Genomic DNA, 57,456 nt, shown 5'->3' with positions numbered 1-57,456 from the left:
CCGAAGCGGCGCTCGACCCGTTTGCGGCAACATTTCTCGGTACGAGCACGCCTAGCGGGGATCCCCCTCCGGCTTTCGCGGAACTAAGCAGCATAAAAGGTGCATTCATAGTTATCACCTCCTTTCAAGCCATTCGCTCGCCTTATTCGGCCAGCTTCGCTCCAAGCGCGGCTGCGGTTTGCTTGTTGGTGTCGGATATGGCCGCCAGCACTTTCGCGCGTCCGGCACTATCCATCGCCTTCAATATTTCGAGCACTCTCGCCTGACCGGTCGTATTCATCTCGACCAGAATCGCCGCCGCGCTTTTCGGAACCATCTGCGAGAACGTCTGCCCGAGATCGTCCTTCGTAATCGCCGGAGCCGCTTTCTGCTCCTGCTGCTTGTTAATGTCCAATCTTCCCTGCAACGCGGCAATTTGCAAATCTTTCGCCGGAACGATATCCTTCAGCTGGATCGAGGCTTCAGCCGCTACGGCCGGAGTCATCTTCTCCAATACTTTGCCGCGGTCGGCCGGCTTCATTTCGCTTAGAACGAGCACCCTTTCCTGCAGCGACAATGCTTCCAGTATCGGTGCCGATTTGCTCGGCATCATTCCCGCGTAGATGGAAGCCAGTTGCTGAACTTGCGCCCGGTATTCCTCATCGGTTTGCGACTTCGTCTTCAGCTTATCCTCAAGCTCGGTAACCTGCGTCTTCAAATCTTTGATCGTCTGGTCTTTTTGCTGGCTCTGGTTGACGGAGCTTTGCAGATCGGCCCTCGCCTGCGTCAGTTGGGCTTTCAGCTGCTCGATCGCCGCACCGTCCGTTTCCGGAGCCGGGCTATCCTTCGCACCGGCCGGCAGCGTCACTTTTTCTTTCGTTTTCGGATCGGGAAGAAATCTTTCCAGCACAGGTACTTTATTAGCCGCCTTCAGGACGCCGTTCATGACGTTGGAATCCAAGAGAGCGAACAATACGCCGAGCAGCACGAGCGTGAAAATGATCGGTGTCGCATAAAACAAAAACCGCTCGAACGATCCGTATGAAGTTTTTTCCGCGTCCGTATTCGCCATGTCGCCGAGCCCCCTTTCCCCGAGTATGCTAACTAACGATCGTCTGGACGCGGCGGTTTAGCGCGATTTCGTCAAGCTCTTCCTGTTCTTTTTTCATGACGATGGCGGTGAATTGCAATTGTGCTTTTTCTTTTGCCTTGGTCCATACCTTTTCTTCCATCATCTTGCCGGTCAGCACGTGCTGTTTATCCGTCACGTTCGCCTGCGCCCGATCGACGTCTTTGGTTTTCAGGCGAATCTGCTGCTCCAAGTGCTGTGAATAATGCTGAAGCAGCTGCATTTGCGAGATCGTCGTTCTATGAATCGAAGCGTATGCGAGCTCTTCCCCTACCCGAGCAAGCTCTTCCTCAAGCTCCGTCAACGCCTGCTGCTCCTGCTGTAGTTGCCCCACCGCCTCGGACAGCATCCACTCGGCTTGCTCCTTCTCGTTCGTCTTCAGATCGACCAGCTTTTGCAAAGGATATCGGAACCGCATGGACTTCAACCTCCGCCGAATTGTTGAATCAGTTGGTTATAAGCATCGTGGTAACCAATTTTCTCGCTCGTCTTCTGCCGCAGAAAATCCCAGATCGTCTGGATATGTTCGAGAGAAGTATCAATTTCATAATTCGAGCCTCTCTGGTACGCCCCGATATTGATCAGATCTTCCGAATCTTTATAAATGGACAACAACCGTTTCAATCGATCGGCTGCGTCCGTCTGTTGTTCGGGAACGATTTCTTTCATACATCTGCTGACGCTGGCGAGTACGTTGATCGCCGGGTAATGGCCTTTGTGCGCCAAACTGCGGTCCAGCACGATATGGCCGTCCAATATCCCTCTTACCGTATCGGCAATCGGCTCGTTCATATCGTCACCGTCGACCAGCACGGTATAAAACGCGGTAATCGAGCCTTTCGGCCCTGTGCCGGCTCTTTCGAGTAGCTTGGGCAAGCTCGCGAACACGGACGGCGTATATCCGCGGGTCGCGGGAGGTTCGCCAATAGCGAGCCCTACTTCCCGCAGCGCCATCGCATACCGCGTTACGGAATCCATCATGAGCATTACGTTCAAGCCGCGGTCCCGGAAATATTCGGCAATCGTGGTGGCGATCAAGGCGCCCTTCATCCGGATCAAGGCAGGCTGATCGGACGTGGCTACTATCACGACAGAGCGGGCCAAGCCTTCCGGACCGAGATCGCGTTCGATAAAATCCAGCACTTCCCGTCCGCGCTCGCCTATTAGTCCGATGACGTTGACGTCGGCCGAAGTATTCCGGGCAATCATGCCCATCAGCGTGCTTTTCCCTACCCCTGATCCGGCAAATATACCGACACGCTGACCTTTGCCCAAAGTAAGCAGACCGTCGATGCAACGAACGCCGACGCTGATCGGTTCATGCACCCGGGGACGTTTAAGCGGATTGTTGACCACGGCGTTCGTGGAATAATGCGCCATTCGGGTAGGCAAGTACGATCCGTCCAGCGGCTGTCCGAGTCCGTCCAGCACTTTACCCAGCAATTCGTGTCCGACCTGCACGGTCAACGGCTTTCCGGTACCGACGACATCGCATCCCGGCCCGATCGAATGAAGCTCCCCGAGAGGCATCAGAATGACCTTGTTGTTGCGAAATCCGACAACTTCGGCTTTCAGCGGCTGTGCCGACTTGAATGGGTAAATATAACAGACGTCGCCGACGCTGGCGTCGGGTCCTTCGGACTCTACCGTCAAGCCGATGACCTGGGTCACTTTGCCGTTTACCCGGATCGGGTCGATATGCCGCAAATAATCGATATATTTGAGCGCTTGCGGAGCATTATTCATCGTCGTAAGCTCCTTCGCTTCTCAAGGCTACTTGCTGCAATCCCTTTTTGATTTCATTCAACTGCGTATCGATCCTCGCATCTATGCTGCCGAAGGAAGAGCGGATGACGCATCCCTGGTCTTGCACGGTCGGGTCCGGAATGATCTGAAGTTCGGCCTGCGAATCGATGGACAGCATGAGCTCTTCCCTCGCATCCAGGACGAACTGAAAATGCTCGGCGGAAACGCACAACGTAATAATGCCTTGCTCCCGTCTGCGCATCAGCACCTTTTTGACCAGCTCGATGGACCATTCGGGCTCGATGGAAAGCTGCCTCGTAATGATTTTCTCGGCGATGGAGCAGCTAAGCTCGATCAGAAAAGGCTCGGACTCCTGAATCAATTGATGCTTGATTGCCACCGCGCTCTCGATGATGGCCTGCGCTTCGCCGAGCAGTTGCTCATATTGCTGCCGAACTTGCGCTTCTGCTTCATTCACCCCCTGCTGGTATCCGGCTTGATAGCCTTGCTCGCGGGCATTTGCTGCCGCATTTTCGTCGTCCGCTCTGCGCTTGCTCCACCAGCCTTCGATCTCGTCGGTCGCTTCCTGACGCAAACGTTTGGCGTCTTCCGTAGCTTGACCGACTACCGACTCGGCGTAGAATTCCGCATCCCGGATGATCTGCTCTTTAGCGGCAAGCGCCGCCGCGATGTCTTCGTGGACAGGCTCCGCGACGTTTTCGGAAATCTCCGCATTGGCTTGATGAAGCTCGGATTCGGAAATCGGCTCCGATTGTGCAACCTGTATAAGCTTTTTATCGTCTATAGGGATATAGTGCGTCGCTTTAATGACGTTAGACAATGATATCGTCTCCTCCGCCGCGAGCGATAATGATTTCCCCGGCCTCTTCCAAACGTCGGATCGTCGCTACGATGCGGGTTTGCGCCTCTTCGACGTCGCGCAGCCGGACGGGCCCCATATATTCCATTTCCTCTCGGAACGTTTCCGCCATCCGCTTGGACATATTCCGGAATATGACTTCGCGCACTTCTTCGCTCGCCACCTTGAGGGCAAGCTGCAAGTCCGCGTTCTCGATGTCCCGGATAATGCGTTGGATCGAACGGTTGTCGATATTGACGATATCTTCGAATACGAACATCCGTTTTTTGATTTCTTCGGCGAGCTCGGGATCCTGAATTTCGAGCGAATCGAGAATCGTCCGCTCCGTGCCGCGGTCGACGCCGTTCAATATTTGCACGATCGCTTCGATGCCGCCTGCCGACGTATAATCCTGAGTAACCGTCGATGACAGCTTCTGCTCGAGCACGCGTTCCACCTGATTGATCACCTCGGGGGAGGTGCTGTCCATCATGGCGATCCGTTTCGCTACGTCCGCCTGTTTATCCTGCGGCAGCGACGACAAAATAATCGAAGCCTGTTCGGGCTGCAAATAAGAGAGAATGAGGGCAATCGTCTGGGAATTCTCGTTCTGGATAAAGTTCAAAATTTGGGCCGGATCGGCCTTGCGGGCAAAATCGAAAGGCCTTACCTGCAGCGTAGCCGTCAGTCTGTTGATAATGTCCATCGCCTTGCTGGCGCCGAGCGCTTTTTCCAATATTTCTTTGGCGTATTGAATCCCGCCCTGCGAAATATATTCCTGCACCAGACAAATTTGATGGAATTCCGATAATATCGCATCCTTCTCGGCGTTATCCACTTTGCGCACATTGGCGATTTCAAGAGTTAATTGCTCGATTTCTTCCTCGCGCAAATGCTTGAAAATTTGGGCGGATACTTCCGGCCCGAGACTGATGAGCAGAATGGCGGCCTTTTGTCGCCCTGTCAATCCTTGCTGCACCGCTTTCGCCACAGAAGCCCCTCCTTATTCGTCTACTAACCAGGTGCGCAGCAAGTTCACAAATTCATCCGGCTTTCGCTTGGCCAGCCCTTCCAGCTGTTTGCGGACTTGGCTTTCGTTCGATACGTTCTCGATATCGATAGTCGGAAGCTCCACTTTTGTCGGTGGAGACAGCTCCTCCTCGACGAGCTCCAATTGCCTTTGCCTTCTGCGTCGGATCATAAAACCGCCAACGCCTGCAAGAACCATTGCCGCTACGCCGATTCCGCCCCACATCCAATAATTGATGCCCGCTTGCTCCATTCCCGGGGTAACCGCGAAAGGCTGGGCGAACAACGTTACTTTTCTGGCAATGTCCGCTTCGGTAAACGCCTGACCGCTGTCGGCCAATGTCGCGGAGACGATGCTAACGAGCGTTTTCTGGATGTTGTCCTTCATTTCCTGCGTCAACGAGTTCGGATCATCCTTGACCGGGGGCTCGATTCCGACACTTATCGACAAATCTTTTACAATAAAAGGACTGGATACGATCTCGTTCGTAATCCGGTTCACTTCGAAATTGACGATTCTGTTGTTTTCTTCCGACTCCGATTGCCCGCCGCCGTTTTGGCCGCCCTGGTAGGTCGGAACATCCGTATTTCCCGTTCCCGGCACTCCGCCGGTCGCGCCTCCCGTGCTGGTAGCCGACTTGCTGTTTTCCTGAAGGCTAATTTCGATCCCTCTGTTATCCACCGTGTTGACCGGAGTAACCAGGTTTTGCTTGCTCGTCTTCTGATCGAAGTTGAGAGTTGAAATTACGCTGACGACCACCTTGTCGGGGGCATACATTTTACCCAGCAAACTCATTATATTTTTTTGCAATTCGTTTTGAAACTGGTTTTTCACTTGAAATTGCTGTTGAATTTGCCCCGAAGTGCCCGCGATGGCTCCGTTCGTCTTGGAGTAAGGAAGCAGCTCGCCATTTTGGTTGGAAATCGTAATATTCTCGTATTTCAGCTTCGGTATCGTTTTGGCGACGAGATTGTACATCGTGTCGATTTGCGCTTGGTCGAACCTGTAGCCACTCTCGATATTCAATATGACCGATGCGGTCGATTCTTGGGGCTGCGTAGTAACGAACGCGGTTTCCTTCGGCACGGTGATGAGTACCTTGGAGCTCGCCACGCCGTTGATCTGATTGAACATTTGCTGAATCTCGCCCTGCATCGCATTGATCAGCTTCACGTTGAATTCGTTGTCCGACATCCCGAACGTGTTGCTTCCTTCAAATGCGCCGTATCCGAGAGAACCGTTCTTATTCAGGCCTTGCGATTCGACCTCGAGCTTGATCGAGGCGGCTTCGCTTGCCGGTACGGCGATCGACGTTCCGTCAGGGGTTAACTGATAAGGAATTTTCGAGTCGTCCAAATATTTTTTTATATTGGCGGCGTCGTTCGGCTGAAGGTTCCTGAACGCCGTGGCGAATTCCGTCTTGGATAAATTGATCGATGTCAAGATGACGACCGCTAGTAGAATCACGACCGTACCTATCACCATATATTTTTGATTTTTGCTTAGCTGTTTCCAATACAGAGTCGCCTTGTCTCTATACTGGACTAGTGTCTCATTCACTATGTCACCCCGCCCGGGAATCTGCTGCGACTAATACCGCGATTAGATCTGCGTCCTCATTACCTCCTGATAAGCCTCGATAACTTTATTGCGGATTTGTACGGTCATCTCCAGACTGAGAGAGAGCTTCTCGGCCGCAATCGTTAACTGATGCACGTCGGCGATTTCACCGGTCACGAATTTGTCGTTCAACGTATCGACCGCCGTGTGCTGCTTGTTCAAATTGTTCATGGCTCCATTGAGAAATGATCCGAAATCTTTGGCGATACTGGCCGCTCCTGCGTCCTTGGCTGAGCCCAAGTCGAGGGAAACGAGCGGTTTTTTGGGCAAAAACCCGATTTGATCGATCATGTTTCAAGACCCTCCGATGTGGTTATAAGAATATGTAGGGCAATTTATTTGCCGATTTCCAATGCTTTCGATATCATCGCTTTCGTGGCATTCAAAGCCGTGACGTTCGCCTCGTAGGAACGGGTGGCGGACATCATATCTACCATCTCTTTCAAAATATCGACGTTTGGCATTTCTACGTATCCGCGCTCGTCGGCGTCCGGATGGGTCGGATTGTACACTTGCTTGAACGGCGCTTCGTCTTCGAAAACGCGGGACACGCGTACGCCCTCGCCTGTCGAATCTCGCATCGATTGCTGCAAAATCCGGGAGAAGGAGGGCTGTTCTTTCGCTTCCATCGCAATCAATTTCCTCTGATAGGGAACCCAGCGGCCGTCTACCAGCTTTCCGCGGGTCGTGTCGGCGTTGGCGATGTTGGATGAAATAACGTCCATCCGGAACCGTTGGGCGGTTAAGGCCGAAGAGCTGATGTCGAAGCCGTTCGTCAGTTTCATGTATTATCTCCCCCCGTTCATCGCGGTTCGGTAATTTCTCAGATCATGACTGACTTGACCGACCAGCACGTTGTACCGGAGTTGGTTTTTCGCCAGGAGGGCCATCTCGTAGTCGATGTCGACGTTGTTCAAGTTGTTGTTCATCATCGTTGTTTCGTCCGCGACGACCTCCGGTGCGGTCGATGCAGAGACCTGTCCGATCGGAATATGCCGGAAATCCGTCCTGCGGCCTTGAATCGACTTTTTATTCAATTCCTTCGACAAAAGCTCCTCGAACTGCACATCGGACCTTTTGAAATAAGGAGTGTCTACGTTTGCGACGTTGTTCGATATCACTTTTTGTCGAAATGCCGCTGCATCAAGTGTCCGTTCCATCATTCCTAGGCTCGGAGTGTCCCACAAAGCCATTCCAAATACCCACTTTCGCTTAAAAAGTTATGTAACTGTATTCTTCACGATTAGCGCTATTCCTTCTAATTTCGAGGAATTGAGCAAAAAAAAATATTTGGGAGATGTCTTTTTTTGTAACATTACGGCCATATATATATTCCATCTATATAAGAAAGTTTACAATAAGCAAAAAGCCCTATCTTTTATTAAGACAGGGCTTCAACCGTTACGAAAGTCATTAGGCTCTTGCATTCGCGACGCTTTGCATAAGCTGGTCGTTCAATATTTTGATATAGGTCCCCTTCATGCCGAGCGATCTCGTTTCAATGACACCGGCGCTTTCCAGCTTTCGGAGCGCATTGACGATCACCGAACGGGTAATCCCTACCCGATCGGCGATTTTGCTCGCGACAAGCAGTCCTTCCTTCTCCTTCAGTTCCTCGATTATATGGTCGACGGCTTCCATCTCGCTGTACGACAACGAATTGACCGCAACTTGGACGACGGCTTTGCTCCGCGCGTCAAGCTCGATTTCCTCAGCATGCTCCCGTAAAATTTCCATGCCGATGATCGTCGTGCCGTATTCCGCCATAATCAAATCATCGTCGATGAACGAATCTCCGCTGCGCGTCAAAACAACCGTCCCAAGCCGGTCTCCGCCTCCGATAATCGGAATAATCGTAACCTGCGCCTGGGCGAAGAACGAATGTATTTTTTCCGTAAACATGTAGTAAGGGCTGTCCTGATCGCCATGAGAAGACGTTTCTTCGATTCTTTTCAAAATATTGTTGTAATCCTCGGGCAGTCGACGATTATCGACGATCATCTCATGGAGCGTTTCGGTTAAAAGCTCTCCCGTCGTCGCGTATCCCAAAATTTTGCCTTTGCGGCTGACGACGAAAATGTTCGCCGAGATCAGGTCGCGCAGCACCTCGGACATCTCCATGAAACTGACCGCGTTGCCGGCCGCCCTTTGCAGCAAACGGTTTAAACTCCTTGTTTTGCTTAGTAAAGTCATGATTCAAGCCTCCCGGTATTGAGAAAAGCTTCGAAGCGAAGCTTTCGATGAAGCGGCATTGCGTCCTATCTTTATCTTCATTGCCGAGCAATTCCGACCTACAAAATATATTGGCTCAAGTCACGGTTTTGGGCTATGCCGGCCACTTTCTCGCGCACGTATTCCGGCGTGATCAAAATGTGGTCAAGCGAAATGTCGGGCGCTTCGAAGGATAAATCCTCGAGCAGCTTCTCCAAAATCGTATGCAGTCTCCTCGCGCCGATATTGTCGGTATTCTGATTCACTTCCGCAGCGATCTTCGCAAGCTCCGAGATGGAGCCCTCGGAAAATTCGACACGAATGCCTTCCGTTTCCAATAACGCCGTATATTGCTTCGTCAACGCGTTCTGCGGCTCCGTCAGGATCAGCACGAAATCTTCCTGAGTCAAGTTGGTCAACTCCACCCGGATCGGAAAGCGTCCCTGCAGCTCGGGGATCAGATCGGAAGGCTTGGCGATATGGAACGCTCCCGCCGCGATAAACAGCACGTAATCCGTTTTGACCGGACCGTACTTGGTCATGATCGTCGAGCCTTCCACGATGGGCAAAATGTCCCGCTGCACGCCTTCACGCGACACATCGGGGCCGCCGCCGCGTCCGGAGCTTGCGATTTTATCGATTTCATCGATGAAAATAATGCCGGACTGCTCCGCACGCCGGATCGACTCCTGAACGACTTCGTCCATATCGAGCAGCTTCTGGGCTTCCTCTTGAATAAGTACCTGTCTCGCTTCTTTGACGGGCAGCTTGCGCTTCTTCGTCCGCTTCGGCATAAAACTGCCGAACATTTCCTGCATGTTCATCCCCATCTGCTCGTTGCCTTGACCGGCGAACATATCGAGCATGGAAGGAGCGGCGTCCTCGACTTCGATTTCGATCACTTGGTCTTCCAGCTCGCCCTTGCCAAGCTTCTCTTTCATTTCTTGCCGGCGCTGAATGACTCCCTGATCGGCCTCTTCCTTCTCGCCGTTCGATTGGTTCGAGCCGCTGAACAGCATCTCCAGAGGATTGCGCTGGGACTTCTGCGAGGCGGTTGACGGTACGAGAAGCGCAACGATACGCTCATTGGCCATTTGTTCGGCTTTATCCTTGAGCTTCTCCGTCTTTTCGCTTTTTACCATGCGGATGGCCGTTTCGACCAGATCGCGCACCATCGACTCGACATCGCGGCCGACATAACCGACCTCGGTAAATTTCGTCGCCTCGACTTTGACGAACGGCGCGTTGACGAGCTTCGCCAGCCGGCGGGCTATTTCCGTTTTGCCGACCCCGGTAGGTCCGATCATCAAAATATTTTTCGGCACGATCTCGTCCCGTATCGATTCGTTCAATAAACTGCGGCGATAACGATTGCGCAGGGCGATGGCGACCGATTTTTTCGCGGGCTTTTGTCCGACGATATATTTATCCAGCTCCGCTACGATTTGCCTAGGCGTCAGAGCGCGGTTATTCATGGTTTTCCCTCCCGGCAGCATACCCGATTATATCTCTTCGACAATGATATTCCGGTTTGTGAACACGCAAATATCGGCCGCCGTCTCCAGCGACGCTTTCGCAATATCGCTGGCCGCCAGCTGAGGCGCGAACCGTTTCAAAGCGCGGCCCGCGGCCAGCGCAAAGCTGCCCCCCGAACCGATTGCCAAAATTCCGTCGTCCGGCTCGATAATTTCACCGCTTCCGGAAATGAGCAGCAGGCTCTGCGAGTCCATGACGATCATCATCGCCTCCAGCCGACGCAGAACCCGGTCCGAACGCCAATCTTTGGCCAACTCTACCGCGGCTCTAAGCAGATTTCCTTGGTGCTCCTCCAGCTTCGCTTCGAATTTCTCGAATAACGTTACCGCATCGGCGACGGATCCGGCGAATCCCGCGATAACCTTTCCCCTGTACAGCCGCCGTACCTTCTTGGCATGCGACTTCATGACCATGCTGTTGCCGAACGTAACTTGCCCGTCACCGGCGATCGCTCCCTTGCCTTCGTGCCGAATGGCAAATATCGTCGTAGCGTGAAAATCGCCCACCAGCGTCCCCCCTCCATATCGCAAAATGATTCTGTATATCCCGAACGAGCGCGACGCCGCGTAATCCGCAGCCGCACATCCTGGGGCAATCAATAGGACCGACAAACAAGAAACAGCACCAAACGTTTCGTTCTGCTGCTGTTTCGCTATTCGGTAAATTGGTTGTGAAGCTATATTTCAAAAACTATCGATGACCCGAAAAACATTTCCATCGTATCATAGTCGATCTTCTAGTTACAAGTGAAATTGTGTACATTATATGAAAAATTCTGAATTGTTTCAAGGGCGCGCTCGGCAAGCAGCTCGTTTTTCCGTTTTTTATCGCGAATTTTTTGTTCAAGCGGCGGCAGCAGACCGAAATTGGCGTTCATCGGCTGAAAATGCTTCGGGTCGGCCGACGTGATGTAGTTCGCCATGCAGCCGAGCGTAGTCTCCTGCGGCAGTACGAGGCAAGCTTCGCCCTTGGCCATCCGGCCGGCGTTGATTCCCGCGATAAGTCCCGACGCGGCCGACTCCACATACCCTTCCACGCCTGTCATTTGTCCGGCAAAAAACAGGTTGTCACGCTGCTTGAATTGATACGTCGGGCGAAGCAGCTTTGGCGAGCTGATGAACGTGTTGCGGTGCATGACGCCATAACGGACGAATTCGGCGTTCTCAAGCCCGGGAATGAGCGACAATACGCGCTTCTGCTCCCCCCACTTCAGATGCGTCTGGAACCCGACCAGATTGAACAACGTACCGGCCGCATTGTCCTGACGAAGCTGTACGACCGCGAATGGCAGCTTGCCGGTATGCGGATTGACGAGCCCTACCGGCTTCATCGGACCGAACAGCATCGTTTGCTTGCCGCGCTTGGCCATAACCTCGATCGGCATGCATCCTTCGAAATAAATTTCTTTCTCGAACTCTTTGACCGGTGCGGTCTCGGCGCTTACCAGCGCATCATAGAAGGCGTTGTACTCTTCTTCGGTCATCGGGCAGTTCAAATAAGCCGCCTCCCCTTTGTCATATCGGGAAGCCAAGTACACCTTATCCATATCGATCGAATCTTTTTCCACAATAGGTGCGGCCGCGTCGTAAAAATATAAATATTCTTCGCCCGTCAGCCGCTTCAAAATATCGGACAGCGCCGGCGACGTCAACGGACCGGTCGCCACGACCGTTATTCCTTCCGGGAGTTCCGTCAGCTCCTCATTCCGCACCTCGATCAGAGGATGGTTGCGCAAAGTGGATGTAATCTCGCCTGAGAAGCCGTCCCGGTCGACGGCTAATGCACCGCCTGCCGGAACGGCATGTTTGTCCGCACATCTCATGATGAGCGAGTTCATCAGTCGCATCTCTTCCTTAAGGACGCCTACGGCGTTCGTCAAGCCGTTGGCGCGCAGCGAGTTGCTGCATACGAGCTCGGCGAATTTATCGGTTATATGAGCGGGCGTCTTGCGCACCGGCCGCATTTCGTAAAGGACGACCGGTACGCCTTGGCTTGCGATTTGCCACGCCGCTTCGCTGCCGGCCAGTCCGGCGCCGATTACGGTAACTTTAACTGCAGATGTCAATGTACTAGCCCTCCTGCTAATCGCGTCCCGCTGCTATGCTTGCCGCCGATATGCACCGGCTGCGGTCCGGGTTTAATCGGCGTCGCCCTCGGCATCCGCCTGCTGGTTTTCTTCCTTGTGGCCGCACTCCACGCATTGCAGGAAGGAGCCGGCCTTCGTGTTTTTCTCCACAAGCATCGAGCTGCAGTTCGGGCACGGTTTATCGGCCGGTTTATCCCAGGATACGAAATCGCAATCCGGATATTTGTCGCATCCATAGAAAATGCGCCCTTTCTTGCTGCGCCGCTCGACTACATGGCCTTCTTTGCACTTCGGGCAAGTTACCCCGATTTCCTTGACGATCGGCTTCGCATTCCGGCAGTCCGGGAACCCGGAGCAGGCCAAAAATTTGCCGAACCGGCCCATTTTGATCACCATATGCCTGCCGCATTTCTCGCAGAGCACGTCGGTTATTTCGTCCTGGATTTCAACTTCCTTCATTTCTTCTTCGGCCACTTCCAGCCGTTTCTCGAACGTCGTATAAAATTCGTCCAGTACCCGGACCCAGTCGACCTTGCCCTCTTCGACGAAGTCGAGCTCTTCTTCCATGTGCGCCGTAAATTCGACGTTCAATATTTCCGGGAAAAACTCCGCCATCAGCTGGATGACGAGGTCGCCCAGCTCCGTCGGCACGAATCTCTTCTCTTCCATGGCTACATAGCCGCGCTTCTGGATCGTCTCCAGCGTCGGAGCGTAGGTACTCGGCCTTCCGATTCCCATCTCCTCCATCATGCGGACCAGACGGGCCTCCGAATATCTCGGGGGCGGTTGGGTAAAATGCTGCTTCGGCTCGATCCCGTTGTTGTTCAGCTTGTCGCCCTGCTTCAGAACCGGCAAATATTTATCGTCTTCCGTCGTACCGTCGTCATTGCCTTCCACGTACACTTTCATGAATCCGGGGAATTTCACCTTCGAGCCGACGGCACGGAACGTGACATCGGATACGGAAATATCCACGGTCATCGTGTCGAGTACGGCCGAAGCCATTTGACTGGCGACGAAGCGCTCCCATACGAGCTTGTAGAGCCGGTGCTGGTCCCTGCTGAGGAACGGCTTGAGCTCCTCGGGGGTTTTCACTATCGCGGTCGGCCGGATGCCTTCATGGGCATCCTGCGCGTTCGCGTTTTTCTTCAAATAAACCCGCGGGGTCTCCGGATAATAAGCCGCTCCGTATGCGGATTCGATATAAGCCTTCGCTTCCTCCTGGGCAACCGGGGAAATCCGCGTCGAATCGGTACGCATATACGTTATCAGACCGACCGTACCTTCTTTCCCGAGATCGATCCCTTCGTACAACTGCTGGGCCACCTGCATCGTTTTGGCCGCGCGGAAGTTCAGCTTGCGCGCCGCTTCCTGCTGAAGGGAGCTCGTAATGAACGGCGGCGCCGGATTGCGCTGACGCTCCTTCTCCCTCACGTCGCCGACGATAAACGCCGATTCGCCGATCCGGTTCAAAATGTCCTGAACATCCGCTTCGCGGTTCAGCTCTCTCTTCTCGCCGTCCACACCGTAAAACTTCGCCTCGAACTCGGTACCGCTTACGGCCAGCTTAGCCGTAATGGACCAATACTCTTCCGGGACGAACGATTTGATCTCGTTCTCGCGATCGATAATGAGCTTTACGGCGACGGATTGCACCCGCCCTGCGGATAGCCCTTTCTTGACCTTCTTCCACAGCAGAGGGCTGATTTTGTAGCCGACAAGACGATCCAATATGCGGCGGGCCTGCTGAGCATTGACCAAGTCCATATCGATCGGTCTCGGCTGTTTGAACGCGTCCTTCACCGCTTGCTTCGTAATTTCGTTGAATACTACCCGGCACGGCTCGGTTTCGCTCAGTTCGAGGTAATGCGCCAAATGCCAGGCGATCGCCTCCCCTTCGCGATCGGGGTCAGCCGCGAGATAAATGTTTTTTACTTTGCGGCTTGCATCCTTGAGTTCTTTCAACACCGACCCTTTGCCCCGGATCGTTATATATTTCGGCTCGAAATGATTTTCGACTTCCACTCCGATCTGGCTCTTCGGAAGGTCCCGGATATGCCCCATGGACGCCTTGACGATAAACTTGCTGCCCAAATATTTGCCGATCGTTTTCGCTTTTGCGGGTGACTCCACAATGACCAAAGAATCCGCCATAGGCTCGCCGTCCTCCCCTCGATATTCCACTTCAATAGTATGCGTATGTTTACGCCGCTCGTAACGGGCGTCATAGCGTCATATAAGATGAACCGGCTAACGGTGCAATCTTTTTTTTCAAAATTAAATTTAACAGAACTGAATGCAAATGTCCAAATTCCATCCCCGAGAGCATGAGCAGCTCGTCAAAAGTAACCGGTACGGCCGCCATCAAACCGAGCAGCTTGCGCTCTTCTTCGGAGGCCGATATATCAGGCCGGGTACCGATTTCCCTCCTGCTTCCGCCAAACGGAACGAGTCCTCTGTATTCCTCCAATATATGTTCGACGGATGCGACCATCTTGGCTCCCTGCCGGATCAGCTCGAGCGTGCCCGAGCTTTTGGGCGATGTAACCGGGCCTGGAACGGCGAACACGTCTCTCGACTGCTCCAACGCCTGATCCGCCGTAATGAGGGAGCCGCTTCTGCTTGCCGCTTCCACGACGACAGTACCCAGGCTCAAGCCCGATATGATGCGATTGCGTTGCGGAAACAGTCCCGGCTTGAGCTGCGTTCCGAGCGGGTACTCCGTTACTAGAACTCCCTTCTCTTCAATCTCCGCATACAGGGAAGCGTTTTCAACCGGATAGACGGTATCCGGCCCGCAACCGAGCACAGCCGCGGTACTGCCCGCTCCCGTCAAGGCCCCCCGATGCGCGCAGCTGTCGATGCCCCTTGCCAGCCCCGAAGCGACACATACGCCGTTCGCCGACAAATCGCGCGCAAGCTCGAACGAGATCTTCCTGCCGTATACGGTTGGCGACCGGGTGCCTACCATCGCGATCGCCGGCAGCTCCAGCGTTTTCAAATCCCCTCGGTAATATAAGATCCAAGGCGGCTGGGCGATTTCCCGCAGCAGCGCGGGATAATCGGAGTCTAGCGCGGTCAGGAACGACGTACCGTGCCGTTCGTAAGCTTCAAGCCGCTGCTCGATATAAGCTTCGGTCAGCCTGGCACAGATCCCATGCGCGACATTCGGCTTCAGGCCGAATGCGACCAAGTCCCCGGGCTCCGCGCGCACCAATTCCGTGTAAGCCCCGGACACGCCGGAAGCAAGCCGATCGATCGTTTTCCATCCAACACCTTCCAACTCGTGCAATCCAAATAATACATTACGGTCGTTTAACAAGTAAAGCACCCCTTAGAAATTATTATTCCCCAAAAGCGACGCGACCCTTCGCTGATTATTCCTGGTACTTTGGGGGAACCCCCGGAAGATCAGCTCGCTAGTTGTGTAATCCTTCATTAAATCCCTGGTCCGCGCAATGTGAAGTAAACAGAACGGCTGTCTGTAACGTTAATCGGTAAACAGGCACTGGTACGGAACGATTCCGAATAGCCGGAAAACGAAAAAACCTTCCGTACCCGTATCCGGGATGCGGAAGGTTGCTTACCTTCGTCAATCGATTGTATAGGATTGAAATGCTCGATTTACTTCACTGTGCACTTTGCGAGCAGGCCTTTTTCTTCGAGTACGCTTACGAGCGTGGAGCCCATTTCGGAAGGAGTCGGGGCGACTTTCACGCCGCAAGCTTCCAGCGTAGCCACTTTCTCCGCCGCCGTTCCTTTGCCGCCCGAGATGATCGCGCCGGCATGGCCCATGCGTTTTCCCGGAGGCGCCGTTTGGCCGCCGATGAAGCCTACGACCGGCTTCGTCATGTTCGCTTTGATCCACTCGGCCGCTTCTTCTTCCGCGGTTCCGCCGATTTCGCCGATCATGATGACCGCATAAGTATCCGGATCTTCGTTGTACAGCTTCAGGATGTCGATGAACTCGGAGCCTTTAACCGGGTCTCCGCCGATCCCTACAGCCGTCGATTGGCCGATACCGCGCGTAGTCAGCTGATGAACCGCTTCATACGTAAGCGTACCGCTTCTCGATACGACGCCGACATGACCCGGCAAGTGGATATATCCGGGCATGATGCCGATTTTGCATTGTCCCGGAGTGATGACGCCCGGGCAGTTAGGTCCGATCAGTCGGGTTTTCTTGCCTTCCATATATCGGCTGACGCGAACCATGTCGAGTACCGGAATTCCCTCGGTAATACAGATGGCCAAATCCATTTCGGCATCGACAGCTTCCAGAATCGAATCCGCGGCAAAAGCCGGAGGAACGAAAATGAGCGAAACGGTTGCGCCTGTCGCTTTTTTCGCTTCGATGACCGTATTGTAAACCGGCAGCTTCACGGTCGAACCGTTTTCCAGAGAAAATTCGACTTCCGTACCGCCTTTGCCCGGGGTAACGCCGCCGACGAATTGGGAGCCGTATTCAAGGCCGCCTTTCGTGTGGAAGGTCCCTTGCGACCCGGTAATGCCCTGCGTAATAATTTTCGTATTTTTATCGATCAAAATACTCATCGAATGTCATCTCCTCTCGAATTACTTCACCAGCGAAACGATTTTTTGAGCGCCGTCCGCCATCGAGTCGGCCGCGACGATATTCAGTCCGGATTCGTTCAACTTTTTCTTGCCCAGATCTACGTTCGTACCTTCCAAACGCACGACCAGCGGACGATCCAAGCCGACTTGCTTGGCCGCTTCGATAACGCCGTCCGCGATAACGTCGCATTTCATGATTCCGCCGAAAATGTTGACGAAAATCCCTTTAACCTTCGGATCGGACAAAATGATTTTGAACGCCTCGGTTACTTTCTCGGCCGTGGCGCCGCCGCCTACGTCGAGGAAGTTGGCAGGCTCGCCGCCGTAATATTTGATGATGTCCATCGTGGACATGGCAAGACCGGCGCCGTTAACGAGACAACCGATGTTGCCGTCGAGCGCGATGTAGCTCAGGTCGAATTTGGACGCTTGGATTTCCTTCTCGTCTTCTTCGTCCAGATCGCGCAGCTCCAAAATATCTTTGTGGCGGTACAGCGCGTTCGAATCGAAGTTCAATTTGGCGTCAAGCGCCATGACGCTGCCGTCTCCGGTAACGACGAGCGGATTGATCTCGGCGATGGAGCAATCCTTGTCCACAAACGCAGTATAAAGAGCCGTCATGAACTGTACGGCCTTGTTTACAAGCGCGGTAGGAATGTTGATCGCATAAGCGAGCTTCCGGGCTTGGAACGGCTGCAGGCCGATAGCCGGATCGATCACTTCTTTGAAAATTTTCTCAGGCGTGTGGGCAGCGACTTCTTCGATTTCCGTGCCGCCTTCTTCGGATGCCATCATAACGACACGGCCCGTACCGCGGTCGACGACGACGCCGACATAATATTCCTTCTTGATGTCGCAGCCTTGCTCGATCAGGAGGCGCTTCACTTCCTTGCCTTCCGGACCGGTTTGATGAGTCACAAGCACCTTGCCAAGAATTTGCTCGGCGTATGTACGAACCTCGTCGAGATTTTTGGCGACCTTGACACCGCCTGCTTTACCACGGCCACCTGCGTGGATTTGCGCCTTCACGACGACTACCGGAGTGCCGAGCGATTTTGCCGCTTCGACGGCTTCGTCGACGGAAAACGCCACTTTGCCCTGAGGAACCGCTACACCATATTGTCTCAGGACCTCTTTCCCTTGATACTCATGGATATTCATTCTCGAATCCTCCTATCAAACTGTCTTGGGTGATGTTGTATACAAAAAAGGGCATAATGCCCTCTACCCACCGAACGTACTATACCGCCCGCGGTTTACCCAAAAATGCCTTATTTATTGTACCACGTTTTTTCGACAGTTTCCTGAAATTTTTGTGAACATTGTACGTTTTTTTGTTTTGGACCGCATAAAGACAATGGTCCGTCCCGAATCCGCACATGCTTGGGCGAACATGGAAATAGCGCAGGCTTTCGATAGGAAAGCTTGCGCTATCGCACAAGAACCGGCACGTAACGACTGCCTTACCCGTAAACCGGAGTCGTCGGCGTCATGACCCGCGGTTCGCGCTCCGCCTGCTTGATGAAGCGCATTTCGTTGCCGGTAAAGCCGCAAACGAGGCAGCCGATCGTCGGTTCTGGCTCTTCTACCGTAATCGGTTCCGTGACATTTTGTACGATGCCCGTAACGGCTTCTTTCATGAACGATTGATACGTTGTCGTCAGCAATCGAAACTTGGTTCGATTCGAACGGCAGTTCGGACAAAAATACGGTTTTTCCTGCATGTGCTTTTCACCTCGTTTCTTTTCTTTTCCATTATCCCCATCCGAAATCGTTTTTATTTCCATTTATCCGCTCAAGGAGGATTTTTGACGTCTTATGCCGAACATATCACGTATGGAAAATTAGGAAGCACCTATTTCCCGTTGCCCGTCGAGACGACTTTACGTCCTGATATCGGCGCTATCCCGGAGAGAGTAGGTGCTTTTTGGCATGTATGATAAAATGTACGGCGCATGTCTGCAAGGAATCGACGGTACGATCGTCGATGTGGAAATCGACATCAGCAACGGTCTGCCGTATTTTCAAATAGTCGGTCTCCCCGACTCTTCCGTCAAGGAATCGACGGAACGCGTCCGTTCCGCGCTCAAAAACTGCGGTGCCGCGTTTCCGATGGAACGGATCACGGTCAACCTGGCCCCGGCCGATGTGCGCAAGGAAGGCGCTTCCTTCGATCTGGCTATCGCCGTCGGAATTCTCAGTGCGAGCGGACAATTGGTCGTGCCGGGATTGGACCGCTGTCTGACGATCGGCGAGCTGTCGCTCGACGGACGCCTCCGCCCGGTTCGCGGCGTATTGTCGATGGTCGATGCGGCGAAGCGGCGCGGCATGACGAATGTACTGCTCCCTGCCGAGAACGTCGAGGAAGCTTCGTTGATCGAAGGGATGCGTATTGTGGGAATCCCCAGCATAAAAGAGCTGCTTCACAATAAGGGCGTCCCGATATTTGACGGCGCCGCCGTTTCGCGCGGTTTGCATAACGAGCGAATTTTGTCGAATTTCGAAGAATCCCATTTGGATGATTTTGTCGATGTTTGCGGCCAATTTCAAGCAAAGCGCGCCTTGACGATAGCGGCGGCCGGTCTCCACAATGTCCTGTTCATCGGCCCCCCGGGTTCGGGAAAAACGATGCTCATTCGCCGGCTTCCTTCCATTCTTCCGATTCTATCGAACGAGGAATCGCTCGAAGTAACGAAAATTTACAGCGCCGCGGGCCTTATTCCGGACCGCTCCAAACTGATCCGTCACAGACCGTTCCGCAATCCGCATCACACCGTATCGATGGGCGGCCTCGTAGGGGCGGGGATCTATCCTAAGCCGGGAGAAGTAAGCTTGGCCCATCGAGGCGTATTGTTTCTCGACGAACTGCCCGAGTTCCCCCGCAACGTGCTCGAGGTGCTTCGGCAGCCGATCGAGGACCGCCGCGTAACGATCGGCCGGGCGAAAGCCGTTGTTACGTTTCCTACCCATTTCATGCTCGCCGCTTCGATGAACCCTTGTCCTTGCGGATATTGGGGGTTCCCTACCCTGTCCGCTTCATGCACATGCAGTCCGCTCAAGGTGCAGCAATACCGGTCGAGAATATCCGGTCCGCTGCTCGATCGGATCGATCTGCAAGTCGAGGTTCCCCGCATCGACTATGACTCGATGAAGCAAACAAGCGGCAACGCCTCGTCCGGCGATCTGCGGCACTCGGTAATGAAGGCACTGAATCGCCAAGCCGCGCGCTACGCCGGGACCCACGTACGCTTTAACGGCGAATTGACCGGACGCATGCTGCGTGAGCATTGCCGGCTGCTGCCGGACGGGGAGAAGCTTTTGTCCGAAGCGTTCGAAGCTCTCGGCCTCAGTGTCCGCGCTCACGACCGTATTCTGAAGATCGCCCGTACGATCGCCGATTTGGACGAAAGTGATGTCATTGCCACCTCTCACCTGGCCGAGGCGCTTCAATACCGTTGTTTGGACCGGAGCCTTTGATGCTCCATTAAAAAGGGACTCTTTCCGACATTGATGCGAGTCGAATCGAGTCCCAATCCCTATAAATCCCATTTTTATTATTGGAATAAAAGGTTTAATATATCACAATTCAATAGGCAATACAACCAAAAAAAGCTTGTAATCTTCCATTTGTTCGTGTAATGTTTGATACGAAACGAAAATAGCGGGAGAGGAGGACAGTGCTATGGATAAAATGTGCATGCAAATGATGATGACGATGTGTATGGACGAAATGATGTGCAAAATGAACTCCATGAAGATGATGATGGAGTCCATGACGAGCATGAATATGATGGCCGATATGGACATGGATGCGATGATGTCCAAAATGCAGGAATGCGACGAGATGATGACGATGATGATGAAATCGATGCGCGAAATGAAACAAACCTCCATGTAATCATCGTTCATCTGCCAATGAACCGATGATTCTGCAGAGCAGTAAGCTGCATGCTCCGTTACCGTGAAGCGGTCAACCGCGCGAACTTCTAACTTGGCATTGGCAAAGCCGTCAACCGCATGCCAATGTTCCTTATTCCCCTCTTGCCTTAACTCCCGCAAGCCTTCAATTTTCTCGAAATATCCAGCCTGCGAATTTTCAGCTCCCATACTTGCTCTTTCAGTATTTCGCTTTTCTTGACATTTTTCGTGTCGCGAAGCTCGTCGTAGATTTCAAGCATGTTCCGGTTGATCGAATCGAACATTTTCCACAATTGCTCGCGTTGATTTTCCCGCAAATGCCGTTCGATATGAACGCCGTTTTGCTTCAGCTTATTTATAAGCTCCAGCTGCCATTCGCTATCGCCCAAGGCAACCGCATAGTTGTACAAGTCCAAATAATCATTAATCCACGCTTGGGCGATCGGGTTCGAAATCGTAGCGTTCATCGGCGGCATCTCCGTTCAATAGCTAATATACATAGTATTATACTCGGAATTATATGATTTGCAACTGTCTTTTTATTGACGTTCAGAAATCGTTTTCGATTCCGACGCGAACTACGTTTACTCGGACAACGTTATGCGCACAATAAGCTGGCATTGCCGCACATTACGTTTAGTAACGGAGGATACCATGCTGGAACGATTGGAAAGCGATTATAACTGCGCCAACGCCGGGGACGATCTGCACGAGCTGCTGCAGGAAGCCGAGCTGCTGCGGGGCCAGTCGAGCGGGTCCAAAGAGGATGAGGAACGGTTGAATCGGATCGAAAACCAAATTCACTTTATCCGCAACAAATGCTCGATTACGGGAGAAAGCTGATCGGCTTTCGGACAAAATGCCGTCAAAGACCCGGCCGGGCTTGACGGCATTTTCCATTTCATAATATCCTACGATGCATCGAAACTTGAATCGGGCAGTCGACTAATCGAGCGAATGTCCTCCCTCCAGGCACGGTACCCCGGAAACTGCGGCGCATAATGCTCATGATCGGCAATCATCTGTCGTTGATCAATGAGGAGGAACTCGGCTTTTTGGTGCGACAAATAGACAACCTCGTAAGCAAGCCATGCAAGCCATCGATTTTGCGTTTGCTCTCTGAACTTTTCGAGAATTTCTATGCCCGCCGCCCCGAACGATAGCAGCGCATTGCCCGCCAGCCGCCAGCCGAATGCAGCATCCGTTCGCAAACATCCGTCGCCATACTCCCGAAAAAGCTGTTCCAATTTACCGACAATATTTGTCGGCATACAAGCGGTCTTTCCTTCTTCCGCCAATTTCCCGATAGCTCTCACGATGTGGAGTTGAACGACCGTGGAACATTCTTTATCGATCCGTGCTGCCAATTCCGCTATAAACGCTTTTTCTTCCTCAGCGTCCAGCCTGCCTCCCAGACAAAGCCCGAGCAAGCCGTCGATCGTCCAGTATCGGATAATCTCATCCTCGTCCGCATTCCGTACAATACCGGTCAACAGAGGGTATAGTGCGGTACCGTCAATCTCATATAGGCCGATTAATGCTTTCGCGCAAACTTCACGTACGCCACGATATTTGCTGGAAAGGCCCGCAGTCGCATCACTTAAGCTGTTCTCACCGATTGCAAGGAGCGAACCGGCACAAGCGGACTTCATTAGAAAAGTATCGTCGCTTTCGATAGCAGCCAGCAATCTGCCGGGAGTATCCCCATCGTGAATCACTCCGGCAGCTTCGGCCGCGGCCACTCTTACGCAATTCTCCTCGTCGTGCAGACCGGCATAAATAATGGGTAGATGCGCAGATGTGCCGAACTTTTTCAATGCACGCATCGCTCGTTGGCGGACTACTAGATTCCGGTCTTGGGCGAGAACGATTGCCGCTTGAACGTCCCCCTCGATTCGCCCCTCCGCCATGTCGGTCAGCCCCTGGGAACGGTGGATCCAATCTTCGCTGTGAAGAAGGGCTGTCGAGGGCGGGGCCTTGACCATTCGCTCGATTCCGTTTACCGGCGATGTTATGACCGCAACCGGAGTAACACCTGCCGACACGTACGGCTCCCAGACCGGGTCAAACGGCTTTGGAGTACGTACGACTAGCTTAACCGACGTTCCTGCGCATGAGCGGAGCAGATTGTCCAGAGTAGACGTTTGTTTGCCTATCTCGGCCAACTGAACCCAAAGTTCGTCTACTATGCCTTCCGCGATCCATGTCTGCCAGTCCGTTCGGATGTAGCCGGTACCGGGAACGCTTTTCCCCCACCACGGCTGTACGTAATCCGGATTTTCCGCGTCGAGAATAATCGAGAGCTTCTTGCCATGAAGCTTCAGCTCGGCATGCAGCTCGCGAACGAAATCAGTTACGAACTTTCCCCTGCAAGCGTACCAATGCTCCGTTTGTTCATCGCTCAGACGTCCCTTGCGCAAATCGATGTCGGGGTATTTTTCCTGAAACAGACTGACAATAGGCTCGGCAAATCCAAATTCCTCCAAATAGCGCAACCCGCAATTTTCCACATACGTATAAAAATTGATGCCGTCATAGTCGTTCCGCACAATTTCTTCCACATAACGACGAATGACATATTGACGCGCTTCCGGAAAAGCAAATTCGAACGGTCCCGGACAACGCCGTTCCCCCCATCGGTCACGCATGCACCATTCCGGATGCTCGATGCGCCCCCGATCCTCGAACATATACGGACCTATGATGCCTATATCCGGCTGCACGCCGTAATCGAACAGGCCCGTATACATAATTATTTCCATCCCGTATCTCTTTCCAGCCGAAACGAGCGCCCGGGTAGTACCCGATTGTAACGTATGGCGTTTCCAAACTGCGGCATATTCGTATCCGAAGGGGGTTTCTTTGCCGAATTGCATCGTACGGTCCCATAATTCTTCGCCCGCGCCCCGCCAATACATTCTCTTTACATTATATGTCCGGGACATCCATTCGATCATCGCTTCGACTGCCGCCGGACTGTCTACCGGCTGCTTCTTGCTGGAAACGAGCTCATCGCCATAGCTGCAGTATACGTACATTTTCATGCATTCTCCTCTCGTCATGCGGAACTTATTTATTGTTGAGCCTGCTCTTCATATCTTCGATCGCTTTCTCCGTCAATTCCCCGGCCGTTCGTAAAGCGGTATTCACGTCCACGCTTCCTTGCGCGACCAAGTTCATTTGACCGAGTATATTCGGCAACGCCAAATGATCGTAATTCGATGCTCTTCCCGAAGTGGCGAATCTTGAAGGATTCATCGCTTGAATATTTTTTCCTTTCCATGCCGCGTCCTCCGCACCGAACGCTTTGCGAATTTCCTCATCGTTGGATAGAACCGAGATGGCTCCCAGCTTCGATCTTTTTAATTGAAATTCTTTCGATGCCAAAAACGCGATCACTTGAAACGCCTCGTCCTTTTGCTTGCTGAGAGCGGATACCCCAAACACCCCGGCGCTCGGCCTTCCGCTGACACCTTGAAGATCCGGGTAAAACGGAATGGTTGCCACATCCATATTGACAGACGGATTGAGCGAGAATACAGATGCCCCCGCGACGGTGGCAAACATTGCCGCCGCTTTATCTTTAAAGAAGAAATTGTTTTGCGCGGCCCCTTGAATCGTTTTGTCGTCAACCTCGTTGCCTGGAATTTTGTAGAAGCGGGTCAAATTATTCACATGTTTTTGCCAGTTTCCGTTCGAGCTGAATAATGCTTTGCCCGATTCCGTATCGACAAAATTCAGCGAGAGCTGATTATGAACGCTTAGTGCCTGAAAGGCGACCACCATACCCCGATAGCTTATCCCTCCTTCGTTTCGAGTCATTTTTTTGGCAAGCTCGTATGCTTCGTCCCAGCTCATCCCATCCTTCGGATATCCGACCCCGAATTTATCGAACAGGTCTTTGTTATACACGAGGCTGGGAATTGTCAAGTATATCGGAAGTCCGTACAGTTTGCCGCCGCCTATCGATCTCAAAGTCTCCATCATCTGAATGTTCAGTTTTCCGGTATCGTATTTGTATTTATGAATCAGCTCGGCGTGGTCGTACTGCAACCCGAAATCAATCATGTTTTGCTTTAACTGAAAATCTACGGACAATTGAATATCCAATTGAGCACCCGAAGCAATCACCTCCGATAGTTTGGCAGTGTCGACACGAATGAATTTCACGGTTATGTGGGGGAATTTCTCCTTGATAGCGTTCCCATAATCGAGCATAAACGGCTCTTCGCTGAATCCCGCGCCATAAAAAACAAGCTCGATCGGTTTCGGATTTGGTTCCTTGAAAGCAGATGGAGTCGACACCCCATCATTCGCCGAAAATCCGTCCGCTTCCTTGCTTCCGTTCGTCTGATTACGCGAACAAGCTGTCAGCGCAACAATAAACGTTACCGCCAGCGCCAACCTCACCATACTGTTTGCCATGAATAACCCTCCATTTTATTAAGCTGCTTCAAATGAATGCAAAACTTATGTGAACCGTATCCGTATTCCGGATACGGGAATTTTGACCACCAGCGTAAAAATAATAGATTAAATTTTATAGTATGGTATGACCACTTTAATATGCGTATACGAATTGCTCTTCAACGCTTATTGTAGAGGTTCGCCCCATTAGTTGACATACACTACACATTCATCTCTTTATACTTTATTTCGCCATTTCCCAATTTAAATAGAACTAAAAAAAGCCGCCCGGATTTATAATCCTGACAGCTTCTCACATGACAAGAGATTAATAGGCATACTCAAAAAGCGTGCTTCAAATGGTTCAATTTCGCAAACTCGCTTTCCGTCGTGAACAGCACCGTAATGACGTCAAATCTGACCTTTCGCTCCATTGCCCGGTAGCGGTATAAGTAGTACTGCGCGGTCTCCCGCACTTTTTTTTGCTTGCGGGCATCAACCGATTCTTCCGGACTGCCGAACGTCCCCGTATCCCTTCGCGAACGAACCTCCACGAACACGGTCACTCCGTCCTCATCAGCTATAAGATCAAGCTCGCCGCTCGGACAGCGCCAATTGCGCTCAATGATCCGATATCCCAGTGAAATCAAGTGATCGGCGGCGAATGCTTCCCCCAACTGTCCGAGCCTCCGCTTGCCTACCGCACTTTTCCGGCCGGTCATTCTCCACCGTTCCTTCTTGCTTTCGCCCGCGAATCGGTGCGGTATACGAAGCTTAATATTTCCGCGACGAGCTGATACAGCTCCGTCGGTATTTCCTGCTTCAGATCCAGCTTGGACAACACTTCGACAAGCGAAGGATCTTCCTGCAACGGTACGCCATGCTCCTTGGCCTTTTGCATAATCGTTTCGGCTATATGCCCTTTGCCTTTGGCCACGACGACGGGCGTTACATTTTGCTCGGGCGCATATCGCAGCGCAACCGCTCTTTTGATCTTATTGGTTCCGTCCTGTTTGCCGCTCATATCCGGACATCCACACCTTTATACGGCTTAATGTGGTAAGCCGAGGCTGCCGCCGTCCGCGCCGGCGATAATTCGCCGGCAGCGCCCCCCTCGTCAACACGCTTCTGCTCCGGAAACGGGGAGCATTTCAACGCCATGAACTGGTAGCCGTTATCCCGCAGCCCTTCCTCGATCTCGCCGCGGTATTGCTCCAATATGGCGGCGAGAAAAGGCATATCGTTATGCACCTGCAAGTGCACCCTCTTATCGTATACCTGTACGTCTACAAGCGTCAATCCGAGCGTTTGCATATTCAAATCGAACAGCAGCCGGCAATTCCGGGCATCAATCTCTCCTCGTTTGCCTTTGCGGGCTTGCACATGGACGGCAGCCGTGTGCTCGTCTCCGCCGCCTTGACGAACCGGCAAAAACATCGTAACGTGCGTCAGTACGGCCCCTCGATCGGGGGACAGCAGCAGCTGCTGGCCGGTTATTTGCTGCAACGTCTGCTGGGCATGCTCCCGCAACGGTTCGGGTACGGCGTCGGAAGCGCTCAACTGCAGCAAAATGCTCTTGAGGCTGTCCGCCGCCTCATGACGGACAAGATCCGGCACGACCGGCAATCCTTGCTCCGGAGCGGCGGCCATATGCAGCGCCGACGAAGCAACGGCGTTTGACGGCGAATTTGCTCTAGGGTCCGCCCCCCTATCGATGGCACGGGATATTTGATGCTCGTTATCCATGCCGACAGCTTTAAACAAGCGTGAAATCCAGTTTTCCGGCGTGTCGGCCTTAGTCCGGCCTTGTGCATGGGTATCGTTCTCTTGCATACCCGCCTGCTTGACGGCCGGGTTTGCCCGTTCCGCAGTCTCGAAAGATTTGCCGGGCTGGGAATGGGAAGCTGTGGATTCCGCCTCTTTTCCTGCACCCGAAGCAGGCAAATCCGTCCGGGGAGCCTCCGGTCGGCGAGCTCCTTCTAACGTACGATCCGCTTGCTTGCTATTCGTCTCCGACGGGATCGGTTCACCCGGTTGCCTTTGCGGTTGTGCCGCATGTTCAAGCTTCGTGGCAGGCTGTTCCGTCAGCACCCGGCCTTCCGCCCTATTCGGCTCTCCGGCCTCCGCAGAGCCTTCCTCTGCAGGAACGCCGGGATGATTCCCGCCTGATTCACTCGCAGCTTGTATTTGCCCGTTAGAGACAGGTATGGGCTGTTTCGTCGCTGCATCGGGTGCCGGCTTTCCCGCAGTCTCCGGCCGTGGGGGTTCCGCAGCTCTCGCTTGTCCGGTTGCAGGCTCTTGTCGAGTCTGAGTATCGGGAGCTATCGACACTCCGGCGGTTTCTCTCACTAGCTGGATCGCCTGCCTCAGCTTACCGACGAGCTCTCGGACCTCCACGGAGTCTTTGCCGGGAAGTTGCGTCATAGTCCTTACTGCCTCATCCGCTTTCGCCTCCAGCCCATCCAGCTGGCCGAGGAGCGGCTGTCCGAACAGTGCCTGGCGCAAGCCGTTCACCGACTCGCGGGTCATCGGCAAGTTTCGCTTATGTGCTATTACAGCCGATTCCATCCATTCATTCGCCGGAACTTCTACCGGCTGTTGTTCCATCATCTTCCCGAAGCGCTGCAAATTCCCTTTGGTCAGCTCGATGTCTGATTGCTGCAGCTGCTTTGCCAATTGACGGATTTCCGGTTGGTCATTCATGCCGAAGCTTTTCAGCAGATCTCCAAGCGCCGCGTCCGTCAAAGGGATTTTTGCGCCGTCGACAGGCTTTAGCACGATTTGGCTTCCGTTCGATTCCGGCTGAACCCGGAACTCGGTCACCTGACCTTGCCGAAGCGGAGTTTCGAGCTTTGCCCGCAGCTGGACGCCGCCGATATTGACAAGCGCGTCCTGCTCGCCGAGCAGCTGAAGCACCATTCCTTTGACGATTTGCCCAACCTTCAGCTCCAGCGTCTTCGCTTCCGTCTGTTGCGCTCCGCCGAGCAAATTGCTCATCATTTGACCGATCTGCATGCTCATTCGGCCCCCACCTCCGCTTCGATCTTTACTATGTATATCGGCCGAAAGCTCATTTTTTTGCAATGCATTATTCGAGTCAGTGTCGCCAAATTAGAAAAGCTCCAACTGCTCGTTCAATATCCCGCTTAAAAACGTCCGCCGATGCAAAGGACAAGCGCCATATTTGAGAATCGCTTCTCGGTGCGTTTTGGTGGCATATCCTTTGTGGGAAGCGAGTCCATATTCCGGGAAGTCGAGATCCCATTGCAAGCATAAACGGTCCCGGGTTACCTTCGCCATGATGGAAGCCGCGGCGATCGATTGGCTTAGCGCGTCTCCGTGAATAACCGCCAACTGCCGGATCGGACTGTCGACCTTCTCCGCGTCGACCAATAAATAGTCCGGCGTCACCGTCTCGGACAGCTTGGCCAGCGCTTGCTTCATCGCCAATCTGGCGGCCTGCTTAATATTGATCGAGTCGACGGTGGCCGCATCGACTCGCCCTATGCCGATACCGAGGGCGCAATCGCTGATGATGCCGTACAGCTCCTCGCGTTTCTTCTCGCTCAGTTTTTTCGAATCGTCGATGCCTTCGATCTCGATGCCTTCCGGCAGTACGACGGCTGCAGCGACTACATCGCCGAAGAGGCAGCCCCGTCCGACTTCATCGATCCCAGCAACAGCCCGAAATCCGTTGCTCCATAAATCGCGTTCATAATCCAACACTATGCATTTCCCCCATGATTGTCCTCAGTCTTTTTATTGTACCGGGAATCCGGATAATAGGGAAGACGGCAGACGGCAGAAAAACGCAAGCTTTGACACTTCCCGCGTCCGCCGTTTGGACCTTAAACAAAAAAACACCCGTCGGCCGGCTCGTTCAGCCGTCGAGAGTGTTTCCGTCAAACCGATAGTTGCCGCTCCGGTCTTTCCAAGCTTAACCGGCCCAGCTTGCCGCCCCGCAAGTCGCGCAGCACGACCATGGACGCTTTCTCCAAATTGACGGTGCCTCCGCTCTGCAGACAGCCCCGTTTCTTGCCGATCCGCTCCATGACGTCCACAATTTCATCCGGCTGAGGATCCTCGCCGGGCAGTTGCTCGAGCTCGTACCGTTCTTTCAATTCCTGGGGGTACGTCTCGCTCATATAGCGTATGGCATGGTACGCCACATCTTCCACATTCACAATCTGATCATTGATCGAGCCGATCGCGGCGAGCCGGAAGCCTACTTGCGAATCTTCAAACTTCGGCCACAATATACCCGGCGTATCCAGCAGCTCCAGGCCTCCGCTGGATTTGATCCACTGCTGGCCTTTCGTCACACCCGGCCTGTCGCCTGTCGCCGCCACATGCTTGCCCGCGAGACGATTGATCAGCGTCGATTTCCCTACATTTGGAATGCCCACGATGAGCGCCCGTACCGAACGGGGATTCATCCCTTTTCGCAGCTGGGCCTCTATTTTGTCGCGCAGCACATGCTTGGCCCTCTCCGGAATGCTGCGGACGCCTTCTCCCGTCACGGAATCGATCGGAACCGCTTCGATCCCCGTCTCCGCGAAATAGGCGATCCACTCCCGCGTTACGTTCGGATCGGCCAAATCGGCTTTATTCAACAAAACGATGCGCGGCTTGTTCAGCAATATGTCATCGATCATCGGGTTGCGGCTCGACAGCGGCACACGGGCATCCAGCAGCTCGAAGGCGACATCGATCAGCTTGAGCTTTTCTTGAATTTGCCGTTTGGCCCTCGTCATATGACCGGGAAACCATTGAATCGTCGTCATGCCGTCACCTCCCGCGTTTCCCTTAATGAATCCACTGCATGTCCACGATAGGCCAGAAGACGATATCCGCCCGTCCGACGACTTTGTCGAACGCTACCGGTCCGATCATCCGGCTGTCGGTACTGTCCGAACGATTATCGCCCATTACGAATACGGAGCCTTCCGGCACTTTCGTTTCCGGAAAATTCAAATCGTTGTAAGGTTTTCCAGACTGTTTGGCTTGCTCCACCACTTCCTTCAGGTAGGGCTCGTCCAGCAGCTGGCCGTTTATATATACTTCATCGCCCTGGACCTTCACGGTCTCGCCCGGCAGCGCGACAACGCGCTTGATGAAGTCTTTGTCCTGTGTCGCATGGAACACGACGACTTCGCCTCGTTTCGGCGTGCGAATGTCGTACAAAATCTTATTGACGATCAGCCGTTCCCCCGTATGGAAGTTCGGTTTCATCGAAGGGCCGTCAACGATATAGGACCCGAATAGGAAGTAGCGGATCAAAAACGCGAGCACAAACGCGATTAAAAGCGCTTTGGTCCATTCCCATACTTCGTTCTTCGCTTTGACCGCTGCCGTCGATGGCGGAGCATCGGACAATACGATGTCGTTCTCCTTGGGCTGCGAATGTTCGGACAACTTCTCGCTCATAGCATCTCCCTCCCATTCCCGGATTATTTCGATTACGGTTACGACGAAGAGCGACCGCAAATTGCCGTTAAAACAACAAAAGCTTCGGATCGAAGCCTTTCCACATGGCAGCATTCGTGTTCGGGTTGTCGGTTTTCGGTAAACGAAAAGGGACTTGTTTGTGGCAAGCCCCCGTCCTGATTAACGAATCTCTTTAATTCTAGCCGCTTTACCGCGCAGTTCGCGCAGATAGTAGAGCTTCGCACGGCGAACTTTACCCCGGCGAGCCACCTCGATCTTTTCCAGCTTCGGCGAATGCAGCGGGAACGTTCTTTCCACGCCTACGCCGTACGAAACTTTGCGAACCGTAAACGTTTCGCTGATACCGCCGCCGCGGCGCTTAATAACAACGCCTTCGAACAGCTGAATCCGCTCGCGCGATCCCTCGATAACTTTTACGTGTACCTTCAGCGTATCGCCCGGACGAAAGCTCGGCAAACCTGCACGAAGCTGTTCTTGCGTAATTTGACGTACGAGATTCATAGGTTGACTCCCTCCTTCCACTCAGATGTTCGTACTCGCTCCGAAAACCTTCGTCGGTTTTCATCATGGCTCGCAGAGGACCACCGAACTAAGAAAAACACACAACAAAAGTCATATTACCATAGCCGCCCGCATAAAGCAAGGAATCTCCCGGTAAATTCATGATTTATCCAAAAAATCGCATGCGGATATACTATCCGGCAGGCAAGCTTCGATTCGCTATTTTCAATAGGCTCAACCCGGACCTTCGTCTGTTTCCCGGTCCCGCATGCGCCGGAGCCAATCCCGTTCCTTGGGAGTCAAATCGGCCTTATCCAGCAAATCGGGGCGACGCCGCAGCGTGCGCAGCAGCGACTGCTCCCGGCGCCATTTGGCGATGTTCTCGTGATGGCCGGATATAAGCACATCGGGAATGGTCCAATCACGGAATTGGGCCGGCCTTGTGTAATGCGGATACTCCAGCAGGCCCGTGCTGAACGAATCCGTTACAGCGGATTGTTCATTGCCGAGTACGCCGGGGAGCAGCCGCACGACGCTATCGATGACAACCATCGCGGGAAGCTCTCCGCCTGTCAACACGTAATCGCCGATCGACAGCTCGTCCGTGATCAAATGCTCGCGTATGCGCTCGTCGTAGCCTTCATAATGGCCGCACACAAACATAAGATGTCTTTCGCCCGCCAACTCCTCCGCCTTACGCTGCGTAAACGTCTCGCCCTGTGGACACATGAGGATCACTCTCGGCCGAATGTCGCTTCCGCTCGTCAAATCCTCTACGGCCGCGAAAATCGGCTCGGGCTTGAGCACCATCCCGCCGCCGCCCCCGAACGGGTAATCGTCTACCGTATTATGTTTGTTGTTGGCATAATCGCGAAAATTGACCGTCCGGAAGGTTACGAGTCCTTTTTCCCGCGCCTTTCCCAATATGCTCGAGCCGAATACCCCATCGAACATGGGCGGAAAGAGGGTAAGCACGTCGATTTGCATCAGTCGATCAAACCTTCCATGATATGTACGCGAACCTGTTTGGCTTCTACGTCAACGTTCAGGATGACGTCATCGATAACCGGGAGCAGGACGGGCTTGCCCTTCGGCCGCTCCACGACCCAGACGTGGTTCGCCCCGGGAGCGAGTATTTCCCCGATCGTCCCCAGTTCTTCCCCTTCGTCCGTAATGACGCGGCAGCCTACGATCTGATGGTAATAGTATTCGCCTTCGTCCAACGGCTTGCGCTCCTCGTCGGACACCTTGATCATCCAACCCTTGTAGGGGAGAATATCGTTGATATTATCGTACCCTTTGAATTTGACGATATATACATTCTTATGCAAACGCGCGCTTTCTACCTGTACCCGGAGCTCGCTTGTCCCGTTCTGCGCATCGGTCAGGACGAGCTTGCTGCCTATGCCGAATCTCTCCTCCGGGAAATCGGTTTGCGGCACGACCTTCACTTCTCCGCGTATGCCGTGCGTATTGACCACCTTGCCGACATTATACAGTTTACCGCTCATGCCTACCTCCATAATCCGGTTTTTCCCGCGCTCTGACACGCCGGATGGACCTGTTTTGCAGCGATGGCGACGGGAACGGATGACGAATCCCGCCGGATCGGGAAAAGGGTTAGGCACATGACCTAACCCTTGCTTTCGCAGTTTGCGCTGCCGATCGGATCGCTATGCATGGAAGCATAACGATCCGATCGAGCGCAGCCTGAGTGCCGTCCATATCGACCGTCAGGAGACGATCTCCACGGACACCCGCTTGTTATGTTTCACGGCCGCCGATGTGACGACAGTGCGCAAAGCTTTGGCGATGCGTCCCTGCTTGCCGATCACCTTGCCCATATCGGAAGAATGAACGGAAAGCCGGTACACGATCTCGTCTTTCCCCTCGACTTCGCTCACTACGACATCTTCAGGATGATCAACCAACGCCTTGGCGAGAACGGTGATCAAATCTTTCATAGCAACCTCCAATTCAACAGATTACTTCTGTTGTCTGAATTGGTGAAACTTGGTCATGATGCCGGCTTTGCTGAACAGGTTGCGAACCGTGTCGGACGCTTGCGCGCCGTCTTTCAGCCATTTCAACGCTTTCTCCTCGTCGATCGCGACGGAAGCGGGCGTCGTCAACGGATTGTACGTGCCGATTTCTTCAATGAAACGGCCGTCGCGCGGAGAACGGGAATCCGATACGACCACGCGGTAAAAAGGAGCTTTGTGAGCGCCCATACGTTTCAAACGAATGCGAACTGCCATTGTGTTTTCACCTCCCTTAAAGGTCCCCAAAAAGTGGAGCCGAGCTTCGATGCTTATTCCAAGTACTTTTTGGGGAGCCCCGGATCTATTCCCCCAAAAGTGAAGTTAACCTTTGGAGTGTATTCCTATTACTTCCCCCCGTTATCCGAACGGGAATTTGAAGCCGCCGCCTTTGCCAAGCTTCTTCATGTTTTTCATGCCCTTCGGACCGCCCGGGCCCATCATCGACGAAAATTGCTTCATCATTTTGCGCATATCGTCGAACTGCTTGATGAGCCGGTTCACGTCCTGTATCGATGTGCCGCTGCCCGCCGCGATCCGCTTGCGCCGGCTCGCATTCAACAGCTCGGGCTTGACCTTCTCTTCCTTCGTCATCGACTTGACGATGGCGACGACGCGCCCCATCTGCTTGTCGTCGACTTTGAGATCCTTCATGCCCTTCATCTTGTTCGCTCCGGGCAGCATGTCGAGCAGTTGGTCGATCGGTCCGAGCTTCTTGACCTGTTCCATCTGTTCGAGGAAATCTTCGAACGTGAATTCGGCGTTGCGCATTTTGCGCTCCATCTCCGCCGCTTTCTCCGCATCGATGCTCGATTGCGCCTTCTCGATGAGCGACAGCATATCGCCCATTCCGAGTATGCGGGAAGCCATCCGTTCCGGATGGAACGGCTCGAGCGAATCCACCTTCTCGCCCATGGAGGCGAACTTGATCGGGCAGCCTGTGATGGCCTTGACCGACAGCGCCGCACCGCCGCGCATATCGCCGTCCAGCCTGGACAAAATGACTCCCGTCAGCTCCAGCTGGGAATGAAAGCTCTCGGCTACATTGACCGCTTCCTGTCCCGTCATCGCATCGATGACGAGAAGCGTCTCGTCGGGATCGACGGAAGCCGTAATTTGCTTCAGCTCTTCCATCAGCTGCTCGTCGGTTTGCAGCCGGCCTGCCGTATCGATAATCACGTAGTCGTTGCCGTTATCCTTCGCATGCTGCAGACCGCCTTTGGCGATATCGACAGGGCTTGTCTTGTCTCCGAGCGTAAAAACCGGAGCTTTGATCTGTTCTCCGAGCACCTGCAGCTGCTTGATCGCCGCGGGACGGTATATATCGGCGGCTACGAGCAGCGGACGGTGGTTTTGCTTCTGCAAAAGCTTCGCCAGCTTGCTGGATGCCGTCGTTTTCCCCGCGCCCTGCAAACCGACCATGAGGATGACGGTCGGCGGCTTGTTCGCCTTGGCGAGCTTGCTCTGCGTACCGCCCATCAGCGCGGCCAGCTCTTTGTTGACGATATCGATGACGACCATGCCGGGCGTGAAGCTTTTGAGCACCTCTTGGCCGATCGCCTTCTCCTTCACCTTGGCGATGAAATCCTTGACGACTTTAAAGTTAACGTCCGCCTCCAGCAGCGCAAGACGCACCTCGCGCATCGCTTCGTTTACGTCGTCCTCGGTCAGCTTGCCTTTGCCGCGAAGCTTGCTGAGCACGTTTTGCAAACGGCCGGTCAATCCTTCGAATGCCATGGTCATCCCCCCGTTTCTTCGGTGGAGTCGGTAATGCGACAAACAATCGTTCAATCTATATTGTACAGCTTTCTCACTATCTCTTTCAATTCGTCCATCTCCGCCGGCGGCTCGCTGCTGAAGATCGCCTCGATCCGGTCCGCGAACCGTCTGCGTTCTTCATGCTTGGCCACTAGCCGAAGCTTCGTTTCATACTCCTCGAGCGCCGTTTCCGCCCGCTTGATATGCTCATAGACCGCCTGGCGGCTTATCTCGAACTCCGCGGCAATTTCGCCCAGCGAGTAATCATCGTGGAAATACAGCCCAAGAAACGTGCGCTGCTTGTCGGTGAGCAGCTGCCCATAAATATCGAACAGCATATTGATGCGGTTCGTCTTGCTGAGAGGCTCTTCACCCGTCACCCGCGCCACACCTCCTGTAAAGGAAAAACACTTTACAACGACAACAGAATTAATCATAACGATTGTAGAGACCATTGTCAAGCATTTTACCTTGTCAGTCGAATAAGTTGCCTATCATATGGAAAGGAGCCGTTACGCGATAGGAGTCCCGTCAGGTACGCGGGCTTCGGGCTGCAGCAGCACGACGTCGCCTTCCTCCGGCACGCCGCCGAGCACGAGCACCTCGGAGACGAAGCCCGCAATCCGTTTCGGAGGAAAATTGACTACGGCGGCAACCTGGCGGCCGATCAACGACTCCGGCGCATACCGTTTCGTAATTTGGGCGCTTGTCCGCTTCACGCCGAGCGGACCGAAATCGATCGTCAGCTTGATGGCCGGTTTGCGGGCTTCCGGGAAAGCTTCGGCTACCAGCACCGTACCGACCCGGATATCCAATTCGGCAAATTGTTCGTATGTTGACATGATGAACCGCTCCTTCTTCTTCTAAAGTATCCGTATGCGAAACAGCATGCCCCATTCCGCGGCACCTTGTCAACGGCATGATCGGCTACAATCATTTTATCCGCTCCGCCCGTTATTTCTCTAACGGTCGATAACGTTTCGTTCCTTCAGCGTCTGCACGATCTGGTCGAAGCTGATTCCGTACAGCCGGGCGATATCTTTGGCAAAACTCATTTCATTCGGAGGGCCGGGCTTGATTTTATACGTCCGTCTCGCCTTTTGTCCGGGCCGGCTCTCCTCGTCCCGTTCTCTCTCCACACCGGCAACCATGCTAATGACCAGATCGTCCCCGGGCAGTTCGGCATTGATCTGATCCACCCCGGCGGCCAATTCCAGCAGATGGGTCGCATACACCGCCCTGCAGCCGAGAACCTTCATCGCCTTGACGATATCGCGCGCCACATAGAGACTATCCCTCGAGCTTGTGCTGGACAACGATTCGTTCAATAAGATCAGGCTGTGTCTCGTCGCGTTCATAAAGATGCCGTGCAGACGCCGTGACTCCTCCCCGAGCCGGCCGTTGTCGATATTCGGCTTCTCCTCTTCGCTGAAATGGGTATAGAGACCATCGACAGGACTCAGGACGGCACGGCTTCCGGGAACGAAAAGTCCGGCCTGGCACAAAATCTGGGCTACGCCGATAGCCCGCGTATACGTGGTCTTCCCGCCCTGGTTCGGGCCTGTCAAAATAAACACTCTTCCGTCGGAACCGAACTCGACATCGTTGGCGACTATCGTACGATGCAGCTCTATGCCGGGATGCTGTCTGGTCAATCCCAAAGCCAAATTGACATCGATCATATTGTGTATCCGGCATATCCGTTCCTCGACGGGAGCGAGCTCGGGCTTGCACATCGTTAACCCGGCCGATTCCAGCAATTTGCAAAACTTGGCGGCGCCTACGTAATAGCCGATTTCCATTTCCAATTCCGTAATCGCGGGAATGTTCACCTCGATAAATCGTTTCATGGCGTTTCCGATGGGCAGCAAGGCGTCGTTGAACACTTCCTCCAAGCTTTTCAACAACGCCGTGTCCAGTGCGGAATGGTTAAGCTTCTTAATGTTTTGGAACGGGGAAATTCCTTCGTACGGCTCCTCCACCGACTTCATTCCGAATAAGCTGGACAGCAGAGAGCTTTTCCTGTTCTTGAATGGCTTGCTGTCCAACGATAAAATGATCGCCTCGGCCGGCTTGAGCTCATGGTCCAGATTGACGCCGATCGTTACGCTGGATATGCCTTGCAGCTTCAACCGGTAGTCCGGGAGCGCAGCCGCCAATGCCCGGTAGCCGTCTTCTTCGGCGATGGACTCGATGCTTGCGAACAAACGGCGCAAGCCTTCCGATTTTACCGTTTGCTTAAATTTGCTCGACATCGTCTTCAAGGTGGCCACGTTTTGCACGTATACTTCCAAAGCTTCCATTTGCCATGCAATTTTCCGCAATGGCTCCGCTCCCGTAATCACTTTGGAACGATAATGAATATCAAGCTTATGGATATCCGGCAAAACGCGCTCGAGATCCACACTCAGCTCGGCAATATGCATAACGTCGTCCAAGATGTCGAGCCGATATCGGATAACGTCAGGATCATCGCACAAGCCCAGAAGCAGCCTCTTGATGTCCGGATAGTACTTGTGATTGAAGCTCAGCTCCTGAAAAATCCGTTCAAGCCCCAGGTCCGTAACGGCTTGGTCCTCGATACGGATAACGTCCTTATAGTCGTTTCTCGATGTTTCGGAGGGCCACAGCAAGCTTGCGGCTTTATCTTTAACCATGACACGATACCTGCCTTTATCATTTGGTTAAATAATGACCTTATCGGCCGGAGCAAGAAAAACGCCCCCTCGCCCGGAGTCAGACTGGATGTCCTTCTCCGATCGGGGAGCGATAATGAATCGAATCCGCTTATGCCTCCTCGGCCTCTTCTTCCTTCTGAACCAGCCCGGCAAACAGCGCGTGAACGAACTGCTCCGAATCGAAATCCTGGAGGTCGTCCATCTTCTCCCCGAGTCCGACCAACTTGACCGGAATATTGAGCTCGTTGCGGATGGCGATGACGATTCCGCCCTTGGCCGTGCTGTCCAGCTTCGACAATACGAGTCCGGTTACCCCGGTTTTCTCCCCGAACAGCTTCGCCTGCGTGAGCGCGTTCTGGCCGGTTGTCGCATCGATAACAAGCAGCGTCTCGTGGGGTGCGTCAGGGATTTCCCGGCGGATGACGCGATAAATTTTGTTCAGCTCTTCCATCAGGTTCGCTTTGTTTTGCAGCCGGCCTGCCGTATCGCACAGCAGTACGTCGACTCCGCGCGTCTTCGCCGCTTGGATGGCGTCGAACATGACGGCCGCCGGATCGGACCCTTCCGAATGCTTGATCACGTCGACGCCGGCACGCTGTCCCCACACTTCAAGCTGATCGATCGCCGCGGCGCGGAACGTGTCTCCCGCTGCCAGCAGCACTTTTTTCCCTTGCGAGTTGAACCGGTGGGCGAGCTTGCCGATCGTAGTCGTTTTGCCCACGCCATTGACCCCGACGAACAAATAGACCGTCATGCCGTTCTCGTTCATGTGCAAGCTGTTGTCTTCGGCTGCTCCATGCAGCATGCCGACCAGCTTCTCGGAGAGCACCGGCTGCAGGTCGGCCGGATTTTCGATTTTGCGCTTGCGCACTTCCGTCCGCAGCTGTTCGATCAGTTCCAGCACCGTATTCACGCCGACGTCTGCGCCGATCAATATTTCCTCGAGCTCCTCGTAGAAGTCGTCATCGATCTTCTTGCGACGGAGAATGAGCTCCTCTACCTTCTCCACGAATGCGGAGCGGGTTTTGCTCAAGCCTTCCTTGAATTTGTTCGTGACTGTCTCCGCCTTGGCGGAAATACTGTCGCGCAGCTTTTTGAAAAAACTCATAGTCTCTCTCCGTCCGTCTCATGTTTTTATATATGCGGCTTCCCTAAGCGGTCATCGGGTTGTCGTCGTCCAGACGGACGGATACCAGCTTCGATACGCCGCCCTCTTCCATCGTTACGCCATAGAGCACGTCCGCGGATTCCATCGTCCCTTTGCGATGCGTGACGACGATAAACTGCGTCTGCTCGGAAAATTCCCGCAAATAGTCCGCGAACCGGGTCACGTTCGCCTCGTCCAATGCCGCTTCGACCTCGTCGAGAACGCAGAACGGCACCGGCTTGACCCGAAGGATGGCGAATAGCAGCGCCATCGCCGTCAAGGCGCGCTCGCCGCCGCTCAGCAGCTGGAGGTTCTGCAGCTTTTTGCCCGGCGGCTGGGCTACGATTTCGATGCCCGTGTCCAGCAGCCGATCCGGCTCGGACAGGATCAGGTCGGCGCGGCCGCCGCCGAACAGCTTGACGAATACGACGACAAACTGGGAGCGGATCGCGTCGAACGTCGTTTTGAACCGTTTGGACATTTCTTCGTCCATCTCGCGAATAACCATATACAGCGCCGTCTTCGCCTCGACGAGATCGTTTTTCTGGTCGGACAAAAACTGGTACCGCTCGTTCACCCGCTGGTATTCCTCGATCGCTCCCAAGTTGACGTCGCCGAGCGCGGATATTTGCCGCTTCAGGTCTCTTACTTCGTTCTGGGTCGCCGGTACGTCTTCGGGAACCGGGTAGCGCTCCTTGGCGAGCTCGTAGCTAAGCTCGTAGTCTTCCGCCAGCTTCTTCAGCAGGTTTTCGAGCTCGACGTCGAGACGATTGACGCGGACTTCGGTTTGCCGGAGCTGATCCTCGACCTGCTTGAGCTGGGTGCGCTGCTCCTTGGTCAAGCTCTCGCCTTCCTCCAGCTTCTGCACCCATTTGGCCCGCTCCGCCCGTTTATAATCCATCTGCTCGGACGCTTCCCGTTTTTTCAACCGCAAATGGTTGAGCTGTTCGATCTGCTTGACCGACTCCGTCTCGTTCGCTTCCATGTCCGCGAGAAGCTGCTGAAGAAGCCGTTTGTTGCCGCTGCGTTCCCGCTCGGTTGCGGACAAGTCGTCGTCGAACCGGCGAAGCTGTTCCTCGAGCGATTGCTTCTCCTGGCTGACCGAAGCCGTCTTCACTTTAAGCGACGTCAATTGAACCTGCAGCTCTTCCTTCGCGGATTCCTTCGCCTTGCGCTTCAGTTCGGCGTCCCGGATCGCCTGCGTAAGCTCGGTCTCTTCCCGCTGCAGCTCGGCGAGCGTCTGTTCGGCGGCAAGCTTCTTCTGCTTGAATTCGTTCCGCTCTATCGCCAACGCTTCGCGGTCCTGAGAGTAAAGCGTCGTCTGCTCTTCGGCGTTTTTGCCTTCGCTATCCAGCTGGCTTAATTGCGAACGGATTTGCTGTTCTTCGATTCGCTGCTGCTCGCCCAATTGCCGCAGCTCGTCCAGCGAGCGGCTGCCGTCCGAAAGCTCCCGCTTGATCCGTTCCAGCTTCTTGCGAAGCTCGCCAAGCTGAATGTCCGAAGCGCGAATCTCCTTGTCCATCTCGTCGATTTGACGATTCCGTCCCAGCAGGCTGGACGTTTTCTTCTGCAGGCTGCCGCCCGTCATTGATCCTCCCGGATTGACGACATCGCCCTCCAGCGTAACGACGCGATACCGATATTGGCATTTTGCCGCGATCCGGTTCGCTTCCTCCAGCTTCTCGGCGATGATGACGTTGCCCAGCATGCTGGACATAATATTGTCGTACTTGTCGTCGAAACGGACGAGATTGACGGCAATGCCGACAAAGCCGCTCAGCTCGGACAAGCTTTTCTTCTCGTGCTCCGGAATCGATCGGCCCCGGATGACGTCCAAAGGCAAAAACGTAGCTCTTCCCGCTTGCCTGCGCTTCAAGAAGGCGATCGCCTCGCGGCCCGATGCCTCATTCTCGACGACAATGTTTTGCAGCGCTCCGCCGAGCGCCGTTTCGATCGCGAGCTCCACCTCGGCGGGAACCTTGACAAGCTCCGCTACTGCCCCGTGAATCCCTTTCAAGCCGTCGGACCGGTTCTTCGCCTTAAGCACTTCCTTGACGCCGAGTGCAAAACCGTCATAATCGTTCTGCATCTCCCGCATCGTATCGCGCCTGGAGACGAGCGCATCCAGCTTCTGCTCCCATTTGCGCACCGCGTCTTGTACTTGACTCAGCAGCTCCTGCTTCGTCTTGAGCTCCTGGCCGAGCGTCACATTACGGTCGCGGCTTTCTTGAAGCTCCTTGGCCAGCTTCCCGGCCCTCTCCTGCAGCTCCTGCCGCTTGCGTACGATTTGCCCGTGCTGGCCGGACCATTTGGAGTATTCCTCCTCCATCCGCTCCAGGCGGCGGCTAAGCGAATCAAGGTTTTGCTCGGAATAGCGGATTTCATTTCTCGATTGGGCAATCCGGTTCAGCGTCTCGAGAAAATCCGCCTTCAGGCTTTCTTCTTCCTCGCTGCTGACGCCGCCGGCCACGCCGAGCAGCCGCTCCTCTTCAGCCGTCAGCTTCGTTCTCAACTGCTCGACCTGCTGCTCGAGGGTCGTATATTTTTCGCGGAAAGCGGCCGTTTCGGACTGCTTCTCGGCGAGTCTTCGTTCTTGCGCCTCGAGCGTCTGCTCCAACTGGACGCGGTTGGCCAGCAAATTTTTGCCGCGTTCCTTCAATACCTCGCCTTGACCTTCGCTTTTCTCGAACTCCTCGCTTAACCGGAGCACCGTCTCGTGCAGACGATCGATTTCCTCCTCCAGCCTGCGCGCTTCCATCCGCTCCTTCTCCAGCAAGGCGTCATGGCTGCTGACGATCGTGGACAGCTCCAGCTCTTCCTTCTGCAGCGATGCCAGCTTGTTGCTCGCTTCCGTCCAAGACTTGTGAATTTGCTCGATCTGATAGACGTACATCGAGATTTCGCCCGACTTGAGCTGCTCCTTCAGCTGCTTGTAACGGACCGCTTTCTCCGACTGTTCGCGCAGCGGCTCGATCTGATCCTCGAGCTCCGATACGAGATCGTGAATGCGCAGCAGGTTTTGCTCCGTCTCCGCGAGTTTTTTCTCCGCTTCCCTTTTGCGGGACTTGTATTTGACGATGCCCGATGCTTCCTCGAAGATGCCGCGCCGGTCTTCCGATTTCGTGCTGAGAATTTCCTCGATCCGGCCTTGTCCGATAATCGAGTACGCTTCCTTGCCGATGCCGGTATCCATGAACAGCTCGGTTATATCTTTCAGCCTGCAGGCTTGCTTGTTAATAAAATATTCGCTGTCCCCGCTCCGGTGAATGCGGCGGGTTACGGTCACCTCGTTGAAATCGAGAGAAAGCGACTCGTCCGAGTTGTCGAGCGTGAGCGATACTTCCCCGTAATTGACCGCCTTCCGCGCGTCGCTTCCGGCGAATATAATGTCCTCCATCTTGCCTCCGCGCAGCGAGCGTGCGCTTTGCTCGCCCAGCACCCAGCGGATCGAGTCGGAGATATTGCTTTTGCCGCTCCCGTTCGGCCCGACAACGGCGGTGATGCCCTGAACGAATTCCAGCTCCGTCCTGTCGGCAAACGATTTGAACCCGGCCAGCTCCAAACGTTTCAAAAACATGGCTTCACCTCAAAACTTTTGGAGTAAACATTGCTAGTTAAGCCTATACGGAAATTTTCAGTGAAAATAAAAGGAGTTACTACGCCACGCAAAGCTTGTTCGAATTCTCCTATATGGGTGAACGAACCGTTCGATGGAACGAATCGCGATTGGTCGGGCAAATCCGTTTGAGTTATCAATCATCCAGCTCCTCGTATGTAAGCAACCGCTCTGCATGAAGAGCACATCCTAATTTATTGTAGCATATATGGTCCATCGAGAACATTCCCGGGGCACGCACAGCCTATTCCGCGTTGACAACGGAACTTTATTTGTTTGGCATCTACGAAAAAGCGTTTCATCCCTCTCGCCAACCAAAAGAAAAAGCGGCTTCCGCCGCTTTCTCTCCGCCGGCTTTCACCGGCATTCCCTGTAATCCGTTACGCCTTCGGCATCGCATGGAACCGGGCAAGCGCCTGCGAAGCCGCTTGCTGCTCCGCGTCCTTCTTCGAGCGTCCGGAACCGGTGCCGAGCATGCGCTCGTCCAGCCATACCTCGGACACGAACTCCCGGTCATGCGCCGGACCCCGCTCCTCGACGATCCGGTACTCTACCGTACCTAGCCCGCGCTGCTGAGTAAATTCCTGCAGCTTCGTCTTGAAGTCGCCGGCCTGCAGCATCGCGTCTTTCGCCAAATACGGGAACATATGCATGTGCAGAAACGATTTCACGGCTTCCAAGCCTTGATCCAAGTACAACGCGCCGACGAACGATTCGAATACGTCCGCCAGCAGGGCAGGTCTCGTCCGTCCGCCCGTCAGCTCTTCTCCTTTGCCCAGAAAAACGTACGAACCGAAGTCGAGCCTCTCGGCAAATTGGACCAAGGAGGGCTCGCATACGATCGAAGCCCGATGCTTGGTCAATTCGCCCTCCGGCCGATCGGGATACGTCCGGAATAAATATTCCGACACCGTCAACTGCAGGACGGCGTCTCCCAGAAACTCCAGCCTCTCATTGTCCTGAGATACGGTAGAGCGCTGTTCGTTGACGTAGGACGAATGGGTGAACGCTTGCTTTAACAGATGAGGCTCCTGGAACGCGATTCCGAGTTCCGCTTGCAGCTTTTTCAATGATTTCAACGAAATCCACCGCCCATCGTTTCGATCCGATAGTAGGATTCGCCCACGCATGCCGTTTGTATTCGAAAAATCCCCGCATTAACCGATTGGACCGAAGACAAAACGGTTATGGCAATCGCAATACGGAGAAGCTTATTCCGCGAAGCGCTTCAAAATGATCGTCGCATTGTGACCGCCAAAGCCGAATGAATTGGACATGGCGATCTGTACATCCGCATCTCTAGGAACGTTCGGCACGTAGTCGAGATCACATTCCGGATCTTGATTGTCCAAGTTGATCGTCGGGGCAATCCTGCCTCGTTCAAGCGTCAAACCGGTAATGACCGCCTCTACGCCGCCGGCCGCGCCGAGCAGATGCCCGGTCATCGATTTGGTCGAGCTGACCGCCACTTTATAGGCATGGTCGCCGAGCGCCTTCTTGATCGCCGTCGTCTCCGATTTGTCGCCAACCGGCGTGGAAGTGCCATGCGCATTGATATAGTCGATCTCCGGCGGCTCGATGCCCGCGTCCCGGATCGCCCGCGACATGCAGCGCGCCGCGCCTTCCGGATCAGGGTCGGTCATATGGTGCGCGTCTCCGGACATCCCATAACCGATTACTTCGGCATAGATGTGGGCTCCGCGCTTGCGGGCATGCTCCAGCTCCTCGAGCACGAGGATCCCGGCTCCTTCTCCCATGACGAAACCGTCGCGCTCCGTATCGAACGGACGGCTCGCCTTCTCCGGCTCTTCGTTGCGCGTCGACATCGCTCTCAAGGCGCAGAAGCCGGCCATGCCCGTCGGACGGATCGTCGCCTCGGCGCCGCCGCAAATCATCACGTCGGCGTCATCGCGCTGAATCAGCTTGTACGAATCGCCGATCGAGTGCGTGCCCGTAGCGCAAGCGGTAACCGCCGTACTGTTCGGGCCTTTCGCGCCGAACAGCATGGAGATTTGTCCGGACGCCATATTGGCGATCATCATCGGGATGAAGAACGGGCTTACCCGCTTCGGTCCCTTCTCCAGCAATATTTTATGCTGCTCTTCCCATGTTCCGAGTCCGCCGATTCCCGAGCCTACATATACGCCGCAGCGCTCGGGGTCCGTGTTCTCGCCGATTTCGAGCTTTGCGTCCTTTACGGCAAACTGGCTGGCCGCCACGGCGAATTGGACGAACCGGTCCATGCGCCGGGCTTCTTTCTTATCCATATAATCTTCCGGATTGAAATCGTGGATTTCTGCGGCGATATGGGTCGTATACTCGCTCGTGTCAAACGACTCGATAATCGAGACGCCGGATTTGCCTGCCATCAGGTTATTCCAAAATGTCTCCAGATCGTGCCCCAAGGAAGACATGACACCCATTCCGGTTATGACGACTCTTCGTTTCATCAGTTCCCACCTCTTCGACATCACGACGATTGTATACTGCTTTATCGGAAGCTTCGGCCATGCGCCGAAGACATCGTTTGCATATTTAATGAGGAGAAGTCCCGTTCCTGACATGAAAACGGGACTTTAAACGCTTGTTTAGGTATGAGACTTTATGTATTCTACTACCTCTCCTACGCTTGTAATCTTCTCAGCATCTTCGTCGGAAATTTCCAGATCGAACTCGTCTTCCAACTCCATAACCAATTCGACTACGTCGAGGGAATCTGCACCCAAATCGTCTTTAAAAGATGCTTCGAGGGCGACTTCAGACTCTTCAACCCCGAGGCGATCGACCACAATGCGCTTCACGCGGTCAAAAATATCGGACATCCCGTTCACCTCCTCCTTGGTATTATACGAGAAACGAAAGCAAAATGCCATACCTGTCCGACAGCTCGCCGCACAGGCCAAGGATCTGCGGCATTCGACGGTTTTCCCTTACATATACATGCCGCCGTCGACATGGATCGTCTGCCCCGTCATGTAGGCGGAATCGTCCGACGCCAGAAACCGGACGACCCGGGCAATATCCTCCGGTTGTCCCAGCCGGGCGAACGGGATTTGCTGCAGCATCGATTCGCGCTGCTCGGCCGTCAGCTTGTCGGTCATATCGGTTTCGATAAACCCCGGCGCGACCGCATTGACCGCGATGTTGCGGGAGGCCAATTCCCTCGCGGCCGATTTGGTCAATCCGATCACTCCCGCTTTGGCCGCGACATAGTTCGCTTGCCCGGCATTGCCAAGCACGCCGACGACGGAAGAAATGTTGATGATTTTGCCTGCACGCTGCTTCATCATCGGACGCGTAACCGCCTTGATGCAGTTGAATACGCCCTTCAGGTTCGTATCGATAACTTGGTCGAATTCTTCCTCTTTCATGCGCATGATCAGATTGTCGCGCGTAATGCCCGCGTTGTTGACCATGATGTCGATCTTCTGAAACCGCTCGAGCGTCTGCTTGACCATCTCCTCCACTTCGGAGGAAGAAGCTACGTTGGCCTTTACTTTGAAAGAACGGCGGCCCAATCCTTCGATATGGCGCACGACTTCCTCGGCGGCCTGCTCGCTGCCCGCGTAATTGACGACGACATCGGCTCCTGCTTCGGCCAAGCCAATCGCTATCGCCCGGCCGATCCCACGTGATGCTCCGGTTACGAGCGCCACTTTTCCTTCCAGCATCGCTATCCCTCCTTCAAGATGACGATCGAACGGCTTGCAGCTCAGCGGCGAATTTCTCCAAAGCTTCGCGGCTGTTGATCGATACGGCCTGCACCTGCTTGTCCACTTTTTTGATCAATCCGGCCAAAACCGTGCCCGAGCCGATCTCGACGAACGTGTCGACGCCTTGCGCGATCATCCATGCGACGCTGTCTTCCCACAGTACGGGAGAGACGACCTGATCGACGAGCAGACTGCGGATTTGTTCCGCTTGAAGCACCGAATCGGCCGTTACGTTGGCAACGACTGGAATGCTGGCGTCCTTCATCTCCAGCCTTGCAAGCGTGCCCGCCAGCTTGTCCGCCGCCGGCTTCATCAAGGACGAGTGGAACGGCCCGCTCACTTCCAGCGGAATGACCCGCTTCGCCCCGGCTTCCTTGCCGCGCTCTACGACCGCCTGCACGCCCTCGGCGCTTCCCGAGACGACAATTTGTCCCGGACAGTTCACATTGGCCATCTCGACGACACCGATCTCCTCCGACACGGACCTGCACAGCTCGGCCAATCGTTCGCGTTCTGCGCCTAGCACCGCCGCCATGCCGCCTTTGCCGCTCGGTACAGCCTGTTCCATGAACTCGCCGCGAGCCCGGACCGTCCGAACCGCATCCTCGAAGCTCATTACGTCCGCGGCGACCAGCGCGCAATATTCGCCCAAGGAGTGGCCGGCTACGAAATCGGGCTGAATGTCCAGTTGTTTCACCGCTTCCAGTATCGCGATGCTGGTCGCAAGCAGTGCCGGCTGCGTATTCGTCGTCTTCTTCAACTCTTCATCGGGACCATGAAAAATAATGTCGGACAGCTTGAAGCCGAGCGCTTCGTCCGCTTGCTCGAAACGGCTCTTGGCGCCCGCATGGCTCTCGTACAAATCCTTTCCCATACCGACGGCTTGCGCGCCTTGTCCGGGAAACACAAACGCGATTCGTTTCATCAGTCGTTCCCCTTTCCATCATGAGACTTAGAATGGAGCCTTGCCATTACCACACCAATACGGATGCGCCCCAGGTCAGTCCGCCGCCGAAGCCGACGAACAGCAGCTGGTCGCCTTCCTTGATCCGGTCCTCGCGCACCGCTTCGGCAAGCGCGATCGGTATGGAGGCCGCCGAAACGTTGCCGTATTTATTCAAGTTGATCATGCATTTCTCTTCCGGCAGCTCCAGTCGCTCGAGAGCCGATTGAATGATGCGGATGTTGGCCTGATGCGGGATGAGCAGATCGATTTCGCTCTTGTCGACCCCCGCCTTGCGCAGCGCTTCTTCGGCTGCGGAGCCCATGATTTTGACGGCGAACTTGAACACTTCCTTGCCCGCCATGTAGATGTATTGCATTTTCGAGTCCAGCACTTCCTGGCTGACCGGATTGCGCGAGCCGCCCCCGCATGCCTTCAGCAATTCTCCGCCGGAGCCGTCGGCTCCGAGCTCGAACGACCGGAATCCGCGCCCTTCCGCAACTTCGCCCAATACGACCGCTCCCGCTCCGTCACCGAACAGGATACACGTATTGCGGTCCGTATAGTCGGTAATTCTAGACAAGCATTCCGCCCCGACGACGAGCGCGTTTTTGTACATGCCGCTGGCGATCAGCGCCGATGCGTTGGCCAGCCCGTATATGAAACCGGAGCATGCCGCGGACAAATCGAATGCGGCCGCCTTTTTCGCTCCGAGCCGGCTTTGCAAAATACAGGCCGTCGAAGGAAACGACATATCCGGCGTTACCGTCGCGACGATAATCAAATCGAGGTTTTCCGCCGCTACGCCGGCATTCCCCAGCGCCTCGAGAGCGGCTTCGTAAGCCAGATCGGAGGTGGCCTGCTCTTTGGAAGCGATCCGCCGTTCGCGAATGCCCGTCCGGCTGACGATCCATTCGTCGTTCGTCTCCACCAGCTGCTCCAGTTCCCGATTCGTCAACACCCGCTCCGGCACATACATGCCGGTTCCAATAATGCCTACAGGTACTCCATTCATGTTATCCATCTCGCTTCCCGCTGGTTTCCGTAGAAATCGCCTCGACCAGACGATTCTCAATGGCAATACGCGCTTGCCTTACGGCGTTTTTGATCGCATTGGCATCCGAAGAGCCATGACTTTTCAAGACGAGTCCATTGATGCCTAGCAGAGGCGCGGCTCCATGCTCGCTATAATCCATCTTCTTCTTGAAAGCGGACAATCCTGGTTTCAGGACGGCCGCGGCCAGCTTGCTCATGAACGAGCGGGTAAATTCCGTTTTCAATGCGGAGAAAACCGCACCCGCCGTACCTTCCATCGCCTTCAGCAAAATGTTGCCGGCAAATCCTTCGCACACGAGCACGTCGCAGCTGCCGTGCAGCAAGTCCCTTGCCTCCACGTTGCCTACGAAATGGATAGGGGCCCGTTCAAGCAAAGGATAGGCGGCTTTCGTCAATTCATTCCCTTTGGCCGCTTCCGTCCCTACGTTGAGCAAGCCGACGCGCGGCTTCGCCAGTCCGTGCACCTTGTTCCGAAAGATGCTGCCCATGATAGCGTACTGCAGCAAATTATCCGCCGAAGCATCCATATTCGCGCCGAGATCCAGCGCCAGCACGCCGCTGCCGTCCATAGTCGGAAGCATGGGCGCCAGAGCGGGCCGTTCAATCCCATCGATCCGACCGACGATCAGTAATCCCGTTGCCATCAAAGCGCCGGTATTGCCCGCCGAGATCATCGCAGCGGCAGCGCCTTCCTTTACCATCCGACCGGCGACGACCATGGAGGCGTCCTTTTTCCTGCGCACGGCGCGCACCGGTTCGTCATCGGCTGCAATGATGTCGGCCGTATGGTGCACGGTTACATTGCCCGGTTTGGAGCCGGCAGGCATGTGGCTCGCGATTTGGCTCTCGTCTCCGACCAGTACGATCTCCACATCGTTCCATTCTTTTGCCGCCAGCAGCGCACCTTCAACCGTCACGGCGGACCCTCGGTCCCCGCCCATGGCATCAATCGCGATTCGCATGCAGCTCTTCCCCTCTTTCGTTCAATTCGCTCGGAGACCGGTAGATCATGAAGTTTCCGTGAAACACCGTCTCTTCCCCGACGTACGTGAACACTTCGACCTTCGCTTTCCCCTTTTGTCCGGACACGGTGCGGACATACGCTTTCGCGATGCATTTCTCGCCCAGCTTCACCGACCGGATAAACCGGATGTCCGCCGATGCGGTCAATGCCATTTCATTGTTGATCACGGCGATCGCAAGCGAATTCGCCTGTGAGAAGACATGGTGGCCGCGGGCTATTTTCGTCCGGGAAAACACATGCTCCTCCTTGATTTCGAACATCGATATTCCGCTCTTGTCCAGCTGCAGGTCTATAACGTCTCCGATTACCTCGTGAAGGGGCAAAGACCGCACTTGATCGTATGTCCGCTCGGCCATCAGCTTCAGCCGTTCCCGAAGCTCCGGAATGCCTAGCTCCAGCCGGTCGAGACGAATCGTTTGGATGCTTACCTTGAACATGCGGGTAAGCTCCTCGTCCGTGACGAACGGATTCCGTTCAAGCTCCTTGGCCAACTGCTGCTGGCGTTGACGTTTTGGCATTCGTTCGATGACGGGCACCCACTTTCGGATCTTCGTGCGTTTCGCTCGTTTCGCTATATGAATCGACGTATCGATTATTACCAGGTACTAAACGTTAGTATAAATTATTCCGGTTGAAAAAGAAAGTATTTCTACTCCGCGAACGATCCCCTCGAAAGCGGCGATCTCCGATGGACATTATCCGAAAAGTTCTCCGAAAAAAGAAAAAAGCACCTCATCGAAATGAAGTGCTCTTGCAAGCATCCGTTATTACTGCTTGACGATCTCTCTGCCCTTGTAAGTTCCGCACACTTTGCAAACGCGGTGAGCGAGCTTGAATTCTCCGCAATTTTCGCATTTTACCATGCCCGGTACGGACAATTTAAAGTGAGTACGGCGTTTGTCGCGGGTCGCTTTAGAAGTTCTTCGAAAAGGAACTGCCATATTCCCACCTCCTTCACAAATCTTATGACTACTCTTTCCCTTTGTCTAGCAATTGCTGTAACACGGCCAATCGCGGATCGATTCGCGCTTCCGGTAGGGCCGCGGGATCGATATTCAGATTCGCCCCCGTCTCCGGATTCAAGCCTTTGCATTCTGGAGTGCATACCGGAATGTAAGGCAAGCCGAGCAGGACGCTCTCTTCGACGTACGGCGTCAGGTCGACGACGTCTTCGTTGATCACGTGCAAATCGTCTTCATCGGCGTCCGAACGTCCTTTGTCTCGCGTGAATCTTTCCCTGAACGGAATAGACAGCCGCTGGCCGTACTGGGTAAGACAGCGCGAGCAAACGAATTCGGCGAGCAGGGTCATCGTTCCGGATACATCCACAATGCCGGAATCGGTCATGGCCCGCACATCGACGCGAAGCGGTTCGACACGCGTTACATCGCTCTCCCCTTGAAACAAATGCCCGACATCCATGTCTTCGGCATGCCGGACCTGTCCCGAATGGGAAGCCAAATCCCGAATGTTTAAATGCATGTTAATCACTCCAAACAAACATAGACTATTATATCGATTCTGTTCCTGCTTTGTCAACATTTTCACTGCATGATATAGTATATGGGGTAAGGATTTGCCCGCGAAGCAGTAATGAGAGACAATTACGGACAAGGAGTTCTTCCATTGAAAACGGTCGGAATTATTGTCGAATACAATCCTCTGCATAACGGCCACGTTTATCATTTCCAACAAAGCAAGATTGTATCAGAGGCGGATGCCGTCGTCGCCGTCATGAGCGGCAGCTTCCTCCAGCGGGGCGAACCCGCTCTCGTGAACAAATGGGCGCGCACCGAAATGGCGCTCGCGATGGGAGCCGATCTCGTGATCGAGCTGCCCGTCGCTTATTCGACGCAGCCTGCCGAATGGTTCGCTTTCGGCGCCGTATCGGCTCTCGAAGCTACGGGTGTCGTCGACGCCTTCTGCTTCGGCAGCGAGAGCGGCGATCTTGAACGGCTGCAGTCGACGGCGAGACGGCTTCATGCCGAGGACCGCTCCAGCTTGCCGCAGGACTTATCGGAGACCGGATCGGGAGATGCCGGCTCTGGTTCTACCGCTTTTCGCGACACGATTCGGGCCCGGTTAAAAAGCGGGGCCAGCTACCCGTCCGCTTATGCGGCGGCAGCCGGATCGCTGCTGGAGGAGCGTGATCACGAATGGCTGGCCCAGCCGAACAATACGTTGGGCCTTCATTATTTGCTTGCCTTGGAGCGGCTGAAAGGCAAGATGCGCCCCTGCACGATACGCCGCCATAAAGCCGGCTATAGTCAAACGGATATTTCCGACGAGCGCATCGCCAGCGCTACGGCGCTCCGCAAGCTGCTTGCCGAGGACACGGATGCAAATGCAAACGCCTTGCGTCCTTTCGTACCGGAATACACCTGGAGCATCCTGCGCCGGGAATTGGCCGCCGGACGCGCACCGGTGAACTGGGAATCGTTTTTCCGGACGCTATTCGCGCGCATTGCCGTCACCGGCACGGCCGAGCTGTCCGAGTACGGCGAGGTGACCGAAGGATTGGAGCACCGTATCAAACGTGCGATAGGCACCGTGAATCCGGACGGGGGCCAGCCGTTCGAGCAGCTGATGCATGCTTTAAAGACGAAACGATATACGCGTACCAAGCTGCAGCGAACGATGACGCGCATTTTGCTGAATCACCGCAAAGACGCGCTGTCGATCGGGCTGCTGCGCCGGGGCGTCCCGTATTTGCGCGTACTCGGCTTCTCCCCTCGCGGACAAATGCTGCTGAAGACGATGCGAAAAACGGCCGCAGTCCCTGTCGTCACGAGGACGGCTTCCTGCCGTCATCCGTTCCTGGACCTCGACATTCAGGCAGCCGCCGTCCATGCTTTGGCGTACCGTTCGCCATCCCAGCAAGATCTGTCTCGCGATTATTCCCAACCGCCGCTCCGTCTGGGAGACGAGCAAGATCAGGGCGTATGATCTATGTTTTCGGCTGCAATCCTGCCAAATAGCGAACGGCGTCATCCAGCGTGGCGACGGGAACCACTTTCATCTTCGTACCGATCTTGCCCGCCTGATCCGCCGCGTCGGATGCGTTCGGCACGTCGGCGGCAAGGCTGCACTCCCCTTTTTTGCGGTCCACGGGCGCGAAGAAAATATCGGCCTTCTCCCGGTCCGCGGCGACGATTTTTTGACGGATGCCTCCGATTGAGCATACGGTGCCCTTCGCGTCGATGGTGCCCGTACCGGCGATCCGGTATCCTTTGGACAAGTCCCCCGGCGTGAGCTGGTTATAAATTTCCAGCGAAAACAACAATCCGGCTGAAGGTCCGCCTATTTCGCCGGCATCGATCGTTACTTTTTTGTCCCCTTGCTCCGGTGCGATCTCGAGCAGCTCCGCCGTCGAGATGCCGAAGCCGATACGCGGCACGGAGGTGTCCGTTCCGGCCGCAGTGCCGGTGCGCCCCTTCTCCTTGTCCACTACGTTCAAATCTTGCAGCGTTACGGCCACTTTTTTCTCCGTCTTGCCCCGCGTGACGGTTACCTCGATCGACTCCCCGGCTTTGCGCTCCTTCAGCTCGTTCAAAATATCCTCGTGCTTGACGATCGTTTTGGAGCCGACCTTCACGATTTTATCGCCCGGTTGGAGAATGCCGTCGGCCGGGTACCCTTCCATCGTCTGCATGACGAGAACGCCCTGCGAATCGATTTTGTACGTTATGCCCGCCTGCTTGTAGGCCGCTTGTATGGCGCTGCTCTGCGAATCCAGCATGACGTATTCCTGCCGGGTCGAATATTCTTTCTCCGAGCTTCCCCGCAGCACCTCTTCTTTTTTGCGGATTTCCGTGTTCGGGCTCAGTTTGGCGGTCAAATAGCTGAATATGCTGGAGCGGCCCATCGTTACCGTTGTCAGCATAAATGCGCCTTTCTCTTCCTCGTCGCCGCTCGCTACTCGGACCATCGGTTTAATCGCCTCTGCCGTCCCGGGCTTGTAAATGTAATAGGGTACCGGAATGAAATAGAAGGCGTAAACGATCGTAAGCGTAATGAGGAATGAGGATAGGAAGCCGCGAGTCCACTTCAGTTTGTTGCGTTCTCTTTGTCGATAGTCGATCAAGGTATGACTCTCCTTCCATGCTCCTTCTCCGCGCTATGCCGTCAGGCTTGGTCTAAAGGGCGGCCGCTTCGCGTAAACATGTAGCACCCATCCAATTGGAGGCGATACTGATGCGAATCGGGATGTTTCACGCGAGAAGCCGCGAATATACGGTAACGCTCGCGATGCTGACGGCTATCTTGGTGCTCTCGATCCTGTTTTTTCCGGAACGCGCTTTTCAATCCTCGCTAGGAGGGTTGACGATATGGTGGACCATCGTGTTCCCGTCGATGCTTCCGTTTTTGATGCTGAGCGAAATGATGAGCGGCTTCGGAGCGGTCCGGGGCCTCGGAACGATGCTGGAGCCGCTGATGCGCTTCATGTTCCGCCTTCCCGGCCATGGCGGCTGGGCCATCGCGATCGGTGCGGTTACCGGCATGCCTGCGGGTGCCGAAGCGGCCGGCAAGCTTCGCCGGGAAAACCTCGTCAGCCGGGAAGAGGGAGAACGCCTTCTCGCGCTCTCCCATGTGGCAAGCCCTTTTTTTATACTGACGGTAATCGGAGCCGGATTTCTTCATAATGTCGCAACCGGAGTCGTCATTGCTATCGTTCATTATGTTTCGGCGATAGGCACCGTATTGCTGCTCCGTTTTTTTTGGCGCGGCACGGACAGCGCAACGTTAGCTCCGACACCGCTGCTCGCGAATAGGAAGGCAAAGGACGCCCGCAAGCCGATCATCGTCCGGGCATTGTCCGATATGCATCATGCCCGTCTGGAGGATGGGCGCTCGTTCGGCAAGCTGCTCGGCGATTCGGTATCCGGCGCGATTCAGAGCTTAATGATGATCGGCGGGACGATGATCGTATTTTCCGTCATGCTGGGCGTCATGGATACGGTCGGAATCGCTCGGCTATTGTCGGAAGCCGTTGCAATGGCCGTACCGAACATGCCCTCACCGGTCGAATCGATAAAAAGCGGTCTTTCCGGCCTGCTCGAGGTTCATGTCGGCACTTACCTGTTAGGGCAACCCCGCTTGCCCGCTTCAGTGACAGCCGCATTGATCGGGGCCGCGCTTGCTTGGAGCGGACTGGCCGTCCATTTGCAAGTGCAGACCGCCATACGCCATACCGACCTGCGTTACCGGTATTTCCTGCTTTCCCGTATCGTGCACGCCGGATTATCGTTCGTCCTTACGCTTTTGCTCTGGCGCCCGTTGACCGGCTGGTTTCATGGCTCGTTACCGAGCTTTCTGTCCGACCCGGCCTCTCGTTCGCCCCATAATGGCCTTACTTCATGGAGCGTTTGGACCGTTGTTCCCCATCGGCTCATCGAACTGGCCGTCCTGCTTGCCATCGCGATCGGTTTATCGCTAATCGTGTCGGTCTTCCTGCGCTTAGGCAAAGCGAAATGAAATCAACCTCCGGTGCCGCACCTGATTCATCGAGAACGGTCTTCCGCGTATTTGATTCGCAGCGCCGCTTCGACCTCTTGCGGCACCAGATCCGAAATGGGACCGTTGTAACGCGCAATCTCCTTGACAATGCTGGAGCTCAAATACGAATATTGCGGATTGGTCATCATGAAGAAGGTTTCCACTTTATCGTTCAGCTTATGATTGAGCGAAGCCATTTGCATTTCCGATTCGAAATCCGATATGGCCCGCAGCCCTTTAACGATCACATGCGCCTTTTTCTCGGATACGTAGTTGATCAGCAAATCGCCGAAGCTGTCCACTTCGACGTTCGGAACGCCGCGCGTCACTTCCTTCAGCAAGTTTGTCCGCTCCTCTACGCTGAAAAGCGGATTTTTCTTGCTGTTGTTCAGTACCGCCACGATGACTTTGTCAAACACGTTGGCAGCGCGGTGGATAATGTCCAAATGCCCGAACGTCACCGGGTCGAAGCTCCCCGGATAGACGGCGATCGTATAATCGTGCTTGGTGTCGCCCATTGCAATCATCCCCTTATCGGTCAGTTTCGCGTACGTCTATAAATGGAAACGGCCGTTTCCCCATACTCGGTATGCTTGATACGAACCGCGTCTCCGATCTGATCGTCGAACACATTGGCCGAGTCGTGCTCGACCACAATCGTGGCGGCGCTCTCGAGCATTTCCTGCTCCAGCATCGTTTGGATCAATTGGACGATTGCCGTCACCTTGTACGGCGGATCGAGAAAGACGAGATGGAATCTGGCCTCCCGCTTGCCCAGCGCTTTGAGCGCCCGCAGCGCATCATTGCGGTATACCTCCGCCTTCTCCTCCAGACGGGCCGCCTGCAGATTCGCATGCACGACCTCTATGCTTTTTTTGTCAGCGTCCACGAAGACGGCTTTGTCCATCCCCCTGCTCAATGCCTCGATGCCGAGCCCGCCGGTACCCGCGTACAGATCAAGTACGATGCCTCCGTGGAAATACGGTCCGATCATGCTGAAGATCGCTTCCTTGACCTTGTCCGTCGTCGGCCGCGTCCCCATTCCCGGCACCGCTTTTAACGGCCTGCCCTTGGCCGATCCCGAAATGACTCTCACGCTTCCACCCCAAACTTGTGCGATATGTATGTCTCCATACGGTCGGAACCCGAGGGCCGCATAACCGACGGATTTGTTGTTGCTATCGTAACATATTCAGCAAATAAACCACAAAAATTTTGCCGGGTCACGTATATCTTTTTCCGAAACGGGAATATTGAAGATATCGACATCCAAAAAGTGTCGTAGACAACCGCGGAGAAGACTTACGTTTCCCCATAAGCTCTTCGTCCGGTTTCTCCTCTCCCATGAGGGGGTTCGCGCAAGCGGCCCCCGAGACTATGATCCGCTACCCCTTGTGGGGAGCGGTTTTTTTGTTGTTTTCATTTCGACATCTACACTCATATTTTTCGATTGGGTACCGATTGGGTACCTAATTTGACTTGAATCTAAGACTGCTTTCTTCGCAAAACGCAATCATTTAATCGGAGAGTGATCGCATGCAGAACAGTTAAACTTAAATATATACGCGGCGAATTTTGTAATTATTCAATGCGCATTATAGTGCGTGTTATAATAAAAAACAGAAAGGAGGTCAGGGAGTGGGGAAACAGCGAACGGTGCGAGAGGTCATCAAAGCATTAAAGAAAGCCGGGTTCGTCGAGTCACCGAATCACGGCAACGGCACAAGCCACCGGCGCTACATAAGCTCAACAGACCCCACGAAATACGCTGACATCAGCGTTCACGGCTTGGGAGACACAATTGCAAAAGGAACGCTGAAAAGCATCGAGCGCCAGTCCGGGGTTAACTTATACCCCCGGCTATCTCTCCCCCTTACTTCTTAAAAGGAGCGTGAAAGAATGGTATTTCAAACCCACTATCTGTACCCGGTCGTCATTGAGCAGACCGAGAGTAATCTGAGCATGTACTTTCCCGACTTCCCCGGAGCTGCCGTAACAGCCGTCGATCTGGTTGAAGGGCTGGCAAGAGCGAAAGAACTGCTCGCCTTCCGGATCGTCGAGCTTGAAGAGACTGGACAGCCCCTTCCAGATCCGTCTGCGCCGGAGAAGATCGAACTTGAGGAGGCCAGCGACCGCATCGTTTTTCTGGAAGTGTTCATTCCGCCGTACCGTGATGCAGCCGCAAATAAGGCCGTTACAAAGAACTGCACGCTGCCGAAGTGGCTGCGAGATGAAGGAGACAAAGCGGGGCTGAACTTCTCGCTCATCCTGCAAAATGGACTGAAGGATGCGCTTGGGCTGGCAAAGCACGATCATTCGAATAATGAACGAGCTGCGCAGTAATAGGATCTGGCACTAGGCGAGCTTGTAAAACCAATCGCTGTACAATTGCTCATCGTGGCCACCTGCTCATTGAACGAACAAATCAAGTACGACGCTCACGAAATCGCAGGATCTAAACGTCAAATTCGAATGCATGGACTTCGAGCAAGTGCTTCAGGTCCGAGGTTGAATAATAAAAGGGATGCCGCCTCCCCACCACAGAGACAACGGCTTCCCTAACCACCAACCCGAACGGGTGGCACCAGTATTATAGCAGGATGTCCTCTCGATCGGCAATACAAGGAGGATGCTTATGGGTTTGGAAAAAGTAGTGACAGATTACATTAAAATGTTTCGCCATCATATTGAGCCGATCGCGATGCGGGCGATCTATGTTCAGCCCAGACGGGCTCGGTACTGGCGGACGAGGATCGGCCAGACGAGCAGCTCATCGGCGAGCTGCGGTCGCTGCATACGGCTTACTGTGTTGTATATGACGAGTGGTTTGGATTGACGGATCGAGGACGATCTGGCCGACATTCTTCATAAAAATAAAAATCCCCCGTCAGCCGAAGCCAGGGGGGGATTTATTAGTGGGGGAGGAACTGTACGTTACATT

At 54.3% G+C, this 57,456-nt stretch carries 60 protein-coding genes (1 of these 60 only partly in view); 8 read left to right on the top strand and 52 right to left on the bottom strand.

The features are described from left to right. From FE784_RS21135 to FE784_RS21045, 19 genes are all read right to left on the bottom strand, one after another. On the bottom strand, positions 1-109 hold the beginning of the coding sequence (locus FE784_RS21135) for a flagellar hook-length control protein FliK (RefSeq protein WP_139604222.1). It extends 1,541 nt beyond the left edge of the window; only the first 109 of its 1,650 coding nucleotides appear in the window; it begins with the start codon at positions 107-109; its stop codon lies off the left edge, out of view. 33 nt (positions 110-142) lie between these two features. Beyond that, positions 143-1,051, bottom strand: a complete 909-nt coding sequence (locus FE784_RS41030; RefSeq protein WP_176706401.1) for a MotE family protein — start codon at positions 1,049-1,051, stop codon at positions 143-145. A 28-nt stretch (positions 1,052-1,079) separates the two neighbouring features. Next, entirely contained in the window at positions 1,080-1,526 is a 447-nt protein-coding gene (gene fliJ / locus FE784_RS21125) for a flagellar export protein FliJ (RefSeq protein WP_139604221.1), read from the bottom strand. Positions 1,527-1,531: 5 nt separating this feature from the next. Next, the gene (gene fliI, locus FE784_RS21120) at positions 1,532-2,854 is read right to left on the bottom strand and encodes a flagellar protein export ATPase FliI (RefSeq protein WP_139604220.1); all 1,323 of its coding nucleotides are present in this window, start codon (positions 2,852-2,854) and stop codon (positions 1,532-1,534) included. Further along, a complete protein-coding gene (locus FE784_RS21115) occupies positions 2,847-3,695 on the bottom strand; it encodes a FliH/SctL family protein (RefSeq protein ID WP_139604219.1) in 849 nt (282 codons plus the stop codon). Before FE784_RS21115 ends, fliI begins: the two co-directional genes overlap by 8 nt. Next, a complete protein-coding gene (gene fliG, locus FE784_RS21110; RefSeq protein WP_139604218.1) occupies positions 3,688-4,704 on the bottom strand; it encodes a flagellar motor switch protein FliG in 1,017 nt (338 codons plus the stop codon). Before fliG ends, FE784_RS21115 begins: the two co-directional genes overlap by 8 nt. A 12-nt stretch (positions 4,705-4,716) precedes the next feature. Continuing rightward, positions 4,717-6,303 (bottom strand): flagellar basal-body MS-ring/collar protein FliF, encoded by a 1,587-nt coding sequence (gene fliF / locus FE784_RS21105; protein WP_139604217.1) that lies wholly within the window; start codon positions 6,301-6,303, stop codon positions 4,717-4,719. Between the two features lie 42 nt (positions 6,304-6,345). Next, entirely contained in the window at positions 6,346-6,654 is a 309-nt protein-coding gene (gene fliE / locus FE784_RS21100) for a flagellar hook-basal body complex protein FliE (protein WP_139604216.1), read from the bottom strand. Between the two features lie 44 nt (positions 6,655-6,698). After that, positions 6,699-7,148: a flagellar basal body rod protein FlgC gene (flgC, locus tag FE784_RS21095; protein WP_139604215.1), complete on the bottom strand. Its 450-nt coding sequence runs from the start codon at positions 7,146-7,148 to the stop codon at positions 6,699-6,701. 3 nt (positions 7,149-7,151) lie between these two features. Next, positions 7,152-7,556: a flagellar basal body rod protein FlgB gene (gene flgB, locus FE784_RS21090; protein WP_139604214.1), complete on the bottom strand. Its 405-nt coding sequence runs from the start codon at positions 7,554-7,556 to the stop codon at positions 7,152-7,154. Positions 7,557-7,776: 220 nt separating this feature from the next. After that, positions 7,777-8,556 carry a GTP-sensing pleiotropic transcriptional regulator CodY gene (gene codY, locus FE784_RS21085; protein WP_139604213.1) on the bottom strand — a complete coding sequence of 260 codons (780 nt, stop codon included), beginning with the start codon at positions 8,554-8,556 and terminating at the stop codon, positions 7,777-7,779. Between the two features lie 98 nt (positions 8,557-8,654). After that, positions 8,655-10,049, bottom strand: a complete 1,395-nt coding sequence (gene hslU, locus FE784_RS21080) for an ATP-dependent protease ATPase subunit HslU (protein WP_139604212.1) — start codon at positions 10,047-10,049, stop codon at positions 8,655-8,657. Between the two features lie 27 nt (positions 10,050-10,076). Further along, positions 10,077-10,616, bottom strand: a complete 540-nt coding sequence (gene hslV, locus FE784_RS21075) for an ATP-dependent protease subunit HslV (RefSeq protein WP_176706400.1) — start codon at positions 10,614-10,616, stop codon at positions 10,077-10,079. Positions 10,617-10,846: 230 nt separating this feature from the next. Beyond that, positions 10,847-12,175, bottom strand: a complete 1,329-nt coding sequence (gene trmFO, locus FE784_RS21070) for an FADH(2)-oxidizing methylenetetrahydrofolate--tRNA-(uracil(54)-C(5))-methyltransferase TrmFO (protein ID WP_139604211.1) — start codon at positions 12,173-12,175, stop codon at positions 10,847-10,849. A 72-nt stretch (positions 12,176-12,247) separates the two neighbouring features. Continuing rightward, entirely contained in the window at positions 12,248-14,350 is a 2,103-nt protein-coding gene (gene topA / locus FE784_RS21065) for a type I DNA topoisomerase (RefSeq protein WP_139604210.1), read from the bottom strand. Positions 14,351-14,420: 70 nt separating this feature from the next. Continuing rightward, entirely contained in the window at positions 14,421-15,479 is a 1,059-nt protein-coding gene (gene dprA, locus FE784_RS21060; protein ID WP_246132115.1) for a DNA-processing protein DprA, read from the bottom strand. A 341-nt stretch (positions 15,480-15,820) separates the two neighbouring features. Continuing rightward, positions 15,821-16,750, bottom strand: coding sequence for a succinate--CoA ligase subunit alpha (gene sucD / locus FE784_RS21055; protein ID WP_139604208.1), 930 nt, complete (start codon positions 16,748-16,750; stop codon positions 15,821-15,823). Positions 16,751-16,771: 21 nt separating this feature from the next. After that, positions 16,772-17,932 (bottom strand): ADP-forming succinate--CoA ligase subunit beta, encoded by a 1,161-nt coding sequence (gene sucC, locus FE784_RS21050; RefSeq protein ID WP_139604207.1) that lies wholly within the window; start codon positions 17,930-17,932, stop codon positions 16,772-16,774. Positions 17,933-18,234: 302 nt separating this feature from the next. Further along, positions 18,235-18,495, bottom strand: a complete 261-nt coding sequence (locus tag FE784_RS21045; protein ID WP_139604206.1) for a hypothetical protein — start codon at positions 18,493-18,495, stop codon at positions 18,235-18,237. Positions 18,496-18,703: 208 nt separating this feature from the next. Here FE784_RS21045 and FE784_RS21040 point away from each other — a divergent pair, with 208 nt between their 5' ends. Both FE784_RS21040 and FE784_RS21035 read left to right on the top strand, forming a co-directional pair. Beyond that, a complete protein-coding gene (locus tag FE784_RS21040; RefSeq protein ID WP_139604205.1) occupies positions 18,704-20,248 on the top strand; it encodes a YifB family Mg chelatase-like AAA ATPase in 1,545 nt (514 codons plus the stop codon). A 205-nt stretch (positions 20,249-20,453) separates the two neighbouring features. Continuing rightward, positions 20,454-20,669 (top strand): hypothetical protein, encoded by a 216-nt coding sequence (locus FE784_RS21035; RefSeq protein ID WP_139604204.1) that lies wholly within the window; start codon positions 20,454-20,456, stop codon positions 20,667-20,669. Between the two features lie 148 nt (positions 20,670-20,817). Here FE784_RS21035 and FE784_RS21030 read toward each other — a convergent pair whose 3' ends face one another. Then, positions 20,818-21,156, bottom strand: coding sequence for a hypothetical protein (locus FE784_RS21030; RefSeq protein ID WP_139604203.1), 339 nt, complete (start codon positions 21,154-21,156; stop codon positions 20,818-20,820). A gap of 187 nt (positions 21,157-21,343) precedes the next feature. On the opposite strand from FE784_RS21030, the gene FE784_RS21025 reads away from it, so the two are divergent. Next, positions 21,344-21,532 (top strand): DUF2524 domain-containing protein, encoded by a 189-nt coding sequence (locus FE784_RS21025; RefSeq protein ID WP_139604202.1) that lies wholly within the window; start codon positions 21,344-21,346, stop codon positions 21,530-21,532. Between the two features lie 68 nt (positions 21,533-21,600). Here FE784_RS21025 and FE784_RS21020 read toward each other — a convergent pair whose 3' ends face one another. The 29 genes from FE784_RS21020 to FE784_RS20880 all read right to left on the bottom strand — a co-directional run bounded on the left by FE784_RS21020 (position 21,601) and on the right by FE784_RS20880 (position 50,501). After that, positions 21,601-23,733 (bottom strand): HEAT repeat domain-containing protein, encoded by a 2,133-nt coding sequence (locus FE784_RS21020; RefSeq protein WP_176706399.1) that lies wholly within the window; start codon positions 23,731-23,733, stop codon positions 21,601-21,603. Between the two features lie 25 nt (positions 23,734-23,758). Then, positions 23,759-25,114, bottom strand: a complete 1,356-nt coding sequence (locus FE784_RS21015; RefSeq protein WP_139604200.1) for an ABC transporter substrate-binding protein — start codon at positions 25,112-25,114, stop codon at positions 23,759-23,761. 323 nt (positions 25,115-25,437) lie between these two features. Continuing rightward, positions 25,438-25,818, bottom strand: a complete 381-nt coding sequence (locus tag FE784_RS21010) for a YraN family protein (protein WP_139604199.1) — start codon at positions 25,816-25,818, stop codon at positions 25,438-25,440. Then, the gene (locus FE784_RS21005) at positions 25,815-26,120 is read right to left on the bottom strand and encodes an EscU/YscU/HrcU family type III secretion system export apparatus switch protein (RefSeq protein WP_139604198.1); all 306 of its coding nucleotides are present in this window, start codon (positions 26,118-26,120) and stop codon (positions 25,815-25,817) included. The genes FE784_RS21010 and FE784_RS21005 overlap by 4 nt, the downstream gene beginning before the upstream one ends. Then, the gene (locus FE784_RS21000) at positions 26,117-28,117 is read right to left on the bottom strand and encodes a prolipoprotein diacylglyceryl transferase (protein WP_139604197.1); all 2,001 of its coding nucleotides are present in this window, start codon (positions 28,115-28,117) and stop codon (positions 26,117-26,119) included. The genes FE784_RS21005 and FE784_RS21000 overlap by 4 nt, the downstream gene beginning before the upstream one ends. 90 nt (positions 28,118-28,207) lie before the next feature. Next, positions 28,208-28,822 carry a ribonuclease HII gene (locus FE784_RS20995; protein ID WP_139604196.1) on the bottom strand — a complete coding sequence of 205 codons (615 nt, stop codon included), beginning with the start codon at positions 28,820-28,822 and terminating at the stop codon, positions 28,208-28,210. Positions 28,823-28,998: 176 nt separating this feature from the next. After that, entirely contained in the window at positions 28,999-29,880 is an 882-nt protein-coding gene (ylqF, locus tag FE784_RS20990) for a ribosome biogenesis GTPase YlqF (protein ID WP_139604195.1), read from the bottom strand. 22 nt (positions 29,881-29,902) lie between these two features. Further along, a complete protein-coding gene (lepB, locus tag FE784_RS20985) occupies positions 29,903-30,523 on the bottom strand; it encodes a signal peptidase I (RefSeq protein ID WP_139604194.1) in 621 nt (206 codons plus the stop codon). A gap of 180 nt (positions 30,524-30,703) precedes the next feature. After that, on the bottom strand, positions 30,704-31,045 hold the full coding sequence (gene rplS, locus FE784_RS20980; protein WP_139604193.1) for a 50S ribosomal protein L19: 342 nt from the start codon (positions 31,043-31,045) through the stop codon (positions 30,704-30,706). 234 nt (positions 31,046-31,279) lie between these two features. Next, positions 31,280-32,032 carry a tRNA (guanosine(37)-N1)-methyltransferase TrmD gene (gene trmD / locus FE784_RS20975; protein WP_139604192.1) on the bottom strand — a complete coding sequence of 251 codons (753 nt, stop codon included), beginning with the start codon at positions 32,030-32,032 and terminating at the stop codon, positions 31,280-31,282. Continuing rightward, positions 32,032-32,556 (bottom strand): ribosome maturation factor RimM, encoded by a 525-nt coding sequence (rimM, locus tag FE784_RS20970; RefSeq protein WP_139604191.1) that lies wholly within the window; start codon positions 32,554-32,556, stop codon positions 32,032-32,034. The genes trmD and rimM overlap by 1 nt, the downstream gene beginning before the upstream one ends. Before the next feature lie 222 nt (positions 32,557-32,778). Further along, a complete protein-coding gene (locus tag FE784_RS20965) occupies positions 32,779-33,009 on the bottom strand; it encodes a KH domain-containing protein (protein WP_139604190.1) in 231 nt (76 codons plus the stop codon). Between the two features lie 21 nt (positions 33,010-33,030). Then, positions 33,031-33,303, bottom strand: coding sequence for a 30S ribosomal protein S16 (gene rpsP / locus FE784_RS20960; RefSeq protein ID WP_139604189.1), 273 nt, complete (start codon positions 33,301-33,303; stop codon positions 33,031-33,033). A 141-nt stretch (positions 33,304-33,444) separates the two neighbouring features. After that, a complete protein-coding gene (gene ffh / locus FE784_RS20955; protein WP_139604188.1) occupies positions 33,445-34,821 on the bottom strand; it encodes a signal recognition particle protein in 1,377 nt (458 codons plus the stop codon). A gap of 50 nt (positions 34,822-34,871) precedes the next feature. Next, complete coding sequence (gene ylxM, locus FE784_RS20950; protein WP_425465556.1) at positions 34,872-35,180, bottom strand: YlxM family DNA-binding protein; 309 nt, start codon at positions 35,178-35,180, stop codon at positions 34,872-34,874. 174 nt (positions 35,181-35,354) lie between these two features. Next, on the bottom strand, positions 35,355-35,684 hold the full coding sequence (gene csaA / locus FE784_RS20945; RefSeq protein WP_139604186.1) for a chaperone CsaA: 330 nt from the start codon (positions 35,682-35,684) through the stop codon (positions 35,355-35,357). 120 nt (positions 35,685-35,804) lie between these two features. Next, on the bottom strand, positions 35,805-37,499 hold the full coding sequence (locus FE784_RS20940) for a MutS-related protein (protein ID WP_139604185.1): 1,695 nt from the start codon (positions 37,497-37,499) through the stop codon (positions 35,805-35,807). 130 nt (positions 37,500-37,629) lie between these two features. Further along, positions 37,630-38,628: a signal recognition particle-docking protein FtsY gene (gene ftsY, locus FE784_RS20935; RefSeq protein WP_139604184.1), complete on the bottom strand. Its 999-nt coding sequence runs from the start codon at positions 38,626-38,628 to the stop codon at positions 37,630-37,632. Between the two features lie 43 nt (positions 38,629-38,671). After that, positions 38,672-42,244 (bottom strand): chromosome segregation protein SMC, encoded by a 3,573-nt coding sequence (gene smc / locus FE784_RS20930; protein ID WP_139604183.1) that lies wholly within the window; start codon positions 42,242-42,244, stop codon positions 38,672-38,674. Between the two features lie 419 nt (positions 42,245-42,663). Continuing rightward, complete coding sequence (gene rnc, locus FE784_RS20925) at positions 42,664-43,362, bottom strand: ribonuclease III (protein ID WP_246132114.1); 699 nt, start codon at positions 43,360-43,362, stop codon at positions 42,664-42,666. A 132-nt stretch (positions 43,363-43,494) separates the two neighbouring features. Beyond that, positions 43,495-44,733, bottom strand: a complete 1,239-nt coding sequence (gene fabF, locus FE784_RS20920; RefSeq protein ID WP_139604181.1) for a beta-ketoacyl-ACP synthase II — start codon at positions 44,731-44,733, stop codon at positions 43,495-43,497. Between the two features lie 138 nt (positions 44,734-44,871). Further along, the gene (gene acpP, locus FE784_RS20915) at positions 44,872-45,105 is read right to left on the bottom strand and encodes an acyl carrier protein (protein WP_139604180.1); all 234 of its coding nucleotides are present in this window, start codon (positions 45,103-45,105) and stop codon (positions 44,872-44,874) included. A gap of 108 nt (positions 45,106-45,213) precedes the next feature. Further along, positions 45,214-45,954: a 3-oxoacyl-[acyl-carrier-protein] reductase gene (fabG, locus tag FE784_RS20910; protein ID WP_139604179.1), complete on the bottom strand. Its 741-nt coding sequence runs from the start codon at positions 45,952-45,954 to the stop codon at positions 45,214-45,216. Between the two features lie 13 nt (positions 45,955-45,967). After that, positions 45,968-46,921, bottom strand: coding sequence for an ACP S-malonyltransferase (gene fabD, locus FE784_RS20905; protein WP_139604178.1), 954 nt, complete (start codon positions 46,919-46,921; stop codon positions 45,968-45,970). Between the two features lie 46 nt (positions 46,922-46,967). Next, positions 46,968-47,954 carry a beta-ketoacyl-ACP synthase III gene (locus FE784_RS20900; protein WP_139604177.1) on the bottom strand — a complete coding sequence of 329 codons (987 nt, stop codon included), beginning with the start codon at positions 47,952-47,954 and terminating at the stop codon, positions 46,968-46,970. A 1-nt stretch (position 47,955) separates the two neighbouring features. Continuing rightward, positions 47,956-48,957 (bottom strand): phosphate acyltransferase PlsX, encoded by a 1,002-nt coding sequence (gene plsX, locus FE784_RS20895; protein ID WP_139604176.1) that lies wholly within the window; start codon positions 48,955-48,957, stop codon positions 47,956-47,958. Further along, on the bottom strand, positions 48,941-49,537 hold the full coding sequence (fapR, locus tag FE784_RS20890) for a transcription factor FapR (RefSeq protein WP_139604175.1): 597 nt from the start codon (positions 49,535-49,537) through the stop codon (positions 48,941-48,943). Before fapR ends, plsX begins: the two co-directional genes overlap by 17 nt. Before the next feature lie 249 nt (positions 49,538-49,786). After that, complete coding sequence (gene rpmF, locus FE784_RS20885; RefSeq protein ID WP_139604174.1) at positions 49,787-49,960, bottom strand: 50S ribosomal protein L32; 174 nt, start codon at positions 49,958-49,960, stop codon at positions 49,787-49,789. Positions 49,961-49,988: 28 nt separating this feature from the next. Further along, a complete protein-coding gene (locus tag FE784_RS20880) occupies positions 49,989-50,501 on the bottom strand; it encodes a YceD family protein (RefSeq protein WP_176706398.1) in 513 nt (170 codons plus the stop codon). A 144-nt stretch (positions 50,502-50,645) separates the two neighbouring features. Between FE784_RS20880 and FE784_RS20875 the strand changes: the two genes are divergently transcribed. Next, positions 50,646-51,965, top strand: coding sequence for a tRNA(Met) cytidine acetate ligase (locus FE784_RS20875; protein ID WP_139604172.1), 1,320 nt, complete (start codon positions 50,646-50,648; stop codon positions 51,963-51,965). Between the two features lies 1 nt (position 51,966). Here FE784_RS20875 and FE784_RS20870 read toward each other — a convergent pair whose 3' ends face one another. Further along, the gene (locus FE784_RS20870) at positions 51,967-53,103 is read right to left on the bottom strand and encodes a SepM family pheromone-processing serine protease (RefSeq protein ID WP_139604171.1); all 1,137 of its coding nucleotides are present in this window, start codon (positions 53,101-53,103) and stop codon (positions 51,967-51,969) included. Between the two features lie 110 nt (positions 53,104-53,213). Here FE784_RS20870 and FE784_RS20865 point away from each other — a divergent pair, with 110 nt between their 5' ends. Continuing rightward, positions 53,214-54,494, top strand: coding sequence for a hypothetical protein (locus FE784_RS20865; protein ID WP_139604170.1), 1,281 nt, complete (start codon positions 53,214-53,216; stop codon positions 54,492-54,494). A 26-nt stretch (positions 54,495-54,520) separates the two neighbouring features. Here the strand turns inward: FE784_RS20865 and coaD are convergent, their stop codons facing one another. Both coaD and rsmD read right to left on the bottom strand, forming a co-directional pair. Further along, the gene (gene coaD, locus FE784_RS20860; protein ID WP_425465555.1) at positions 54,521-55,033 is read right to left on the bottom strand and encodes a pantetheine-phosphate adenylyltransferase; all 513 of its coding nucleotides are present in this window, start codon (positions 55,031-55,033) and stop codon (positions 54,521-54,523) included. 20 nt (positions 55,034-55,053) lie between these two features. Further along, complete coding sequence (gene rsmD, locus FE784_RS20855) at positions 55,054-55,611, bottom strand: 16S rRNA (guanine(966)-N(2))-methyltransferase RsmD (protein WP_139604168.1); 558 nt, start codon at positions 55,609-55,611, stop codon at positions 55,054-55,056. 542 nt (positions 55,612-56,153) lie between these two features. On the opposite strand from rsmD, the gene FE784_RS20850 reads away from it, so the two are divergent. From FE784_RS20850 to FE784_RS20840, 3 genes are all read left to right on the top strand, one after another. After that, positions 56,154-56,399, top strand: coding sequence for a type II toxin-antitoxin system HicA family toxin (locus FE784_RS20850; RefSeq protein WP_139604167.1), 246 nt, complete (start codon positions 56,154-56,156; stop codon positions 56,397-56,399). Positions 56,400-56,414: 15 nt separating this feature from the next. Next, positions 56,415-56,858, top strand: coding sequence for a type II toxin-antitoxin system HicB family antitoxin (locus FE784_RS20845; RefSeq protein ID WP_139604166.1), 444 nt, complete (start codon positions 56,415-56,417; stop codon positions 56,856-56,858). Positions 56,859-57,150: 292 nt separating this feature from the next. Next, positions 57,151-57,351, top strand: coding sequence for a hypothetical protein (locus FE784_RS20840; RefSeq protein WP_139604165.1), 201 nt, complete (start codon positions 57,151-57,153; stop codon positions 57,349-57,351). Positions 57,352-57,456: the final 105 nt, after the last annotated feature.

This window comes from Paenibacillus hemerocallicola (assembly GCF_006265175.1).
Lineage (GTDB): Bacteria > Bacillota > Bacilli > Paenibacillales > NBRC-103111 > Paenibacillus_AB > Paenibacillus_AB hemerocallicola.
Note: the sequence above shows the minus strand (reverse complement) of the source record. Positions and strands in the feature narration are given on the sequence as shown.

Excerpts from the sequence above, each read along its gene's own strand:
- FE784_RS41030 (WP_176706401.1), bottom strand. The coding sequence starts at position 1,051 with ATGGCGAATACGGACGCGGAAAAAACTTCATACGGATCGTTCGAGCGG.
- fliJ (WP_139604221.1), bottom strand. The coding sequence starts at position 1,526 with ATGCGGTTCCGATATCCTTTGCAAAAGCTGGTCGATCTGAAGACGAAC.
- fliI (WP_139604220.1), bottom strand. The coding sequence starts at position 2,854 with ATGAATAATGCTCCGCAAGCGCTCAAATATATCGATTATTTGCGGCAT.
- fliE (WP_139604216.1), bottom strand. The coding sequence starts at position 6,654 with ATGATCGATCAAATCGGGTTTTTGCCCAAAAAACCGCTCGTTTCCCTC.
- flgC (WP_139604215.1), bottom strand. The coding sequence starts at position 7,148 with ATGAAACTGACGAACGGCTTCGACATCAGCTCTTCGGCCTTAACCGCC.
- flgB (WP_139604214.1), bottom strand. The coding sequence starts at position 7,556 with ATGGCTTTGTGGGACACTCCGAGCCTAGGAATGATGGAACGGACACTT.
- codY (WP_139604213.1), bottom strand. The coding sequence starts at position 8,556 with ATGACTTTACTAAGCAAAACAAGGAGTTTAAACCGTTTGCTGCAAAGG.
- hslU (WP_139604212.1), bottom strand. The coding sequence starts at position 10,049 with ATGAATAACCGCGCTCTGACGCCTAGGCAAATCGTAGCGGAGCTGGAT.
- topA (WP_139604210.1), bottom strand. The coding sequence starts at position 14,350 with ATGGCGGATTCTTTGGTCATTGTGGAGTCACCCGCAAAAGCGAAAACG.
- sucD (WP_139604208.1), bottom strand. The coding sequence starts at position 16,750 with ATGAGTATTTTGATCGATAAAAATACGAAAATTATTACGCAGGGCATT.
- sucC (WP_139604207.1), bottom strand. The coding sequence starts at position 17,932 with ATGAATATCCATGAGTATCAAGGGAAAGAGGTCCTGAGACAATATGGT.
- FE784_RS21045 (WP_139604206.1), bottom strand. The coding sequence starts at position 18,495 with ATGCAGGAAAAACCGTATTTTTGTCCGAACTGCCGTTCGAATCGAACC.
- FE784_RS21040 (WP_139604205.1), top strand. The coding sequence starts at position 18,704 with ATGTATGATAAAATGTACGGCGCATGTCTGCAAGGAATCGACGGTACG.
- FE784_RS21035 (WP_139604204.1), top strand. The coding sequence starts at position 20,454 with ATGGATAAAATGTGCATGCAAATGATGATGACGATGTGTATGGACGAA.
- FE784_RS21030 (WP_139604203.1), bottom strand. The coding sequence starts at position 21,156 with ATGAACGCTACGATTTCGAACCCGATCGCCCAAGCGTGGATTAATGAT.
- FE784_RS21025 (WP_139604202.1), top strand. The coding sequence starts at position 21,344 with ATGCTGGAACGATTGGAAAGCGATTATAACTGCGCCAACGCCGGGGAC.
- FE784_RS21020 (WP_176706399.1), bottom strand. The coding sequence starts at position 23,733 with ATGAAAATGTACGTATACTGCAGCTATGGCGATGAGCTCGTTTCCAGC.
- FE784_RS21015 (WP_139604200.1), bottom strand. The coding sequence starts at position 25,114 with ATGGCAAACAGTATGGTGAGGTTGGCGCTGGCGGTAACGTTTATTGTT.
- FE784_RS21010 (WP_139604199.1), bottom strand. The coding sequence starts at position 25,818 with ATGACCGGCCGGAAAAGTGCGGTAGGCAAGCGGAGGCTCGGACAGTTG.
- FE784_RS21005 (WP_139604198.1), bottom strand. The coding sequence starts at position 26,120 with ATGAGCGGCAAACAGGACGGAACCAATAAGATCAAAAGAGCGGTTGCG.
- FE784_RS21000 (WP_139604197.1), bottom strand. The coding sequence starts at position 28,117 with ATGAGCATGCAGATCGGTCAAATGATGAGCAATTTGCTCGGCGGAGCG.
- ylqF (WP_139604195.1), bottom strand. The coding sequence starts at position 29,880 with ATGACGACGATTCAATGGTTTCCCGGTCATATGACGAGGGCCAAACGG.
- lepB (WP_139604194.1), bottom strand. The coding sequence starts at position 30,523 with ATGAGCGAGAAGTTGTCCGAACATTCGCAGCCCAAGGAGAACGACATC.
- rplS (WP_139604193.1), bottom strand. The coding sequence starts at position 31,045 with ATGAATCTCGTACGTCAAATTACGCAAGAACAGCTTCGTGCAGGTTTG.
- trmD (WP_139604192.1), bottom strand. The coding sequence starts at position 32,032 with ATGCAAATCGACGTGCTTACCCTCTTTCCGCCCATGTTCGATGGGGTA.
- rimM (WP_139604191.1), bottom strand. The coding sequence starts at position 32,556 with ATGAGCGGTAAACTGTATAATGTCGGCAAGGTGGTCAATACGCACGGC.
- FE784_RS20965 (WP_139604190.1), bottom strand. The coding sequence starts at position 33,009 with ATGAAAGATTTGATCACCGTTCTCGCCAAGGCGTTGGTTGATCATCCT.
- rpsP (WP_139604189.1), bottom strand. The coding sequence starts at position 33,303 with ATGGCAGTTCGCATTCGTTTGAAACGTATGGGCGCTCACAAAGCTCCT.
- ffh (WP_139604188.1), bottom strand. The coding sequence starts at position 34,821 with ATGGCATTCGAAGGATTGACCGGCCGTTTGCAAAACGTGCTCAGCAAG.
- ylxM (WP_425465556.1), bottom strand. The coding sequence starts at position 35,180 with ATGCTGTTCGATATTTATGGGCAGCTGCTCACCGACAAGCAGCGCACG.
- csaA (WP_139604186.1), bottom strand. The coding sequence starts at position 35,684 with ATGTCAACATACGAACAATTTGCCGAATTGGATATCCGGGTCGGTACG.
- FE784_RS20940 (WP_139604185.1), bottom strand. The coding sequence starts at position 37,499 with ATGGTTAAAGATAAAGCCGCAAGCTTGCTGTGGCCCTCCGAAACATCG.
- ftsY (WP_139604184.1), bottom strand. The coding sequence starts at position 38,628 with ATGAGTTTTTTCAAAAAGCTGCGCGACAGTATTTCCGCCAAGGCGGAG.
- smc (WP_139604183.1), bottom strand. The coding sequence starts at position 42,244 with ATGTTTTTGAAACGTTTGGAGCTGGCCGGGTTCAAATCGTTTGCCGAC.
- fabF (WP_139604181.1), bottom strand. The coding sequence starts at position 44,733 with ATGAAACGAAGAGTCGTCATAACCGGAATGGGTGTCATGTCTTCCTTG.
- acpP (WP_139604180.1), bottom strand. The coding sequence starts at position 45,105 with ATGTCCGATATTTTTGACCGCGTGAAGCGCATTGTGGTCGATCGCCTC.
- fabG (WP_139604179.1), bottom strand. The coding sequence starts at position 45,954 with ATGCTGGAAGGAAAAGTGGCGCTCGTAACCGGAGCATCACGTGGGATC.
- fabD (WP_139604178.1), bottom strand. The coding sequence starts at position 46,921 with ATGAAACGAATCGCGTTTGTGTTTCCCGGACAAGGCGCGCAAGCCGTC.
- FE784_RS20900 (WP_139604177.1), bottom strand. The coding sequence starts at position 47,954 with ATGAATGGAGTACCTGTAGGCATTATTGGAACCGGCATGTATGTGCCG.
- plsX (WP_139604176.1), bottom strand. The coding sequence starts at position 48,957 with ATGCGAATCGCGATTGATGCCATGGGCGGGGACCGAGGGTCCGCCGTG.
- fapR (WP_139604175.1), bottom strand. The coding sequence starts at position 49,537 with ATGCCAAAACGTCAACGCCAGCAGCAGTTGGCCAAGGAGCTTGAACGG.
- rpmF (WP_139604174.1), bottom strand. The coding sequence starts at position 49,960 with ATGGCAGTTCCTTTTCGAAGAACTTCTAAAGCGACCCGCGACAAACGC.
- FE784_RS20880 (WP_176706398.1), bottom strand. The coding sequence starts at position 50,501 with ATGCATTTAAACATTCGGGATTTGGCTTCCCATTCGGGACAGGTCCGG.
- FE784_RS20865 (WP_139604170.1), top strand. The coding sequence starts at position 53,214 with ATGCGAATCGGGATGTTTCACGCGAGAAGCCGCGAATATACGGTAACG.
- coaD (WP_425465555.1), bottom strand. The coding sequence starts at position 55,033 with ATGGGCGACACCAAGCACGATTATACGATCGCCGTCTATCCGGGGAGC.
- FE784_RS20845 (WP_139604166.1), top strand. The coding sequence starts at position 56,415 with ATGGTATTTCAAACCCACTATCTGTACCCGGTCGTCATTGAGCAGACC.
- FE784_RS20840 (WP_139604165.1), top strand. The coding sequence starts at position 57,151 with ATGGGTTTGGAAAAAGTAGTGACAGATTACATTAAAATGTTTCGCCAT.